Genomic DNA, 53,789 nt, shown 5'->3' with positions numbered 1-53,789 from the left:
AGGACGCCAAGGCCCGCTTCCCCCAGGGCTGGAAGACCCTCAAGCCCTATCTGCGCGTCGTCGATCTCAATAAATAGCCGGGCCGCTCGCGCGCCAGAAGCAAAGTGCTGGCGCGCAAGTGAACCCGCATCGAGCGGCCTTGCGCTGGCTGGTTCCGAGGCTAGCCCGCTCTAGAACTCCCGCAGCGTCTCGCGCAGCGTCTTGCCCGTATATTCGGTGCGCACGACGCCCCGGCGCTGGAGGATCGGGATGACGCCTTCGCAGATGTCGCTGACATAGCGGCGACTGACGCGGTGCGAGGGCGAGGTGATCAGATAGCCATCGCCGCCGACCTCGGCCATGGCATCGGCCATGCGCTCGGCGACGTTGGCGTAGGAATCGACCAGCTCGATCGAGGAGACCGCCCCACCCGCCTCGTCGACGCAGAGCTGGCGCAGCGTCTTGCCGCTGCCCCATTGCTGGAACTTGTCGAGCGAGCCGGATTCGCCGTTCGTCGTCAGCTTGCCGGGCAAAGGCTTGTCGAGATCGAACTGGGCGAAATCGATGTCGGTGATGAAGGAAATCAGCGCCAGCGACTGCTCGATATAGTCCGGGTGCTCAACGATACGGCGGAACTTCTCCTTGGCCTCGGCGGTCGTCGCGCCAACCGTGGGCGATATCAGGTAGAGCACCTTGACGTCGTCGGGATTGCGACCGTGCTTGGCCGCGCGGGCGCGAATGTCCTCACGATATGCCTTCATCTCCTGCACGCCGTTGGCAACGGCGATGATCGAATCGGCGTGCTTGGCGGCGAAGTCGCGCCCGCGCGGCGAGCCGCCCGCCTGGACATAGACCGGGCGATGCTGCGGCGAGGGCACCGTGTTGAGCGGCCCACGGCAGGAATAATACTTGCCCTTGAAGTGGATCGGACGGACCTTCTTGTAATCGACATAGGTCCTGCTCTCGCGATCCAGGACGACGGCATCCTTGTCCCATGAATCGAAGAGTTGATTGACGAGATCCACATACTCGTCCGCCATCTCGTAGCGCTGCTCGCGCGGCGGCAGCTTCTCCATACCGAAATTCTGCGCGGCGAAATCTTCGGCCGAGGTGACGATGTTCCAGCCGAAGCGCCCCTCGACCAGGCTGTCGATCGTCGAGCAGGCGCGCGCCAGGAGATAAGGCGGATAGCCCAGGGTCGAGATCGTGGCGACGACGCCCAGCTTTTGCGTCATCACTCCCACCGTCGTCGCCAGCGGCACGGGATCGTGCTTGGGCGCCATAAGCCCGTGCTTGAGATAGACCTCGGACGTGCCGCCATAAGCTTCGGAGACGATCAGCTTGTCCTCGATCATCATGTAGTCGAAGCAAGCCTTTTCCAGCATCTGCCCGACCTCGACATAGAACTTGCCGTTCCAGGGATTGCCGCCCAGCCCCGCATGCGGCTCGGTCCATTCGTCGACCGTGAAGTTCAAGAACCAGCCCATGTGGAATTTCTTTTGCGCCATCATCCTCATCCAAAACGGTCTCTATTCGTGAGGCCGCGCCGCAAGGAACAGGCCAGTCGCCGTGATGACGCGTGAAGCTCTTAAACGACCGCTTAAATCAGTTGCCGGGTCTGCGAACGCTTAAACGAGCGCTTAATTTTGAGGCTGATGACGTCAAATTGGGCGCTGTTAGCGAACTTTCCCGGGGCGCCGCAAATGCAATTCGCCTAGGCCCGCATCTTGCACCCCTTGCACCGAGGTGGCCCGGACAGGTGTCCGGCGCAGGCCCCGGGCGGATGTCCGGTGGCGCCAGAGATGGGAGATTGCATGAACAGACGCATCATCGGGGCAATCTGCCTCGTAGCCGTCCTCCTGGTGACGGGCTTGGCGCCGGCGCGGGCGGCCGAACGGCCGACCATCAAGATCGGCTGGTCGATCTATGTGGGCTTCATGCCGCTGGTCTACATGGAAAAGAGCGGCATCCTGAAGAAATGGGGCGACAAATATAATGTCGACCTCAAGGTCACCCTGGTCAACGACTATGTGGGCAGCATCAATCAGTTCATCGGCGGCGACCTCGACATCGTCACCGTGGCCGGCATGGACGGCCTGACGATGCCGGCAGCCGGCGGCGTCGACACGACGCTCTTCATGATCGGCGACTATTCCAACGGCAATGACGTCCTCCTGTCCAAGAAGGCCGGCTCGGTCAAGGAGTTGAAGGGCCAGACCGTCGACCTCGTGCAGTTCTCGGTCTCGCATTATCTCTTGCAGCGCGCGCTGGTGAAGAACGGGATGACCGGCCTTGGCGACGTCAAGACGGTCAACATCTCCGACGCCGACATCGCCTCGGCCTACCTGACCTCGCCCGACGTCACGAACGTGGCCAGTTGGAAGCCCATGACCGACGACATGATCAAGGGCGTGCCAGGCACCAAGGTGCTCTTCACCTCGCAGGAGATTCCAGGCGAGATCATGGATGTCTTCATCACCAAGACGGCAACGATGAAGGCGCACCCCGAAGCCATCAAGGCGCTGGCCGGGGCCTGGTACGAGGCCCTTGGCATCTTGAGCGGCAACGATGCCAAGGCCAAGGACATGCGCGAGGTCATGGCAGCCGGTATGGGCACCGATGTCGCCGGCTTCGAGAGCCAGGAGGCGACGACGCATTTCTTCAAGACAGCCAAGGAAGCGAGCGACTTTTTGACCGCCGCCTCGACCAAGGAAATCTGGGACAATATCCGCACCTTCTCCTTCGAGCAGGGACTCTTCGGCCAGGGAGCCACCTCGAAGGACGACGTTGGCATCAGCTTCCCGGACGGCTCGGTCCTGGGCAACACCGCCAACGTCAAGCTCAGGGTCAATGACGATATCACGGCCCTGGCGGCGGCCGGCAAGCTCTAGCCTTTGCCTGTCTTTCCTGGTCCGGGTCGCCATGAGGGCCCGGACCGCCTCCTGATCGGCGGTGCCTGATGAAACGCGTCATCAATTACAGCCCTGGCCGCGGGCCCGGCCTGTTCCTGGCCATTCTGCCCTTCCTCTTGATCGGCTTCGTCTATTTGACGGCATCCGAAGCGAGGCTGGCGGTCAATCCGGCCGACAAGCTCATGCCGTCGTTTTCGTCCTTCGGCGCCGCGCTCGCGCGCATGGCCCTGAAAGTCGATCCCCTGAGCGGCCAGTATCTGTTTTGGACCGACACTTATGTGAGCCTGCTGCGGCTGTTCTCAAGCCTTCTGATCTCGACCGTGATCGGGCTCGTCTTAGGGATCGTCATCGGCTTCATTCCCTATGTCAAAGCGGGCTTCAGCGCCCTGGTGGCGGTCATCTCGCTGATCCCGCCTTTGGCGATCCTGCCGATCCTCTTCATCCTCTTCGGCCTGGGCGAGCCCGCCAAGCTGATCTTGATGGTGATCGGCGTGGCGCCCTACATCGTTCGCGCGGTGGCGCTCACCGTCGGCGAACTGCCGAAGGAGCAGATGATCAAGGCGCAGACCCTGGGCGGCTCGAGCTGGCAGATGATCCTTCGCATCGTGCTGCCGCAGGTCATGCCACGCCTGATCGACATGCTGCGCCTCTCGCTCGGACCGGCCTGGCTCTATCTGATCGCCGCCGAGGCAATCTCCTCCGAGGGCGGCCTCGGCTATCGCATCTTCCTGGTCCGGCGATATCTGGCCATGGACGTTATCTTGCCCTACGTCGCGTGGATAACGCTCCTGGCCTTCCTCATGGATGTGGCCCTCGTGGCCACCCAACGTCGCTGCTACCCCTGGTACAATCCCAAGGAAGGGTAGATCCTTGACGACCATCGCGTTCAAGTCCGTCTCCAAGGAATATGGCGGCGTCAGGGTGCTCGAAGACATCTCGCTGGAGCTCGCCGACCACGAGTTTTTGGGCGTCGTCGGGCCAAGCGGTGCTGGCAAATCGACCTTTCTGCGCCTGCTGCTGAGCCAGGAGCAGCCCACGCATGGCAAGATCCTGATCGATGGGCAGCCGATCGCGCCGGAGCCCTCGCAGGACCGAGGCGTCGTCTTCCAGCGCTACTCGGTCTTTCCGCATCTCTCGGTCCTGCGCAACGTCACGCTGGGCCGGGAATGGGCGAAGGCGCCCCTTACTGGCCGACTGCGCGGCCAGGAGCGCGGAGAAGTCGAAGCCGAGGCGATGCGTCTTTTGGAGCGCGTCGGACTGGGGTCGTCGGCCGACAAGTTTCCCCACCAGCTCTCGGGCGGCATGCAGCAGCGTCTCGCCATCGCGCAGGCGCTCATCGTCCGGCCCAAGGTGCTGCTGCTGGACGAACCCTTCGGGGCGCTCGATCCGCACACGCGAAAATCAATGCACCATCTCGTCCGCGAGCTGTGGGAGGAAAACCAGATGACCATCGTCATGGTCACGCATGATCTCTCGGAGGCCTTCTCGCTGAGCACGCGGGTCATCGCGATCGACAAGATCCGCTACGACCCGCAGGACCCCACCGCCTATGGCTCGCGCATCGTCTCCGACATAGAGGCCAAGTCCAAGATCGTGCGCGAATCACGCAAGGCCGAGGCTGTCCGGATGCTGGAGGCCGTCGCCTGATGGGTGCGCTCGAACTGCCGGCATCGAGCGGCCGGGCATTGCCGCCGGATGGCAGGGCCGCCGCTATCTTGGATGCTGCCCTGGATCTCTTCTCGACGCGCGACTTCGCCTCGGTCTCGATGCGTGAGGTCGCCGATCGCTGCGGCGTTAACGTCGCTCTCATCTATTATTATTTTGCTGGCAAGAACGATCTTTGCCACGCAGCACTCGAATTGGCCGTCAATCGCACGCTGGAGCGCTACCGCGCGCGATCGACGGATGGCAACCCGGTGGGGGCACTGACGGACTGGTTCAACGTCAATATCGAAATGTTCGAATCGCTGCGGAAGATGGCGCGCATCATGATCGCCTATCGCGGCAGCCTGCAGGACGATCGACGGCTGAACGAGCTCATCGACTATCTCTACGAGCGCGAACGGCAGATCCTGCGCGCCTGCCTCGAGGACGGCATGGCGGCCGGCCTGTTTCGCCGTCTCGACGTCGATCGGACGATCCGCTTCATCTCGATCCAGATCGACGGCCTGCTCTTCGTCGCCATGACCCGACCCTCGACGGACATCAAGGCGCTGGCCGCTGACAGCTGGGCCGATCTGCAAGAGCATGTTCTGGCGGTGACGTCCTGAGTGATGAGCTGGAACAGATGAGTGAGACTTCGGCGATGGCTGGAAAGCTGTCGCTCCTGACAGCTCTCCAGCATGGCGACAGCCAGTTTCCCGGCGGCAGCTTTGCCTTCTCCTGGGGGCTGGAGACGCTGCAGGCGGACGGGCACTTGGATCGCGCCGGCTTCGCCGCGTTCCTTGGCGGCCAGATGACCGGGCGTTGGGCCAGCTTCGACCGGCTCTTCGTCGGCCATGCGCACGCCAAGGCCGGCGATGCCACCGCCCTTGGCATCGACGACGATCTGCTGGACGCAATGCTCGTCGGCGAGACGCAGCGACTGGGCTCCATTCGGGCCGGTGGCTCGCTCTTGCTGGTACACGCGCAACTGGGCACGCCGGGCGTCGCCTCCTATCGCCGTCTGGTCCTGGCCGGCGAGGTCCAGGGTCATCTGCCGATCGTTCAGGGCCTGGTCCTGGCGGGGGTCGGACTCGGGCTCATGGAGACGCTGCTCGTTGCTGCCTACCAGACGGCGGCGGCCTTCTGCTCGGCCGCAACCAGGCTCGGGCTGATCAGCCACCTGGATGGCCAGCGCGCCCTCCTTGCCTGCCGCGCCGAGATCGCGGCAGCGGCCGATCCGTCGCTGCCGCCCCTGAGCGCGGCCACGAGTTTCACCCCCCTTGCCGACATGGCGATGATGCGTCACGCGAGCCAATCCGGACGCCTTTTCGCGAGCTAGAGGAAGAAGTCGATGATGAACCTGGCACCGACCGAGATGGAGCGGCTGATCATCTTCAACGCGGCGCAGTTGGCGCGGACCTTGAAGACCAGGGGCTGCCGCCTGTCGCAGCCGGAAGCGGTTGCCCTCATCGCCGACGAAATGCTGCTTGGGGCCAGGATGGGCATGACCTACGAGGCGATCGTCGAGATGGCGGGTCAGTTGCTCACCACCGACGACGTCATGCCGGGCGTGGCCAGGATGATCGAGAAGATCTCCGTGGAGGCCAATTTCGAGGAAGGCACCAAGATGGTGATCGTCTTCGATCCGATCGCCACCGGCAAGGAGCCCATCGCCGATGCCCTGGTGCCTGGCGAGGTGATCGTCGACGAGGCAGCGCCCGAGATCGAACTCAATGCCGGCCGCCCTCGAATCAGCCTGGATGTTGTTAATCTAGGCGATCGGGACATCCAGGTCAGGAGCCACACGCATTTCTTCGAGGTCAACCGGATGCTGCAGTTCGATCGGGCCAAGGCGTTCGGCATGCGCCTCGACGCGGCCTCGGGGTCGGGCGTGCGCTTCGAGCCCGGGCTGCGGCGAACAGTGCAGCTGGTGCCCATGGCGGGTAACGGCGTCGTGCGCGGCCAGGGCGGACTGACCGAGGGTGCCATCGGCGACGAGACCGTTCGCCAAGCGGCCCGGGATCTGGCAAAGCAGCGCGGCTATCAGGGCGCTTGAGGAGGATACAGCCATGACGACCCTCACCCGCGAGCGCTACGCCTCGATGTACGGCCCGACCAAGGGCGACATGGTACGCCTGGGCGACACCAACCTCCTGGCCATGATCGAGCAGGACCTGACCAGCTACGGCGACGAACTGACGACCGGCGCCGGAAAATCTATGCGCGATGGCGAAGGCTTCAAGACGGACGGCACTTATGCATCCGGCGCGCTCGATACGGTCATCCAGAACGCCACGATCATCGACCCCGTCCTCGGCATCATCAAGGCCGATATCGGCATTCGCGACGGGCGGATCGCCGGCGTGGGCAAGGCCGGCAATCCCGACATCATGGCGGGCGTCGATCCGGCTCTCGTCTGCGGCCCCAACACGACCGTGATCCATGGCGAGGCCTTCATCGCGACCCCTGGGACGATCGAGGCGCACGCGCATTTTCTCTCGCCGCAGCAAAACGAGCACGCGCTGGCCGGTGGCACCACGACGATGATCGGCATGTCGCCGGGGCCGCATTTCGACGTCAGCACTTCTGGGCCCAACGTGACCGGCCAGATGATCCAGGCGGCCGAGTTCTCGCCGTTGAATTTCGGCTTCCTCGGACGCGGCTGTTCCGATCCCGCCGCCGTCGAGGAATCGGTGGCCGGCGGCGCGCTGGGTGTGAAGATCCACGAGGATTTCGGGGCGTCGGGTGCGGTGATCAATGGTTCGCTCATCGCCGCCGATCGCAACGATTTCCAGGTCAACCTGCATACCGACACGATCAACGAGTTCGGTTTTTGCGAGGACACGTTGGCCTCGATCGGCGATCGCACGATCCACATGTTCCATACCGAAGGGGCGGGCGGCGGCCACGCGCCCGACCTCTTGCGCGTCAACGGCCAGGCCAACGTGCTGCCCTCTTCGACCAACCCCACCAATCCCTTCACCGCCTATGCGCTGAACGAGGGGATTCCCATGACCATGCTGGCGCACATGATGGACTGGCGCCTGCCGGAGGACCTGGCGTTCGCCGAATCCCGCATCCGGCCGCAGACAATGGCGGCTGAGGACTTCCTCCACGACATGGGGGCGATCTCGATCTTCGCAACCGATACGCAGGGCATGGGAAGGCTGGCCGAGAACGCCGCAAAATGCTGGCAGCTGGCGCATGTCATGAAGGAGCGGATCGGCCGGCTGCCCGAGGAGACAACCGCCAGGGCCGACAATGAGCGCATCAAGCGCTATATCGCCAAGCTCTCGATCAACCCCGCCATCGCCTCGGGCATCGATGCACATGTGGGCTCGCTCGAGCCCGGCAAGATGGCCGACATCGTGCTCTGGCCCCGCGCCTCCTTCGGCATCAAGCCCGCGGCCGTCATCAAGAGCGGCTTCATCGTCTGGGCGGTCATGGGCGACGGCAATGCGAGCCAGATCGAATCCGAGCCCATGATCCAACGGCCGATGTGGGGCTCGTTCGGCCGCTCGCCGCAGGAACTGGGCGTCACCTTCGTCTCGAAGCTGGCGATCGAGGCCGACGTGCGCACCAAGCTCAAGGTCGGCAAGGCCTTCGTGCAAATCAAGTCGGTGCGCCGCCTGGGCAAGAAGGACATGGTCCGCAACGCGGCATTGCCGCGCATCGAGGTCGATTCGCAGACCTTCGTCGTTCGCGCCGATGGCGTGCCGTTGACCTGCGAGCCTGCCGCCCGCGTTCCGTTGAACCGCCGCTACATGATGCGCTGATCTTGGATGCCCCAATCCCGGTCGAGCCCGCGGCACTCGACCTCGTCTTTCGCCGCGCCCAAGCCGATACCCGGCTGGTCCGCCGGCGGGTCGCCTATCCCTATGCGATCCAGGCGCCATTGCGTCCTGCCCGCGCTGCGGCCGGCTGCCACGTCATCGTCCAGTCGGCTTCGGGCGGCCTGTTCTCGGGCGAGCAACTTCGCCAGTGCCTGGCGGTCGAGTCGGGCGCCGACGCGCGCCTGGAATTGCCGGCCGCGACCACCGTGCACGCCATGCGGGACGGGGGTCAGGCGGAGGTCGAGGTCGAGGTCGAGATCGCCCCCGGCGGATGCCTTGCCTATCTGGCCCGCCCGCTCATCCTCTTTCCGCAAAGCCAGGTGACGCAGCGTTTCCGCTTCAGGCTCGCAGCCGGTGCCACGCTGATCTTTCGCGACGGCTTCATGACGCATGATCCCTGGGCGGCCGGGGAGCATTTCAGACTGCTGGCGAACGAGATCGACCTTTGCTCGGCGGCGGGCCGGCGCATCCTTTTGGATCGCCAGTCGGTGACGGGCCTGGCGCTGGCGGCGGGCGGACCCGGCATCATCGGGCCCTATCGCGCCTTCGGCACGCTCCTCCTGGCCAGCCTGAGGCCCGCGCCCTGGACGGAATTGGCGCAGTCTCTCCAGGCCGTGGAGATGCCGGGCCTGCATGTGGCGGCGACGCCGCTCAGGCGCGAGGCGGGCCTGCTCGTCCGCTTGGCCGCCCTGGATGGTGGCGGCCTGGATGACGGCATGCTGCGCTTCACCGAACGTCTGGAGGCGATCCAAGCAGAACTCCCTGGCCCCTGACGAAACTCCGAGCGGCCAGCGGCGAGGACTGGATGGCGAGGCTAGCTCGTTCTCGCGGTGGTGCGACTGTCCCACGTCCACGATACCTAGAAGCAGGGTCTGATCTCGCCGCTCATCGGCGTCGCCAGGCGCCATCGCCCGGCATTGACGCAGCATGAAGCCGGTGCCCGATATCACGCGGTGGCCGAGGAAGGCGTCCCTGTGCGGGATATCGCGGCGGCGATCGGCGCTGGCATGGGCGTGCCGGTCAGGTCGCTGTTCCCGGAGGAAGCGGCGGGTCATTTCGGCTGGCTGGCGATGTTCATCCGCCTCGACATGCCGGCATCAAGTGCGTGGACACGCGAGCGGTTGGGTTGGCAGCCTGAGGGCCCCCGCCTGATCAGCGATCTCAAGGCCATGGATTACCGCCAGGGCGCGGCCACCTGATCCGGAGAGACGAGGCACCGGCGCGGAATGGCGGCCGGCCTGATGCCGGGATGCCGCTTCTACCCGGCGTCCAGCGGTGCCGCGGGCAGCGCTCCCGGGTCCTTGACGAGGAGAAGGCCGGTCAGCGCCAGAAGAATGAGGCCGGTGCAGGCAGGGCCAGCCGCCAGCCCCAGGGTATCCATGGCGAGACCGATCGCGGCCGAGCCGGCGCCGCTGCCCGATGCGTAGGCTATTGAGAAGGCGGCACTCCCGGCGACGAGGAGGCCACCGGAATAGCGTTCGCCCAGTAAGGTGAGTGCCGAGGTATAGAGCGCGAAGCTGCCCACGCCCAGGAGCGCAAAGTCCGCCAAGATGCCCGCTGCCGATTCCAAAAGCGGCACGCAAAGAAAACTCAAGGCCGTCAGGAGGCTGGCGCCGATGGCCACGCGCCGACGCGCGACGCGGTCCAAGAGGTAGCCGACGAAGGGCTGGGCGATCGCGGTTGGCAGCGCGATCACGCTGACACTCAAGGCCGCCAGCGTGTCGGACTGACCGCTGCGGATGAGATAGACGGGCATACCGGAAATGGCGGCGATGTCGGCAAAGCCGAAGGCGAAGACCATCAGCACGAGAATGGGGTCGTGGCGCAGGAAATGCCAGAGAGCGCCGGCCGGCGAGGGTGCCGGCACGGTCTGCGCGCGTCGACTGAGGACCACCGTGGCGAAGGCCACGAGGGCCACGTAGATCGCCAGGATGCCGAAGGCGAAGCTGCTGGAGGTGCCAAGGACGGGGATGGCCAGGGGGCCGGCGGCAAAGCCCAGGCAGAGGCCAAAGCCGTAGAGGCCGGAAACACGGCCGCGCAGAGTTTCGGGCGTGGCGGCGTTCAGCCAGGCCTCGCTCATGATGAAGACGAGGCTGGCGGCAACGCCCAGACCGAAGCGGATCGGCAGCCAGAACAGGACCGAGTGGGTCAGCCAAAGAAGAGCCAGCGCCAAGGAGCAGCCCAGCAGGCCGAGGACGATCAGCCAGTCGCCGCGCACACGCTTGGTGAGCCAGCCGATGAGGAAGGTGGTGGTAGCGAGGCCAGCTGCGAAGGCGGCGCCGTTCAAGCCGATCTGCCAGGCCGGAAGGCCCCTTGCCTCGAGATTGAGGGCGATCAGCGGGTAGGTCAGACCCTGGGCCACGGAAAAGGCGGTGACGCCAAGGACGATCGCGGCGATGGCGGCCTTGTCGGGCTCGATGGCGGCCACGTGGGCAATGGTCTTCAAGCGCTTGGCTCTTCTCTCCAAGGGGGTCCGGGCGCCGAGTGGCGTGCCGCCGATCCTAGTGTCATTCTTCTACGGCCGATATCCGCCCAGGGTCGCGCAGCGCGGTGGGACTTGCTGGCATGGAACTAGCGGGCGCTGGACGGGCATGGCGATTTGGGCGCCCTGACGTCGCGACTTCAGGGTCTGTGATCACGGTTTCATCTAGCCTTGCGCATCTGCCCAAAGGTTAAGCACGCGTTTAGTTCTGGAGTTGACGACGATGACAGCGGCTGCCCTGCCCTTCTGGTCCATTACCGAATTGTCCGAGGCCATCCGGCGGCGCGAGGTCTCGCCCGTGACGCTGACCGAGGCGATGCTGACCCGGATAAGCGAGCTCGATGCCGGCCTGAAGAGCTACCAGCTCGTCACGCCCGAGCATGCCCGCGCTCAGGCCGAGGCGGCCGAGGCCGAGCTGGATCGCGGCCAATGGCGGGGGCCCCTGCACGGTGTGCCCATCGCCCTTAAGGATCTCTGCTTCACCAAGGATATCCCGACAGGTGGCGGCATGCCGATCCATGCGGCGCAAAAGCCGGCCTTCGATGCGACGGTGACGGTGCGCCTGGCGCAGGCGGGTGCCGTGCTCCTGGGCAAGCTCAAGATGACCGAGGGTGCCTTCAGTGCGCATCATCCCTCGATCGAGGCGCCGCGCAACCCCTGGGCGGCTGAGCGCTGGACCGGATCTTCCTCAAGTGGCTCGGGCGCTGCCACCGCGGCGGGGCTCTGCTTCGCGTCACTGGGCTCGGACACCGGTGGTTCGATCCGCTTTCCCTCAGGCGCCTGCGGCCTAACCGGCATCAAGCCCACCTGGGGCCGTGTCAGCCGTTACGGCGTCATGCCGCTTTCCGATTCGCTTGATCATGTGGGGCCGATGGCAAGAAATGCCCTGGATGCCGGCATCGTCCTTGGCGCCATCGCCGGCAAGGATCAAAACGATCCGACCAGCCTGCCCGATCCGGTGCCGGACTATTTGACGCTGGGCAAGGCAGGCAGCGTCAAGGGCCTGCGGATCGCCTACGATCCGGCCTACATCATGGAGGGCAGCGACCCCGCCATCGTGGCGGCACTCGACGCAGCCTTGGCCGTCTTGAAGGACCTGGGCGCCGATGTGCGCGTCGTGCCGATGCCGGACTGGACGGACGTGCTGGAGGGCTGGACGACCTACTGCGCGGTCGAGACGGCCTATGCCCATCTTGCGACCTACCCCGCGCGCGCCAGCGAATATGGTCCCGAGCTTAAGGGGCTGATCGACTTGGGCTACGCCACGACGGGTGTCGAGATCGCCAGGCTGCAGATCGCGCGTGACGTCTTCAAAGCCCGCCTGAAGGCGTTTTTTGCCGAGGTCGACCTGATGCTGGCACCCGTCCTGACCGGTCCCGTGCCCACGCTCGAGCAATGGGCCAACGAACGGAGTGCCGACGTCCTGACCAACGTCCTCAAATTCACGGCCCCCTTCGACATGGCGGGCAATCCGACGATCACACTTCCTGGCGGCTTTGACGCCAACGGCGTACCGATCGGCCTGCAACTCGTCGGCACGCATCTCTCGGAAGCGCTGCTGGTCCAGGCGGGTGCGGCATTCCAGCGCGTCACCGACTGGCATCTACGCCACCCCAAGATCGGCTGATTCCGTAGTCGGACGGGCGTCGGCCAAGCGTTTGGCATCGTTGTTGCTGACAAAGTCCGCAATCTACCCAACGGCGGATAAAAGGACCTTGTGACGATGGTTGTAATGCGACTTGGCCGACGCACGCTTCTCAAGGGTGGCTCGGCATTGGCCGCGGGTGCCGTGGCCATGCCCTTCATCGCCCGCAACGGCCTTGCCGCCGACGCGCCGATCAAGGTCGGAAGCCTGCTCGACCTGTCCGGACCGATCGGCCTTTCCGGCCAGTCGATGATCAAGACGGTTCAACTGGCGGTGGACGACATCAATGCCGCGGGTGGCCTCCTGGGCCGCAAGGTCGAGCTGATCAATTACGACACCCAGTCGAACATGCAGCTCTACACCCAGTTCGCCCAGCAGCTGGCGCTGAAGGACAAGGTGGACGTCGTCCAGGCCGGCATCACCTCGGCCTCGCGCGAGGCTATCCGGCCTATCTTCGACCGCTTCAAGACGCTCTATTTCTACAACACCCAGTATGAAGGCGGCGTCTGCGATCGTAACACCTTCTGCACCGGAACGACGCCGGCTCAGACGGTCTCGAAGATCGTCCCCTATGCCATGAAGAACTGGGGCAAGAAGGCTTATATCGTGGCGGCCGATTATAATTACGGCCAGATCACCTCGAAATGGATGACGAAATACACGCAGGAAGCTGGCGGCAGCATCGCTGCTGTCGATTTCTTCCCGCTTGATGTCACCAATTTCTCCTCGGCGATCAGCAAGATCCAAAATGCCGGGCCGGACGTTGTCCTCTCAGCGCTCGTGGGCGCCAACCATGTGGGTTTCTATCGCCAGTGGGCGGCCGCCGACATGAAGGGCAAGATCCCCGTGGCCTCCAGCGTCTTTGGCCTGTCCAACGAGTTGCGCACGCTTGACCAGGCGACGACCGAGGGAATCGTGACCGCCTATGGTTATTACGAGAGCGTGAACACGCCGCAGAACAAGACGTTCATCGAGGCGATGAGCAAGAGGTTCGGCAACGACGCCGAGATCAGCGAGCTCGGCAGTGCGACCTATGAGGGCATCATGCTCTGGGCGGCCGCGGTCAAGAAGGCCGGCTCCGTCGAGCGCATGAAGGTCATCGAAGCACTCGAGAGCAAACTGTCGATCGAGGGGCCCTCCGGGACCGTGACGATGGATCCGGCCACCCACCACACGATCCGCAACGCCTATCTGGCCAAGGCGCACGACCGTAAATGGGACATCATCGACACCTTCCCTGATGCGCCGCCCGAAGACACGGCGGCGGTCTGCGACCTGATCAAGGCGCCCAATACGAACAAGCAGTTCGTCGTCGACGTTAAGATGTAGCACCCCCTAGCGAAGACGTCCGCTAGCGGACGTCTTCGTGATTTCCTGGCCTGCCCCCGCGAGAGGATCAAAGATGGATCTGATCGGCCTTGTGTCGTTCAATGTCCTGGTTGGTATTGGCACGCTCGTACTCATCACCGTCGGTCTCGGCGTGATCTACGGCATGATGAAAATCATCAACCTGGCGCATGGCGAGTTCATGATGCTGGGTGCTTACACCACCGTCATTTCCGTGACGAACGGCATCAATATCTGGCTGGCCATGCTGGTCATCGCGCCGTTGGTTGTGGGAATCGTCGGGCTGATCGTCGAGCGCTTGCTGATCCGTTTCCTCTATGGGCGCATGATTGACACCATGCTGGCCACCTGGGGGCTGAGCCTCGCCCTGATCGGCCTCATGACGACGATCTTCGGCAATGACGTGCGCGGCGTGCCGGCGCCGGTGGGCGGCTTCTCGATCGGCAATTTCGGCGCCAGCGGCTACGGCATCGTCATCCTGATCGTCGCCGCTTTGACGCTGGTCGGTCTCTTTTGCATGCTGCGCTACACGCGCTACGGCCTCATCGTGCGCGCCACCATGCAAAATGCCAACATGGCCTCGGCCCTGGGTGTGGCACCCTCGCGCATCTATATGTCGACCTTCGCGCTCGGCGCCGCTCTGGCAGGCCTGGCGGGCGGGGTCCTGGCGCCGATATCGGGTGTGTCGCCCGTCATGGGCGCCGCCTTCATCGCCAAGGCCTTCATCACCGTTCTGGGCGGCGGTGCCGCCATCATCACCGGTACGGGCCTAGCCTCGATGATCTTCGGCTTCATCAACGAGATCGTCTCGTTCAAATCGACCCCGGTCCTGGGCGAGGTGGCGTTGCTGGCCGCCGCGATCGTCATGATCCGCATCCTGCCGCAAGGCATCACCGGCCGCTTCTTCAAGCGCAGCATCTAAGGGAGCAGGTCGCATGAAATCGGCTCTAGCGAGCTTCATCACCGTGGTGGCCCTTGGCATCGTCTTGATGTTCGCGCTGCCCCACACGACCGACATGTTCGGCCTGATGCAGATGACGGTCTTCGTCGTCATGGCGATCTTCGCGCTCAGCCAGGGCTTCATCTGGGGCTATGGCGGCATCATGTCGTTCGGCCAGGCGGCGTTTTTCGGCCTGGGCGGCTATACCTACGCGGTGGCGGCCATCAATTTCGGCGACAGCACGGGTGCGGTGGCCCTGGCCATCATCGTCCCGGGCCTGTTTGCGGCGCTTCTTGGTTATTTCATGTTCTATGGCCGGATCAGCGATGCCTATATCGGCGTAATCACGCTGACCGTTACGGTCATCCTCTTCAACCTGATCAATGCCACGTCGGGCGATTGGTACACGATTGGCAATGCACCGCTTGGCGGCTTCAACGGCATGCCCTCGGTGCCGACCTTGAACATGCCGGGGGATCCTTCGACGATCCTCGACCCCGAGCAACTCTGGTATGTAACGATCGCCACGCTGATCCTGGTCTATGTGCTCTTGCGCGGGATTCTGGCCTCGCGGCTGGGCCGCGTCATCGTCGCCATCCGCGAGAACGAAACACGCGCCACCCTGATCGGTTACGACCCGCGCCTCTATAAGCTGATCACCTTCATCATCGGGGCGATGATCGCCGGCATCGGCGGCTGCCTCTATACCAACTGGGGCGCCTTCATCAGCCCGACCGTCTTCGCTCTCGCAATGTCGGCGCAGGTCATCATCTACGTGCTGGTGGGCGGCCTTGGCACTCTGCTCGGGCCCATCCTCGGTGCCGTGCTCATCCAGTGGCTGATCTCTTTCGCCGGCTCGCAAAGCGCCGTCGACAGCAATCTTGTCCTAGGCGTCGTCCTCGTCGCCTTCGTCCTTCTGGTCCCGCAGGGCCTGGTGCCGGTGGTGCGCGACACGATCACCGGCTTCTGGCAGCGGCGTGCTGGCACCGGGAGCGAAGAACAGAAGCAGACGACACGCGGCGCGGAGGTGCGCTCATGAGCACGTCTTCCGTGCCGCTTCTCGAGGCCAAGGGCCTGACGATGCGCTTTGGCGGCGTCACCGCCAATGAGGACGTCAATTTTCTCCTCCGCGAGGTGGAGCTGCGCTGCCTGATCGGTCCGAACGGCGCCGGCAAGAGCACCTTCTTCAAGATGCTGACCGGCCAGCTCACCCCCTCCGAGGGCAAGGTGTTCTTTCGCGGTCAGGACATCACGGGCGCGAAATCGCACGAGATCGCCAGGCACGGCATCGGCATCAAGACGCAGATCCCCAACGTCTTCAACGGGCTCTCCGTGCACGAGAACATCTTCGTCGCCGCCGCTCGCAACAAATCGATGCAGCAGACCAAGCGTATCGCGAGCGCGACGCTGGAACGCCTGGGGCTGACCGGCATCGCCCACCGGATCGTGGGCCAGTTGGCGCACGGCCAGCGCCAATGGGTCGAGATCGGCACCGTCCTGGCGCAGGAGCCCGAGCTCATCCTCCTGGACGAGCCGGCGGCGGGCATGACGCACGAGGAGATCGTGCGGACGGCCGAGCTCATCCGCGAGATCAACAAGACGCAGGCGATCATCGTCGTTGAGCACGACATGCAGTTCATCCGCATGATCGCCAAGACGGTGACGGTGTTCAACCAGGGCCGCATCCTGATCGAGGACGATGTCGACGTCGTCCTTGCCGATCAGCGCGTGCGCGACGTCTATCTGGGAAAGCAGGCGGCATGACGATGCTGGAAGTCTCCGGTCTCCGCTCCGGCTATGGCCGCATCCCGATCCTGGCTGGCGTCGATTTCAAGGTCGAGGCCGGTGGTTTCGTCGGCATTCTCGGCCATAACGGCATGGGCAAGACGACCCTCCTACGCACGCTGATGGGCTATCTGCCGGCAACCGGCGGCCATGTGAAGCTGAAGGGCAAGGACATCACCAAGGCCTCGCCCTATGTCCGCGCGCGCGCGGGCATCGGCTTCGTGCCGCAGGGCCGCGAGATCTTCCCGGCCCTCAGCGTCCTCGAGAATCTCCGCATGGGCTGCCTGCTGGCCAAGACCAACGAGAAGCAGACGATCGAGCAGGTGCTGGAGGAGTTCCCCCGCCTGAAGCGCCTCCTGGATCGCAATGGCGGGGCGCTCTCCGGCGGCGAGCAGCAGCTCCTGGCCCTGGCCCGCTGCCTTTGCGGCGATCCCAAGCTGATCCTTCTGGATGAGCCGACCGAGGGCATCCAGCCCTCGATCATCGAGGAGATGATCGAGACGCTCTTGAACCTGCGCCAAAGCCGCGACCTCACCATGGTGCTGGTCGAGCAGAAGCTCAATTTCATCGCCGCGCTCTCGCAGCGCATCCTCATCATTCAGAAAGGCCGGATCACCCGCGAGGTGCCGCCTGAGGCGATCGCCGACCCCTCGATGCTCGAGGAATTTGTCGGCATCGAGGCCTGAGCGTCGTCGCCCGATCCAGCCAGCATGTCCCATTTAGGGATCAAGGAAGACCATGCCCGTACAACGCCCCACCCGCGAGCAGCTGGCCGAGATCGTGGCCGATCTCGGCATGGAACTCACCGAGGAGCGCCTGGATGCGTTTCTCGGTCTGATGGAGGCCTCGATCGCCTCCTACGACGTCGTCGACGCGTTGCCCGACGACAAGCCCGTCGTCACCTATCCAAGGACGCCCGGCTACCAGCCGGGTGCCGATGAGAATCCCAACAATGCCTGGTATGTGAAGAGCACGATCCAGGGCGCCGCCAACGGGCCGCTCAAGGGCAAGACCGTGGCCGTCAAGGACAATGTCCAGGTGGCGGGCGTACCCATGATGAATGGCTCGGCCACGCTGGAGGGCTTCGTGCCCGATCAGGACGCCACCATCATCACCCGCATGCTGGATGCCGGGGCCACCATCCTTGGCAAGTCAACCTGCGAGTGCTTTTGCCTCTCGGGCGGCAGCCACACCTCGGCCACGGGGGCCGTCCATAACCCGCACAAGCGCGGCTACTCGGCCGGCGGCTCCTCCTCGGGCAGCGGCGCGCTCCTGGCGATGGGCGAGGTCGACCTCGCCATTGGCGGCGACCAGGGCGGCTCGATCCGCATGCCGGCCTCGTTCTGCGGCGTCTACGGCATGAAGCCCACCTGGGGCCTCGTTCCCTATACGGGCGTCATGCCGATCGAGCTTACCATCGACCATACCGGGCCGATGAGCCAAAACGTCGCCGACAATGCGCTGCTGCTCGAGGTCCTGGCCGGCCCGGACGGCCTCGACCCCCGTCAGGCCAACCCCAAGGTCGATGCCTATACCAAGGCGCTGGGCAAGGGCGTGAAGGGCCTGAAGATCGGCATCGTCAAGGAAGGCTTTGGCTGGGAGGTCTCCGAGGCCGCCGTCGACAAGAAGATCTTGGCGGCGGCCGACCGGCTGCGCCAGCTGGGTGCCGAGGTTTCGGATATCTCGATCCCCATGCACCGTATCGGCAAGGACATCTGGGCACCGATCGGCCTGGAGGGCCTGACGATGCAGATGATGCATGGCAACGGCATGGGCTTCAACTGGAAGGGCCAGTACTCGACAGCCCTCCTCGATGCGCACGCCGCCTGGCGCGACCGGGCGAACGACCTTTCCGACACGCTCAAGATCTCGATGTTCACGGGCGAATACTTCACGCGCCATTATCGCGGCCGCTATTACGCCAAGGCGCAAAACCAGATGCGTGTCCTGAAAGCCGCCTATGACAAGGCGCTGGGCGAATGCGACCTTCTCTTGATGCCGACCACGCCCATGAAGGCCACGCCCATCCCGGCCCCCGACGCGCCTCTGGCCGAGTATCTGCAGCGCGCCTTCGAGATGCTCGCCAATACCAGTCCCTTCGACATCACGGGCCATCCGGCCATGTCCCTGCCCTGCGGCATGATCGACGGCCTGCCTGCCGGCCTGATGCTGATCGGCAAGCATTTCGCCGAATCCACCATCTACCAGGCCGCCCACGCCTTCGAACAAGCCGGCGACTGGAAGGGATTCTGAGGGGGTAATCAGCCGATCGCGACGCCGGGGGGCAAACGGCCTTTCGGCGCGGGCGCGTGTTGTACTGCCAGCGCGCGTTTAGACTGCTATCCATTCACGATCGCAGCCGATTTTTTCCTCTGCAGCCGGATATGCCGCCCATGGCCACGCACCACATGCGGCACAGGAAATTCGCACGGTGCAAGGTCTAGACCGGTCATGCGGAAAGATCGCCCAGCGTAGTAGTGCCACGCGGCGTTCAAATAGGGCTCCGCGTAAAACATCTAGTACAAAACGATCGATAAAAAATAGGATTTATTTTACTGTTACTACCTTGGCGTTATCTAAACATGGTAAATGCCGAGGTCCCAATCGCGGCCGCAGCCGACGATTTGCCAATGGCGCTCCTGGTGCCAGGGCATCAGGCTGCGCTGCGCATGGGATTTATGAACTGAAGGCCGGCGAAGTCCTTTTCGTTGTCCGTCACCACCGTACAATCGTTTGCGCCGGCGAATGTGCCGGCCCTCTAAGACGAAATCCTTAGCGATGCCCCGATGGTGGCAGTCGCGGCGGTGGACCATGGGTGCCAGGACTGGTAGCCCCGGGCGAGCGCGGGATAAAACGCAGCCCGCCCAGTTGGAGCCCCTCATGCCGCTTGTCGATCCCGCCCGCTTTCTTGCCTGCTTCAACACCTTCTCGGCGATCGGTGGCCTGCCGAATGGCGGGCTGGATCGCCCGACCCTCTCCGATGCCGACAAGGCCGCGCGCGACCTGCTGGCGGAGATCTTCAAGGCAGAGGGCTTCCGGCTCATGGTCGATGCCATCGGCAATATGTTCGGCATCCTCGATCTCGCCGGCGAGGATGCACCCGCGATCATGACCGGCTCGCACCTGGACAGCCAGCCCACGGCCGGCCGCTTCGATGGCCAGCTGGGCGTCGTCGCCGGCCTCCAGGCCGCCATCGCCGTGCGCGACGCCTGCAAGCGGGGCGAGATCCTGCCCACCCACAATCTGGTGGTCGTCAACTGGACCAACGAGGAAGGGGCCCGCTTCCAGCCGAGCCTCCTGGGCTCGGGCGTCTATACCGGCCAGCGCACGCTGGAGGAGTCGCTGCGGCCCCGGGACCAGGACGGCCGGAGCGTCGCTGAGGAGCTGGCCCGCATCGCCTATGCCGGCAGCGATGCCGACTTGCCCTTCCCGGCCGCCTATCTGGAGCTCCATATCGAGCAATCGACGGTCATGGAGAAGAGCGGCCAGCGCCTTGGCGCCTTCATCGACCAATGGGGCGCCTTCAAGTTCCAGGTGGCCTTCCATGGCCGCCAGGCCCATACCGGCCCCACCGCCATGGAGGATCGCCGGGATGCCATGCTGGCGGCCGGCCACCTGATCACCGCCGTCCGGGGTCTCTACGAGGCGGCGGCCGGCACGCTCTATACCTCGGTGGCGCGGTTGGAGATCGACCCCAATTCGCCCAACACCGTCCCCTCCCTCGTGATCGCCCATGTCGAATTGCGCTCGCCCGATGCCGCCATCCTCGAGACCGCCGAAGCCGGCCTGATGCGCGCCATCGAGGTCGCGGCCGAGGCGGCCGGCGTGACCTTCGAGCTTCGCCGCGCCGAGCGCCGCGGCATCCGCCAGTTCAGCCAGGATCTCTTCGCCCTGGCCGAGCGCGAGGCCGCCGCCATGGGCGAACGCTTCGCCCGCCTGCACTGCGCCACGGCGCATGACGGCAGCATGATGACCCTGCTCGGCCCTGCACTCGTGCTCACCATCCCCTGTCGCGACGGCATCACCCACCACCCTGACGAATTCGCCAGCGACGCGGACATGGTCCTGGGCACCGAGCATCTGGCCCGCATGCTAAGCGTACTGGTGACCGACTGATCGCGCGTCGTCCAGCACGAGACGGCAGCCATCCGATCCGCGACCACGACACCTCGACAGAAGAACGGCCCGGTATCGACGCGGGCCGTCCCAGGCAAAGCCGTTCCCGGCCAAGGGAAGGCGTCTGACTTTTCAGCTTGACTTAGGCTTTTGCTCCTAATATCCTGTTCGCCATGGACTGGATAAACCGTCTCGCTCCCAAGCCGCCCCGGCGCCGCTATCCCTTCTGGGCCAGGCGTGATCGGCGGCGGTCGGCGCAGGCTTTGGCGAGTGGGCGCAGTACCGAGCAGGTGGCGCTGATCAATCGCCAGCCGGTCATGGAGGTCGAGAAGCTCTTGCGGGACGAGGAGTTCCAGGAACTCCTCCGGCATTACCGGTCGATCGCCGACCTCTCTTATGACGAGCGTGTGGCCAGAATGGCCCCCATCGCCCTTCAGATCCTGAAGATGGGACTGGAGACGGGCGACCTGCGGGTCGCCATGTTCGTCCTTTACGAACAGAACCGGGGGCGCGATCCGGCGCGGCGACTGGCCGCGCATGCCGTGCGCCGCATCGAGGCGCAGGCGGAGGATACCCGGCCAGTGCGCGATCTTGAGGCAAGACGGAAGCCCGTCCCGGACCCGGCAAACGAGGCCTTCTCGACGTCGACGCAACCGCGCGGCGGCACCTGGAATCATTGCGCCGCCGTGCACGAGACGGAAGAGCAGGCCCAGACCCTGGCAATTGGCGATCTGCGTCGCGTCCGGCAGGCCAGCCTGGCCGTCAGATTGACCGCCGAGGCCGAGCGCGTGGGCACCGGCCTTGGCGATTTTCGCCACCTGGCCACGCCCGAGGCAGCGCGGGCGCTGACGCTGGAAGCCGCCGCGCGCGGCGTGGCCCGATATTATCATGAGCGCCCGGCGCAAAGCATGGCGGCGGCGGAGCGTCTCGAAGCCGCCCGCCGCCTGGGTTTTCCCCGCCCCGCCATACCCGAAACCCCGCCACCCCGAGGCACCCGCCCCCCGCGCTGACGCCGCCGGCCCACGCCAACTCCCGAAACGATCAGGTCCAGGATGTCCGGTGCATCCTGGCCGCTGGAAGCGCTTTCCCCATGCCGGCTAGGGGGGCCCGGGCATTGATGATAGCAGTCGGGGGTTGGACCGGGAGCGGGTCGACACGTCTAAGAAGATCGGCAATTGTTGCCCAAATTATAGGCATATAATTGGGCGAGCCGCGGCGCCGCGCCGGCCTCGGTCGGGATGGCGCGCTCCTTGCGTGGCCCAAGAAGTGGCGAACGACGACGAAGAAGAGCATCGCTGGCATTCGTTCAAGGCCTTGATCGGCTGACGGAACTAGCGCCAGGGTTGAGAATTCGCATTGCCGCCGCCGACCGGATGGCCCCAGGCCGACGGTTGGCAAGGAAGGGTTGCAGGAGAAATCAATTGGCCACGCTTGACGTCGTGCATGTGCTTGGAAGCAGGCTCGATCCGGACCTCGCCGAAAAGTTGCACGGTTTGAGCCATCACGGCACGATCCGGTATCTGGAGCTGGAGACGGCTGATACCGCAAGGCGCCGCCTCCGGGCGACGACGGCGGATGGTCTCGATGTAGGCATCATGCTGCCGCGCGAGGAGCGGCTTTTCGACGGCGCCGTCTTGCACATGGACGAAGAGAGCGCCCTCGTGGTGCGCGTCAGAGGGGAGCGCTGGCTGGTGCTGATGCCATCCTCTGTGCCCGAGGCGCTGGAGCTCGGCTATCACGCGGGCAACCTTCATTGGCGCGTGCGTTTCGACGAGGGTCGCCTCCTGGTGGCGCTGGAAGCGCCGGCCGCTGACTATCTCGCAAGGCTCGGGCACTTGGCGGCGCATGTGCCGCATCATGTCGAGGGGCCGGACGAGCGGCGTGAGGTGTCCTGATGCAGGCGCTCTTGCACATGCTCTGGCAGAGCGACAGCGCCTTCCCTTCCGGCGCCTTCGCCTTCTCCCATGGGCTCGAAGGAGCGCTTGGGGTCAAGGAGGACTGGAGCATCCACCGTATAGCCGCCCTCTTCGCGACGATCCTCAGGCATCGCTGGTCGACGGCGGACCGGGTCATTCTCGTTCAGGCGCACCGACACGCCGATGATCGGCGGCGGCTGGCGGCGATCGACCGTCAGTTCGAGGCAGCTTCGCTGACCGAGCCGCTCCGGGTGGGCAGTCGGCGCCAGGGCCGGGCCTTTCTCACATCGCACGCCAGGCTGCGCTCGCCCGGCGCGCCGGCACTCAAGGAAGCGCTCGACCGCAAGGAGATCCTGGGCCACCTGCCGGTCCTCCAGGGCGCCATCTGGCGGCAACTCGGCATGGATGAGCGCCAGGCCTCGCTGGCGGCGGGCTATGCCGCCTTGAGCAGCCTTGCGAGCGTGGCCACACGGCTTGGTCGGCTGGGTGCGATCCAGGCGCACGCCATCGTCCGTGACTTGCTGCCGGTTTTGGACCAGACCGTGGCCCAGCCCGTCGGCGATGACGCCATGCCCTCGAGCTTCGTGCCCTGGCTCGAGATCATGGCGTTGGAACACGCGCAGGCCGACCTTCGCCTCTTCGTCAATTGACCCTCGCCCCCCTGGGAGCCTTGCCTTGCTGCTGACACCGACCGAGCTCGAACGGCTCACGATCTTCACGGCCGCCGAGCTGGCGCGCAAACGGCGAGCCAAGGGGCTGAAGCTGAACCATCCCGAGGCCGTGGCCCTCATCACGGACGAGATCCTCGAAGGTGCGAGGGAAGGCAGGAGCGTGGCCGAGCTCATGGGGCTGGGCTCGCGTATCCTCGGCGCCGACGATGTCATGCAGGGTGTGCCGGCGATGATCCCCATCCTTCAGGTGGAATGCGTCTTTCCGGATGGAACCAAACTCGTCACCGTGCACGAGCCCATCCGGCCGGCCGAAGGAAGCGTGGCCGATCCGATCGAGCCCGGCCGGATCGAGGCCGCCCTGGGCGAGGTCGAGCTCAGCGCCGGGCGGCGAAGAGTAAGCCTTTGCGTGGTCAATACCGGCGACCGACCGGTGCAGATCGGCTCGCATTTCCATTTCTTCGAGGTCAACAAGGCCCTCGATTTCGACCGCGCCCAGGCGTTCGGCATGCGCCTCGACGTCGCCGCCGGGACCGCCATGCGCTTCGAGCCCGGCCAGACCAAGGAAGTAACGCTCGTGACCTTCGGCGGCCGGCAGGAAGTAGGTGGGCTCAACAATCTGACGAACGGTGGCGTTGGCGATCCCGAGCGGAAGAAGGCAGCACTGGCCCGCGCCGTGGCGGGCGGCTTCAAGGGCGCCGTGCGCGAAGGGGACGCCTGATGGTCGTGATCTCGCGCGCCGCCTACGCCTCGCTCTATGGACCGACGACCGGCGATTCCGTCCGCTTGGGCGACACCTCGCTGAGGGCGGTGGTCGAGCATGACCATGCCGTCTATGGCGATGAATGCCTGCATGGCGGCGGCAAGACGCTGCGCGACGGCCTGGGCCTCGCGGCCGGCCTGACATCGAAGGATGGCGTCCTCGACCTCCTCCTTTGCAACGTGCTCGTGATCGATCCGATCCTTGGCATCGTCAAGGGCGATCTCGGCTGCAAGGATGGCCGCATCGTGGGCTTCGGCAAGGCCGGCAATCCCGCCATCATGGACGGCGTCGATCCGAGGCTGATCGTCGGCGCGGCCACGACGGTACGCGACTGCGAGGGCCTGATCGCCACGCCGGGTGCCATCGACGTGCATGTGCATTTCGATTCCGCCGCTCTGCCCGACCATGCGATCGCCAGCGGCGTGACCACGATGATCGGCGGCTCGCTCGGGCCGATCACCGTCGGCATCGATTCGGGCGGCCCCTTCAACACCGCGCGCATGCTTCAGGCGGCCGAGGCCTGGCCGGTCAATTTCGGCTTTCTCGGCCGGGGCAACAGCCATCTGCCGGATTCGCTGCCCGAGCAGCTGGAAACGGGCTGCCTGGGGCTCAAGATCCACGAGGACTGGGGCGCCATGCCGGCTGCGATCGACACCTGCCTCAAGGTGGCGGACGAGCTGGACTTCCAGGTGCAGCTCCACACCGACACGCTGAACGAATCGGGGTTTCTTGAGGATACGCTGGCGGCCATCGGCGGCCGCACCATCCACATGTACCACACCGAGGGTGCGGGCGGCGGCCATGCGCCCGACATCATCAAGGTGGCCGGCATCGCCAATTGCCTGCCCTCGTCGACCAACCCGACCAATCCCTACACGGTCAACACGTTCGACGAGCATCTCGACATGACGATGGTCTGTCATCATCTCAATCCCGCTATTCCCGAGGACGTGGCCTTCGCCGAGAGCCGCATCAGGGCGCAGACCATCGCTGCCGAGGACATTCTCCACGATATCGGCGCCATCTCGATGCTGGGCTCCGACAGTCAGGGCATGGGGCGCATCCACGAGGTCGTCTGCCGGACCTGGCAGCTGGCCTCCAAGATGAAGGATCAGCGCGGCACCCTGCCGGAAGACGTGCCGGGCATGGGCGACAATGCCAGGATCAAGCGCTACATCGCCAAATACACGATCAACGCGGCGCGCACTTTCGGCATCGCCGACCATGTGGGCTCGCTTGAGGACGGCAAGCTCGCCGACATCGTCATCTGGCGGCCGGCGTTCTTCGGCATCAAGCCTGAGCTCGTCGTCAAAGGCGGCTTTATCGCGTATGGCGCCATGGGCGATTCGGCGGCCTCGCTCATGACCTGCGAGCCCATCCTCCTGCGGCCGCAATGGGGCGCCTTCGGCTTGGCCAAGCAGGCACTCTCCTCCTGCTTCGTGCATCCAAGGGCGATCGCGCGCGGCCTGAGGGAGGAACTGGGCTTACGAAAATCGTTCCTGCCGGCCAGCGGCACGCGCGGCCTTGGCAAGAACGACATGCATCTGAACGATGCCTGCCCCGATATTCGCGTCGATGCCCAGACATTCGACGTTTTCATCGACGGGGCCCTTGCGACCTGCGCGCCGGCCGATACCCTGCCCTTGGCCCAGCGCTATATGTTGAGATGACCATGCAGTCGATCGAGCTCTCGAACGAAGCCCCCACGGCGGCACCGGCTGCTGCCCGGATCGGGATCGGCGGCCCGGTCGGCTGCGGCAAGACCGCGCTGATTGAGCGCCTCATCCCCGTCCTGCAGCGGCGCGGCATCAATTTCGCCGTCGTCACCAACGATCTGGTCACCAAGGAGGACGCGCTGCGCCTGCAGCGCTCCGGGCTCATCGATCCCACGAGGGTCAGTGCCGTCGAGGCCGGCGCCTGCCCGCATACGGTCATTCGCGAGGATCCGACCCTCAATATCGCGGCCGGCGACGAGATGGAGCGCCTTCATCCGGGGCTGGAGCTCGTCATCTTCGAATCGGGCGGCGACAATCTGGCCTCGACCTATTCGCTGGACCTCGTCGACTGGTGGATGTTCGTGATCGACGTGGCGGGCGGCGACGACATTCCAAGGAAGCGCGGTCCGGGCGTGCTGCGCTCCGATCTCCTGGTCGTCAACAAGGTCGACCTGGCGCCGCATGTGGGCGTCGATCTCGACCAGATGCTGGCCGATGCGAGGTCGGTGCGCAATGGCCGCCCGGTCTTGGCAACCAACGCGCGCACGGGCCAGGCCATCGAGGAGCTGGCCGACATCATCCTGCACGCCGTCCTCCTGGAGCGATGAATGGCCCGGTGGCGCTGAGCCGCAGGGCGACCCTTGCGGAGGCGCGCCTCGTCTTCGCAGAGGCGGGCGGCCGCACTCGGCTGACCCTCCAGCATATCCCCTACCCGTTCCACATAACCCGGCCCTTCCATCTGGGCGACGGGCCGGCAGGGATGGCGACGCTCTATCTGCAATCCTCCTCGGGCGGCATCTATCGCGACGACAGGCTCAGCTTCGACCTCGAGGTGAAGCCGGGTGCCGCTGCCCATGTGACGACCCAGGCCTCGACCATCGTCCACGACACCAAGGGCGGCTGGGCCGGCCTGGATATCCGCCTGCGCGTCGGCAAGGGCGCCTTCCTCATCCTGGCGCAGGACCCGCTCGTTCTTTTTCCAGAGGCGGCGATGCGCAGCCACCTGGACCTCGTCATCGACCCCGAGGCCAGCGTCATCCTGGCCGATGGCGCCGGCACACACGATCCCATGGGCAAGGCCGGCCGATTTGCCCGCCTGGACTGGAAGACCTGCGTACGCTCGCCGGCGGAGGATCTGCTGATGCTGGACTGCTGGCGAGTCGACGGCCAGGACTTTGCCGACCAGGACGGCCCGCTGCACGGCCAGGGCGGCGTCGGTACGGTCACCATCCTCACCCGCAAGCCCCTGGACGCACGCGGCCTGGAAGCCGGCCTGCGCGGCATGGGCTGTCAGGCCGCCGCCTCTGCCCTGCCCCACGCCGCCGGTCTGGTCCTGCGCCTCTTGGGGCCGGATGGCGGGTTCATCGCGAGCGCCCTGGACACCGCGGTCCGCGCGGCCGCGGCGCTGCTGGGCAGCCCCCTGGCGCCGAGGCGCAAGTGAAACGATCGCCTTAGAAGGCCAAAAGGTTGTCGCGGAACTGGTCGTGGCTATAGGCCTTGCGGACCACGCCCAGGCGCTGCAAGGCCGGAACTAGCCCGTCGGCCACCTCGGCCACGCTGCGGCGATTGGTATTGGGCGGCGAGAAAAGGAAACCGTCACCGCCCGACTGCTCCATGACCTCGCTCATCTGCAAGGCGATCTGCTCGGGCGTGCCGACCAGATCGATCGCCTCGCCCGCCGCGTTGAAGTCCGAGAGGGCCTGACGCAGCGTGCGTCTGCCCGCAAAGGCGATGAACTCCTCCAAGAGCTGCTGGTGGCCGTTGGTCGTGAGCGGCGGGACCGGCTGGTCGAGATCAAGCGTCGAAAAGTCGATATTGGTGATCTTGCTGAGGAAGGCCAAGCGCTGCTGGATGCTGTCGGCATCCTGCTCGGAGCGGCGCTTCTTCTCGATCAGCGCCTCCTCCTCGGTGCCGCCAATGATGGGGGCGATCAGGAAGAGGAGCTTGATCGTGCTCGGATCCCGACCGGCCTCGATGGCCCGGTGGACGAGATCGGCCTTGTAGTCGCGCATGGCATCGACGCCGCGCACGCTGGCGACGATCGTATCGGCGTGCCTGGCGGCGAAGGCGCGACCGCGCGGCGAACCGCCGGCCTGGGCGATCACCGGCTGGCCCTGCGGCGAGGGCCCCGAATTGAGCGGCCCGCGGGAGGCGTAATACTTGCCCTTGAAGTCGATCTGCCTGACCTTGGTATGATCGATCAGCGTGCGGCTCTCCGCATCGGCGACGATGGCGCCGGGCTCCCAGGAGGCCCAGAGCTGCTTGACGCAGTCGATATACTCATCGGCCATGTCGTAGCGCAGATCGTGCTGCGGTAGGGCATCCAGGCCGTAATTCTTGGCGGCGAAGTCGGAACTGCCGGTCACCATGTTCCAGCCCATGCGGCCGGCCGAGATCTGGTCCAGGCTGGAGATGAGCCTCGCCACCAGATAGGGATGGTGGGTGAAGGTGGCCAGCGTCGGCACGATGCCGATGCGAGAGGTCGCCTGGGCCAGCAAGGTGGCGGTGATCGCCGGATCCTGACGCGGCACCGAAATGCCGTTCTTCAAATAGATCTCGCGCGAATTGTTCCAGGCCTCGCCCACATAGGAACTGTCCTCGATCAGGACATAGTCGAACTTCGCCCGCTCAAGCGACTTTGCGAGCTCCATGAAGAAGCTGGGAAACATCCAGTCGTCAGCGATATTGCCCGTCCAGGGCTGATTCCAGGACTGGATGCTCGATCCCTGCAGGAACCAGCCGAGGTGAAAGCACTTCGCCATCGATCATCTCCAAACCGACGGGCGTGACCCGGCCCGTCGCCCTCGCTTATACGCTCGTTTAGCGTTTCGTCGTGCCAGAGCAAAATCCATACCGGCGGCCGGTCTGGCCTGACGTTTGCTCTAAGTGCACCAACAGCGGCCGCATCATGGCGGCCAAGACGATGGATCGATTGGATCTTCGCCAGTGTATGATTTCTTCTTCGTCCTGATACCGCGCCATATGCCCTATCTCCTCGAAGGGGCGCTGGTGACGCTCGAACTCTCGATCACCAGCATGGCGTTCGCCCTCGTCCTGGGTATCCTGGTGGCGCTTGGCAGGTTGAGCGACAGAGCCCTGCTGGCGCGACCGCTCGATGCCTATGTCGAGATCTGGCGCGACGTGCCGCTCGTCGTCCAGCTTCTCGTCATCTACTTCACGCTGCCGCAGATCGGCATCAGGCTGCCCGGTTTTTGGGCGGGCGTCCTCGGCCTCAGCCTCAATCTCGGGGCCTATCTCTCCGAGGTCTTCAGGGCTGCCATCACCTCGATCGACGACGGGCAGCGCGAGGCCGGCCTCTCGATCGGCATGTCCCGGACGATGATCTATTCGCGCGTCATCCTGCCCCAGGCCTTAAGGATCGCCCTGCCGACCGTGGGCGGCTATTTCATCTCGCTCTTGAAGGATTCCTCGCTCGTCTCCTTCATCGCCGTCAACGAATTGCTCCGCCATGGCACGATCGTCATCTCCAGCACCTTCAGGAGCATGGAGATCTATCTGATGGTGGCGATGATCTATTTCGTTATGAGCTTCACGGCCTCGCGTCTCGTGGCCAGGCTCGAATTCATCCTCACGCCCAAGCATCTGCGCCGCAATGTCCCGACGGTGGCCCCCACCCCGCTCGACGCCCTGCCGGCCGCGCACACCAGCACGAGCACGCCATGAGCCAGCCCCATTCTGCCCAAGAGGATCTCATCACCGTCCGCCAACTGCGCAAGGCCTACGGCGCGACCTATGTGCTCAAGGGTGTGGATCTCAAGGTCAAGCGCGGCGAGGTGAGCTTCATCATCGGCCCCTCGGGCGGCGGCAAGTCGACGCTCCTTCGCTGCCTCAACTTTCTCGTCAAGCCGTCTGGCGGCGAGATCATCTTTGGCGACCGGCGCCTTTGCCACGAAGATGGCAACACCTTCCACGTCGTCCCCGAACGCGAGTTGCGTGACGCGCGAAGCCGGATGCCGATGGTCTTCCAGCACTTCAATCTGTTCAACCACCGCACCGTGCTCGAGAACGTCATCGAGGGCCCGACGCGGGTGCAAAAGCGCAACAAGGAAGAAGCCATCGCCGAGGCGCGCGTCATTCTCGACAAAGTGGGCCTGCTCGAGCGTCAGGATTTCTATCCCGACCAGCTCTCTGGCGGCCAAAAGCAGCGCGTCGCCATCGCCCGGGCCATGGCCATGCGACCGCAACTCATCCTCTTCGACGAGCCGACCTCGGCCCTCGATCCGGAGCTGGTCTCGGGCATCCTGGACACTATCCGTCAGCTGGCCGTGGAAGGCATGACCATGGTGGTGGTCAGCCACGAGATGAAGTTCGCGCGTCGCCTGGCGGATCGCGTCCATTTCGTGGCCGAGGGCATCGTCGTCGAATCGGGCACGCCCGAGCGTGTCTTCGATGCGCCGGAGAGCGACCGCCTGAAGGGCTTCATCAGCTCGATCCTGCATTGATCGCTGTCGCACCGAGCGAGGGTCGGCGCGACCGGGGCCGGATCGAGCGACGAGGGGACGCGGACGGCGCAGGCGTCTCCTCGAGCACCCGCGACGTCGAAGCGGACCCGAAGCGGGATGCGGTCAATGTGGGGCAGCGCTGAAAGGGAATGCCCCAAGCCCAGGCGCGCCACGTGCTGGGCCGCCCGCAGGCAGGCGGTGAACGTGATCTGGCCTCGTCGGCTCGTCCATCTGGCGCCAGCGCCCGGCCTGGAGCGAGCCGATAGGCCGATGCACGCGACGGCATGGCGCCGCCGCGTGCAGGCGCTTGATCCCGAGCATCATGGCCGGGGGACGACCCGCGCGCTGGCGCTAGCCCTCGCAGCCGTCCTTGCGACGTTCGGCCAACCCTTCGGGCGTCAATTCGGTCCGGCCGGCGCCGAACCGGCTAGCGGCGAAGTTGGCGACCGCCGCGAGTTCCGTATCTGAGTAGCCCTTGGCGAAGGACGGCATGAACATGGGACCGTCCGGACTCTGCAGATGCGAGCCACAAAGCAGCACGCCCGCGATATTGGCGCCGGTCGGATCGCTCAGCGCCCGGTCGCCGATCAGGGCGGCATAGGGCGTTTGCAGACCCTGCCCGCTCCAGGCGTGGCAGCCGGCGCAGGCCTGCGCGAAGACCCGCTGGCCGGTCGCCTCGTCATTGGCCGGCGCCGCTGCGGCATAGATCGAGGGCGGTGCCGCGCGCGGAATGGCGGGCGTGCCGCTATCGACCGGCGGCACGCTCTTGAGATAGATGGCAATGGCCTTGAGGTCGGCGTCGGTCAGATAGCGCAGGCTGTAGCTGACGACCTCGGCCATCGAGCCCGCCGCCGCACCATGACCCTCGGCAAAGCCGTTCTTGAGGTAGGCCGCAAGATCCTCTTCCGTCCAGCCGCCGATACCGGTCTTGACGTCCGAGGTGATATTATAGGCCTGCCACCCCTGGATCTCGGCGCCGCCCAGCTCCATCGAACTCTTTCTGGCCTGAGCGATATTGCGCGGTGTGTGGCACTCGCCACAATGGCCCGGGCCCTGCACGAGATAGGCGCCGCGATTCCATTCGGCCGACTTGGCCGGATCGGGCGCGAAGCGGCTGTCGGAGTTGAAGACCAGATTCCAGCCCCACATCAGCCAGCGCTGATTGAAAGGAAAGCTGACCTCGTTCTCCGGCGGCCGCGTGCTCACGGGCTCGAGGGTCGCCAGATAGGCCCGGATTGCCAAGACGTCCTCGCGCGGCATTAGCGTGTAGGACGTGTAGGGGAAGGCCGGATAGAGGTGCGAGCCGTCCTTGGCGATGCCCTCATGCAGGGCACGCACGAACTCCTCGTCCGTCCAGTCGCCGATACCAGCTGTCTTGTCGGGCGTGATGTTGGGCGAATAGATCGTGCCGATCGGCAGGCTGAAGGCACGCCCGCCCGCGAAGGGTTTGCCGCCGGGTGCGGTGTGGCAGACGACGCAGTCGGCGGCCTTGGTCAGGTAGTCGCCCTTGGCGACCAGGTCATCGTCGGCCCGCGCCGAGGCGGCCTGTGCCGCCAGGCAAAGGAGGCTGAGGGCCAAGACGGCCCCCCGGGTAAAGATGCTCATCGCATGATCCTCAGGCTGGCGCTCAGGCGGCGCCGAGATCGACGGGGCTGAGCGGCAGCTTGCGCAGGCGCTTGCCCGTGGCGGCGAAGACGGCGTTGGCCAGGGCCGGGAAGGCGGCCGTGGTCCCGGTCTCGCCGATGCCGCCCGGCTCCGCCTCGCTGGCAACGACATGGATGTCGATGACGGGCGCCTCGTCGATGCGCATCATGCGGTAATCATTGAAATTATTCTGCTGGACCCGTCCCCCCTCGATTGTGATCTGGCCATACATCGCGGCCGTCAGGCCGAAGATCAGCCCGCCTTCCATCTGCGCCCTGACCGTGTCCGGATTGACCACGAAGCCGCAATCGATCGCCATGGTGGCCTTGTGCACGCGGATGAGGCCACCCTCCCCGACCGATGCCTCGATGACGAGCCCCACATAGGAGCCGAAGGCCAGTTGCAGCGACAGGCCGCGGCCGACACCGGCCGGTGCCGCCGAGGACCAGCCGGATTTGTCGGCCAGGAGCTGGAGAACCGCCTTGGCGCGCGGGTCCTTCTCCAGGAGCGGCAGGCGGAAGGCCACCGGGTCCTGCTTGGCCGCATGCGCCAGCTCGTCCATGAAGCTCTCGACGACAAAGACATTGTGCGCCGGGCCGACACCGCGCCACCAGGAGATCGGCATTGGCGCCGGATCCCAGCGCACATAGTCCACGCGCTGGGCCGGGAAGGCATAGGGCGTCTCGACGGCACCCTCGACCGCGTCCGGATCGACCTTGTCGGCCGGCCAGCCGCCCATATAGGAATTATAGACCGAGGCGCCCGTCACCTTATGCTGCCAGGAAACGATCCTGCCCTGGCCGTCCAGTCCGGCGCGCAGCTGGTCGTAGTAGTAAGGCCGATAGGTGTCGTGCTGGATATCCTGCTCGCGCGACCAGACGAGCTTGATGGGGAAGTCGACCTGGCGGGCAAAGGCGGCCGTCTGGCCCACATACTCGGCCTCGAGGCGCCGGCCGAAGCCACCGCCGATCAGATAATTGTGGATCGTCACCTTGTCCTCGGCCAGGCCCGCGCCCTTGGCTGCCAGCATGCGCGCACGGGTCGGCACCTGCGTGCCGACCCAGACGTCGCAGACCCCGTCCTTCACCTGGACGGTGCAGTTGATGGGCTCCATCGGCGCGTGGCTGAGGAAAGGCAGCTGGTAGGTGGCCTCGAGCTTTGTCGCCGCCTTGCCATAAGCGCCGGGCGCATCATTCTGGTCGTGTGCCACGAGGCCGTCGGACTGGGCGGCCTTGGCCATGGAGCCGACCAAGACCTCCATGCTCATGTCCTTGAAGGCGCCGCCGTCCCAGACCGGGGCTGCCGCCTGCATGCCCTGGATGGCGGCCCACATATGGTCGCCGACGACGGCCACGGCATCGTCGAGCTTCAGAACATGGCTGACACCCGGCACGGCCAGGGCCGCCGCCTCGTCGACCGATTTCAGCTTGCCGCCGAAGACGGGGCAGCTCGCGACCGTGCCGATCTTCATCCCCGGCAGGCGCACATCGATGCCGTAGACGGTCTTGCCCCTCACCTTGTCGGGGGTGTCCAGCCGCTTCAGGGACTTGCCGATCAGGCGGAATTGATCGGTGGCCTTGAGGGTAATCGCGCTTGGCACGGGCAGTGCCATGGCCGCCGCTGCCAGTTCGCCATAGCCGGCCATCCGCCCGCTGGCGGCATGCGAGACCGAACCGTTCGAGGTGATGCACTCGCCGGGTGGAACGCCCCAGGAGCCGGCAGCGGCCTCGATCAGCATCTGCCTCGCGGCCGCGCCGGTTCGCCGAAGAGGCAGGAACCAGGCGCGGATCGAGGTCGAGCCGCCCGTCATCTGCATGCCGATCAAGGCATTGGCGTAGAGTTTCTCGTCAGGGGGTGCCGCCACCAGCGAGACACGCTCGAGGCCGACGTCGAGTTCCTCGGCCAAGAGGGCGGCCTCGGCCGTGTAGATGCCTTGGCCCATCTCGGTCGAGGGGATGATCATCGTCACGAGGCCATCCTCGTCGATGCGCAGGAAAGCCGACGGCGGTTCGATCGGCGGCGGCGTGCCCGCCGCCTGCGCCCATGTCTTGGTCACCCTGGGCATCAAGGCGCCGAGGACAAGGCCGCCGCCCAGGAGGGCGCTCCCTTTGAAGATGGCGCGACGCGAAAGGGCATGACGCCCCACGGGTGGCGCGGCTTCGAGGCGCGGGCTCAAAGCGTGGCCGCCTTCTTGATGGCGGCCCGGATGCGGGGATAGGTGCCGCAGCGACAGATATTGCCCGCCATGCCGGCATCGATGTCGGCGTCGCTGGGGTTCGGATTAGCGGCAAGAAGGGCTACCGCCGACATGATCTGACCGGACTGACAATAGCCACACTGGACGACCTCCAGGTCGAGCCATGCGGCCTGCACCCGCTGGCCCACCGGCGTATCGCCGATCTTCTCGATCGTGGTGATCTCGCCCTCGGCGGCCATCGCCAGCGGGGTGACGCAGGAGCGGATCGCCTGACCGTCCAGGTGCACCGTACAGGCACCGCATTGGGCGATGCCGCAGCCGAATTTGCTGCCGGTCATGCCAAGCACGTCCCTCAGGACCCAGAGCAGTGGCATGTCGTCGGGTGCGTCGACCTGCTGCACCTCGCCGTTGATCTTCAGCGCTGTCATCACATTCAGCCTCGTTGATATCCACGACCGTCCAGCCGAGAAGCCAGTGGCCTGGGACTATTTCCTACAATCAGTCTTGAAGAGATATAGCTTTTGCGTCGCTCCAGGCGAACGCCGGCCGCAACTCGCATCCGCGGCTTTTCTACCAAAGCGCGATGTCGCGCCTTTCATGCAGCGTGGTGAAACACTATGGATATCACGCGATAATCGACGATAGGCGACACACTTGCTGCACTGCTTATCAGCGTCCTGAATGATCCTTAGGGTTGATATCGAGGTTGGCGTGCAGCGCCTTTAAATATCAACCAAAAGACTTTCCCTTGGACAGGATATCTCGAATTCGAGATCGTCGAGGGCTCGCTCTTTGCCGTCTCCTCGACCGGTGCTTCCGAGACGATCAATAGCGCATCGAACTATTTCAAGGTCTATGGCACCAGAGGATACATGCCCCACAATTCCCTCACCGCCGATGTGTCGCTGGCATCCGTCGTCCTCACCTATTCGCCCTGACCCGCCAGACATACTCCGCCAACCTCGCCGCCTAGGCGCCCCACGAGGGCGATGCCTGCTGGTTTCGTTCGATCTGAGCATCACGCCCGGCCGCCGCCACGCTTGCTTTGGTCGCACCGACTTTGACGGCTCTGGGCTATCTGGGGCTGCGACGACGAGACGACTCTAGAAATCCGACACTCGCCGCTTCCTGCTTTCATCGTGCAAAAGGGCCGGCTGTTCCAGGTGGCCCTTTTGCTGTTCATCACACCATAGCGGCCGGCAAATGTCGTTTCATCTCCATGAAATTTCCTGCGGTCCGATCGGAGCCCGTTGAAATCCTTGCGAAGCAAGACGGCTTATGTTCATCCTCGTGAAATAAAATCGGATGGACGGGGACTATGGCTGCACCGAGCGCATCGAACGCCAGCGGTTTAGAATGGACGCTTCCGGCGTCGATGTATCGCGATCCCGAGCTCTACGCGCGCGAGCAGCAGCAGATCTTCGCGCGGAACTGGATGCTCTTCTCCTGGTCGGAGCGGCTGCCGAAGCAAGGCGACTATGTGACCGGCACGCTCGCAGGCTATCCGATCTTCGTCATCCGCGACGATGCCGGCAAGGTGCGCGCCTTCCACAATGTCTGCCGACATCGGGGCGCCCGGCTCCTGACCGAAGAGAGTGGCCACTGTGCCAAACGCGTGACCTGCCCCTATCACAGTTGGACCTATGGCCGTGACGGAAGGCTGGCCAAGGCCACGGATTTTGGTGGCGAGGTCCAATTCGATGCCGAGGCCTGGAGCCTCTACGAGCTTGATGCCGAGGAATGGCGCGGGCTCGTCTTCCTCCGATTGACGCGCGGCGGCCCCTCGCTGATCGACTGGCTGGGGCCGATCCACACCATGGCCGCCGACTATCCGCTCGACCAGCAGCATTACTTCATGTCGAAGGATCGCGACTGCGATGTCGACTGGAAGACCTATGGCGAGAACTATCTCGAATGCTATCATTGCCGGACGATGCATCCCGGCCTCTGCCTTGCCATGGATATCGAGCAATACCGGGTCGACGTCCACCAGGAGCAGAAATTCTTTCATCTGCATGCGCCAAGGCGCGAAGGCGGCCTGACGCGAGGTCTCTACTTCTACCGCTTCCCGTTCTTGATGCTGAACCTTTACGACTGGGGCAGCTCGATCGCCACGATCGAGCCGCTGGGCCCCGGTCGCATCCGCCACATCAACTGGTATTTCTTCAACGACGTCTCGCCCGCGAAAGCCCAGGAGAACCGGCGCTCAGCCGAATGGTCGGCGCAGATCATCACCGAGGATCTGGACATCATCACTGGCGTGCAGGCCAACCTCAATGCCGGCATCTATGAGCGGGGCCCGCTCTCTCCGCGCTACGAGGCCTCGGTGAAGGCCTTCCAGGCCATGGTGATGGACGAGCTCGAACCCAAGCCCGCCTGGCCGATCGCCGCTGAATAAGCGCGCCGAAGCACGCGCCTTCGGGGCTGGCGTTTTTCACTCAAGCGACGGGATCTTGAAGAAACATGAGCACGGCCGCATCGGCTGGGGCAACCCAGAGCCGCTACGATGCCATCGTCATCGGGGCGGGGCATAACGGCCTCGTCTGTGCCAACTATCTGGCGAGGGCGGGCAAGAAGATCTTGATCCTCGAGGGCCGCGACGTCATCGGCGGGGCGGCGGTGACGGAGGAAATCGCTCCCGGCTTTCGCGCCTCGATCTTCTCCTACCTGATGAGTCTCCTCCACCCCCGGATCATCCGCGACTTCGAGCTGGCGCGGCACGGGCTCGAGGTCCTTCCCTGCTCCGACATGGTCTCGCCGCTAGGCGGGGAGGATTACATCCTCTTCTCCGACAATCACGCCCGGACGCAGGCGAGCTTCAAGCGTTTCTCGCCGCATGATGCCGAAATCTATCCCGAGTTCGACCGCTATCTGCAGGAGGCGGCGACGATCGTCCGCAAGCTCCTTTGGGAAACACCCGTCGATCCGGCCAGGCGCGACTGGAAGACCTTCAAGGACGGTGCCTCCCTGCTGTGGCGCTACCGCAAGGTCGGCCGGAAGATGTACCGCATCGCCGACATGCTGACGATGAGTGCCTACGACTTCCTCAAGGAGTGGTTCGAGGACGACCGCATCATGGCGGTCCTTGCCTATTACGCCTCGATCGGCACGTTCGCCGGGCCAAAGACGCCGGGCTCGGCCTACGTCATCATGCACCACATCATGGGCGAGCACGAAGGGGCCGGCGGCTGGGGCTTCATCAAGGGCGGCATGGGCTCGATCACAACGGCCCTGGCCGCCTCGGCCCGCGAGAAGGGCGTGGAGATCAAGACCGGTGCCAGGATCGCCGAGGTGCGCGTCAGCAACGGGCGGGCGACCGGCGTCCTCACCACCAAGGGCGACGACTACCAAGCACCGATCATCATCTCCAACGCCAACGCCAAGTCCCTCTACCTGGACATGGTGGGCGAGGCGCACCTGCCAGCCGAGGTCTTGCGCGAGATCAGGAATTATCGCTGCTTCTCGACCGCCTTCAAGATGAACATCGCCTGCGAGCGGCCGCCGCAATACCGGATGCTGGACCGTGTGCGGCGCGAGGGGGCACTGGGCAGTTTCAGCTATCCCACCTACATGCACATCGCCCCCGACATCGACTATCTCGAGCGGGCCTATGACGATGCCAAGCATGGCTGGTACTCCTCCAGGCCCTTCATCACCCCGGTCGTGCCGACCATGGTGGACACGACGCTGGCACCTCCAGGCAAGCACGTCGTCAACCTTTTTGGCGGCCACGCACCCTATGAATTGAAAGGCGGCGACTGGGCCACCGAGAAAGACACATTCAAGAAGATCGTCTTCGATTCGATCGAAGAATACGCGCCGGGATTTTCCAGCGACGTCATCAATGCGCAGTTTTTGCTGCCCCCCGACATCGAGAACATCGTCAGCCTGCCGCAGGGCCACATCTTCCACGGCGAACTCGCGAGCGACCAGCTCTTCTTTCAGCGCCCGATCTCGGGCTATGCGGATTACCGCACGCCCATCAAAGGGCTCTATGTCTGCGGTTCGTCGATGCACCCGGGTGGCGGCGTCTCGGGTATTCCCGGCCACAATGCCGCGCGCGAGATCCTGCGTGACGTCAAGGCCAGGCGCGCATGAACGACGATGGCAGCCCCGACTGGGAGGGTGATGGCCAGGCTCTGGACCCGGCCTCTGATCCCGTAGCCCTTCTGGGTCCGCAGATTCGCGATCTGCGTCAGCAGCGGCTCATGACGCTCTCAAAGCTATCATCCCTCTGCGAAATGTCGCTCGGTCATCTAAGCCAGGTCGAACGCGGCATCTCCACGCCCTCGATCCGCCAGCTCCAGGCGATCGCCTCTGCCCTTGGCGTCACGATCGGCTGGTTCTTCCGCCATGAGGCCAGCCTGCCACCGGCGGAGGACGAGCCCTTCATCGTCAGGGCCGGACGGCGGCGCGTCCTCAAGATGGAGGGGCTGGGCCTGAAGGACGAGCTTCTGGTCCCCGACCTCGATCGCACGCTCGAGCTCCTGCTCTGCACCATCCAGCCGGGTGCCGGCAGCAAAGAGAGCTACGACCACGAGGGCGAGGAAGCCGGGCTTATCCTCGAGGGCTTGCTGGAGCTTTGGATCGAGGACCGGCTGCACATCCTGGAGGCCGGCGACAGCTTCGCCTTCGAGAGCACCCGGCCGCATCGCTATCGCAACCCGGGCACGGTGCCGACCCGGGTGGTCTGGGCGATCACCCCGCCCAGCTTTTGACCTTTGGGCCCGGTCCTGCCAGCCATGTCGGGGCCGCCCTCGTGTAACTCTCCGACTGAATTCTGCCATGACCGTCCGTACCGATTTTCCCCGCGCTGTCCGCACCATCGAGAACATGTGGATCCCGCTCAGCGACGGCTGCCGGCTGGCGGCCCGCCTCTGGCTGCCCGAGGATGCCCTCGAAGATCCCGTACCAGCGGTGCTCGAATACCTGCCCTATCGCAAGCGCGACGGGACCGTCTGGCGCGATGCGCTGCAGCATCCCTACATGGCCGGCTTCGGCTATGGCTGCGTGCGGGTCGACATGCGCGGCAACGGCGATTCCGACGGCATCATGCTGGATGAATATCTCAAGCAGGAGCAGGACGACGCCCTGGAGGTGATCGCGTGGCTGGCGGCCCAGCCCTGGTGCACCGGCGCGGTCGGCATGATGGGCATTTCCTGGGGTGGCTTCAACGGCCTGCAGGTGGCAGCCAGGCGGCCGCCCGCCCTCAAGGCCATCATCACGCTCTGCTCGACCGTCGATCGCTTCGCCGAAGACATCCACTATAAAGGCGGCTGCCTCCTGAACGAAAATCTGGGTTGGGCCGCCACCATGCTGGCCTATTCCTCGCGGCCACCCGATCCGGCCTTGGTGGGCGATCGCTGGCGGGCGATGTGGCTGGACCGCCTCGAGAATGAGAGCATCCTCCTCGACACGTGGATGCGTCACCAGACGCGCGACGCCTATTGGCGCCATGGCTCGGTCTGCGAGGATTATGCTGCCATCGAGGCCGCGACGCTGGCGGTCGGCGGCTGGAACGATTCCTACAAGAACGCCGTGCCGGCCCTGGTCCAGAACCTGAAGGCGCCGGCCAAGGGCATCATCGGCCCCTGGATCCATAAATATCCGGAATTCGCGGCACCCGAGCCTCGCATCGGCTTCCTGCAGGAGGCTGTGCGCTGGTGGGATCGCTGGCTGAAGGGCGTGGCGAACGGTGCCGAGGACGACCCGGCCTATCGGGTCTTCATGATGGACAGCGAGCCGCCCAAGGGCTTCTACGCCAAGCGGGCCGGTGAATGGGTGGCGGAGCCGGCCTTGCCCTCGCCGGGCGTGGCCCCCCTGGCCATGACGCTGGGCCGGGGCACACTGGCGACGACGGCGCCAGCCGACCAGCCGGACCTCTCGATCCGCTCGCCGCAGGATTGCGGTATGGCCAGCGGCGAGTACTGCGCCATCTGGCTGGGGCCCGAGCTTCCCCTCGACCAGCGGGAAGACGATGCCGGCTCGCTCTGCTTCGATACCAAACCGCTGCCCGAACCCCTGGCGATCATGGGCCGGGCCCGGGTCAGGCTCGCCATCGCCAGCGACAAGGCCGCGGCCTTCGTGGCCGTCCGGCTCTGCGATGTGGCACCGGACGGCGCCTCGGCCAGGATCACCTACGGCATCCTCAATCTCTGCCACGCCAGGAGCCACGCCGCTCCCGAACCCCTGGAGCCAGGGCGGGTCTACGACGTCGAGCTGCTCCTGGACGAGGTGGCCTACAAGCTGGCGGCCGGGCACCGGCTGCGCCTGGCGGTCTCCAGTGCCTACTGGCCGATGATCTGGCCCTCTCCCGAGCGTGCCACCTTGACCGTCACGACGGCGCGCTCGGGCCTGGACCTGCCCCTGCGCGTGGCGACCAGCCTGCCGGCTCCCACCTTCGCGCCACCCGAGACCGCCACCCCCTGGGCCGCGACGACTCTGCGCCAGGCGAGCCATGTGCGGCGCTTCGAGCGGGACGTCGTGGCAGGCCGCAGCCGGCTCGTGATCGAGGATGATTTCGGTGCGGTGCGGGATGATGCGCACGGCCTGGTAACCGACGAGGTGGCGCGCGAGACCTGGGAGATCGGCGCCGACGATCCGCTCACCGCCGAGGGTCGCGCGCATTGGAGCGAGCGGCTGGCGCGCGACGGTTGGGAGATCAGGACCGAGACCTACAGTAGCCTAAGAGCGGATCGCGATGCCTTCCACGTCCGGGCACGGATCGAGGCCTATGAGGGCGACCGCCTCGTGTATGAGCGGGACCATGAGGCCAGAATACCGAGGGAATTGATCTGACCGCGCCCGGGGCCGGGCAGGTCGGTCGGAATGCCGCAGGGAGGCTGGCCGGCCGGATCAGAAGATTAAAACCGCTCTAGCATCTAGGCACGACGATTGCTAAGCCGGTCTGAAGCATAATGGACGTCCAATTAAAGGAAGCGCCGATGTCGAGAGGAAACGGGACGATGCGACTTGACCGCCGGGGTTTTCTTTCCTCGACCGCCCTCGTGGGCGGCGCCGGCGGGCTGGCCGCAGGATTGGCCCCTTCCTTCCTCCTCAGCGACAGCGCGCGGGCGGCCGAGCCCAAGAAGGGCGGCACGCTCAAGCTCGGCATCGCGGGGGGCAGCTCGACCGACAGCCTCGACCCGCGCACCCTTACCGATTCCGTGCCGACGACGATTGTCTCGGCCATCACCAACGCCCTTGTCGAGATCGACGCCAAGGGACAGGCCACGCCCGAGCTGGCGACGAGCTGGGCGACGGCCGACGGCGCCAAGACCTGGGTCCTGAAGCTGAAGGAAGGCGTCGCCTTCCACAATGGCAAGGCGTTCGAGGCCGAGGATGCGGTCTACTCGATCAACCTGCATCGCGGCGAGAACACCAAGTCGCCGGCCAAGTCGATCCTTTCCGGTATCGCCGATATCAAGGCCAGTGGACCGCACGAGTTGACGGTGACGCTCACCGAGCCCAATGCCGACCTGCCCTACATCTTTTCCGACTACCATCTTGTGATCGTGCCCAAGGACTTCACCGACTGGGCCAAGCTCATCGGCACGGGCGCCTTCAAGCTCGAGAGCTTCCAACCGGGCGTGCGGGCCTCCGGCGTGCGCAACCCCGATTACTGGAAGGCCGGGCGCGGCAATGTCGATCGCTTTGAGCTCACCGTCATCAATGACGGCACGGCCAGGCTGAACGCGCTGATCTCGGGCCAGATCGATGTCATGAACCGCATCGACCGCAAGACGGTGCAGCTTTTGCAGCGCGCGCCGACCGTGGCCATCGTCCGCTCGACGAGCGGCCAGCATTATCCCTTTTTGATGCTCTGCGACAGAAAGCCGTTCGACGACAATAATCTGCGGCTGGCCGTCAAATACGGCATCGATCGTCAGCAGATGGTCAAGACCATCTTGAACGGCTTTGGCACCGAGGGGAACGACCACCCGATCTCGCCGGCCAATCCCTATTACAACAGCGAGCTGCCAATCCGCCCCTACGATCCCGACAAATCGAAATATTACCTGAAGCAGGCCGGCATGGCAGACTTCAAGGTGACGCTGCACACCTCCGATGCCGCCTATGCCGGCGCGCCGGACGCGGCCGTGCTCTACCGCGCGCAGGCGAAGAAGGGCAACGTCCTGGTCGACGTCCAGCGCGATCCGGCCGATGGTTACTGGGACAATATCTGGATGAAGCAGCCCTTTTGCATGTCCTACTGGATGGGGCGGCCGGTGCCGGACATGATGTTCTCGACGGCTTATGCGTCGGACGCGTCCTGGAACGACAGCTATTGGAAGCGGCCGGCGTTCGACAAGATGCTGGTCGAGGCGCGCGGCATTACCGATTTCGACAAGCGCAAGGCCATCTACTGGGATCTGCAAAAGATGGTCCATGAGGATGGCGGCAACATGATCGCTACCTTTGCAGACTTCGTCGACGGGCGCGGCGCCAAGGTCGAGGGCTTCGAGCCGCATCCCTCCTACGAGCTCTCGAATTTCCGCATCATCGAGAAAGCCTGGCTCAAGGCTTGAGGGAGGCGGCAGCCCATGATCTTCAAGCTGGCGCTGCGCCGCCTGGCACTTGGTGTGATCACCATCTTCGTCGTCTCGGTCCTCATCTTCTCGGTGACCGAGCTGCTGCCGGGCGACGTCGCCACGGCGATCCTGGGCCAGGGTGCCACGCCCGAGGCCGTGGCCGAGATCCATCGCGAACTTGATCTCGACCACCCGGCCTATGTCCGCTACGGGCGCTGGCTCGAAGGCTTCCTCAAGGGTGATTTCGGCAACTCCCTGACGACGAACGAGCCCGTCTCGGTGCAATTGGTGCCGCGTTTGATGGATACGCTTGCCCTGGCCGGCCTGGCGGCACTCGTGGCCGTGCCGCTCGCCATTGCGCTGGGCCTGCTGGCCGCGATCTTCGAGGATCGCGCCCTCGACAAGATCATCTCGACCTTCTCCCTGGCCACCATCTCCGTGCCCGAGTTCTTCATGGGCTATCTGCTCATCATCATCCTGGCGACCAATCTCCAGCTCTTCCCGAGCCTGGCCCTGGTGGAGCCGGGCATGGGCATCTTCGAGCGCGTCTACGCCATGGCGTTGCCGGCGCTCACCTTAACCTTCGTCGTGATGGCCCATATGATGCGCATGACGCGCGCAGCGGTGATCGACGTGCTGCAGCGGCCCTATATCGAGATGGCACGGCTCAAGGGCATCAAGCCCTGGCGCATCGTCATCCAGCATGCGCTGCCCAACGCCCTGGGTCCGATCGTCACCGTCGTCGCCTTGAACCTTGCCTATCTGGTCGTGGGCGTCGTCGTCGTCGAGGTCGTCTTTGTCTATCCGGGCATGGGGCAATATCTCGTCGACGCGGTCTCCAAGCGCGACATGCCGGTCGTCCAGGCCTGCGTTTTGATCTTCGCCCTCGTCTATGTGCTCTTGAATCTCCTGGCCGACATCGTGGGCATCCTCGCCAACCCGCGTCTGAGGCACCCCCGATGATGAAAGCGTTCTTCCGTGCCTTGAGGGAGGCCAGCTTGAGCGCCTGGATCGGGCTCGTCATCGTCGTCGGCAACGCGCTTTGCGCCATTCTCGCCGGCTGGATCGCGCCCTACGATCCGGCCGATCCCGTGGGCGGCCTCTGGGAAGGCTTTACCGCCGAGCACTGGCTTGGGACCGACCAATTGGGTCGCGACATGCTGAGCCGCATGCTGGAGGGCGGCCAACTGACGATCGGCATCGCGCTCGCCGTCACGGCACTGGCCTTCGTGATCGGCGTGCTGGGTGGCTTCATCGCCGCGCTCGGCCGGGGCGCGGTCGATCAGGTCCTGAGCCGGATCGTCGATGCGCTGATGGCGATCCCGACCCTGCTCTTCGCGCTCCTCGTCCTCTCGGTCATGGGCACCTCGGTGCCGGTCCTGATCGTTGTCATCGCGATCTTGGAATCGACCCGCGTCTTTCGCCTCGCGCGGGCCCTGGCCCTCGATCTTGCCGCCATGGATTTCGTCGAGGTGGCAAGGCTCAGGGGCGAGAGCATGCTCTGGATCATGCGCCGCGAGATCCTGCCCAACACCACCTTGCCGCTCATGTCGGAATTCGGCCTGCGCTTTTGCTTTGTCGTCCTCTTCATCAGCACGCTGAGCTTCCTGGGCCTGGGCATCCAGCCGCCCGCCGCCGACTGGGGCGGTCTCGTGCGCGAGAACGCCCAGGCGATCAATTTCGGCATCGCGGCACCGCTCATCCCGGCAGCCGCCATCGCCATTCTCACGGTCGGCGTCAATCTCGTCGTTGACTGGATGCTGGCCCGCCAGGGCAAGGCGATGCTGGAGCGCCCCGCATGAGTGACCCCCTCCTTAGCGTCTCGAACCTGCAGATCACCGTGCCTGGCGCGGATGGACCCCGCGCCATCGTCGAAAACGTCTCCTTCGAATTGCAGCGCGGCGAGGTTTTGGGGCTGATCGGCGAATCCGGCGCGGGCAAGTCGACCATCGGCCTGGCGGCGCTAGGCTTTGGGCGTGGCGCCGTGCGGCTCTCCGGGGGAGAGGTCCTGCTGGACGGAGAGGATCTCCGCCAGATGAGCGAGGCTCAGCTGCGCGCCTTGCGTGGTCGTAAGGTGGCCTATGTGGCGCAGAGTGCTGCTGCTGCCTTCAATCCGGCGAGGACGATCGGCGAGCAGGTGATCGAGGTGCAGCTCCGCCATGGCCTGGCCAGCCGCGAGGCCGCCCTTGATCAGGCCCGCACCCTGTTCGCCGAGCTGGCCTTGCCCGATCCCGAGCATTTCGGCGACCGCTACCCGCACCAGGCCTCGGGCGGCCAGTTGCAGCGCGCCATGATCGCCATGGCGATGGCGGGCCGGCCCGACCTCGTCGTCTTCGACGAGCCGACCACGGCTTTGGACGTCACGACCCAGGTCGAGGTGCTGGCCGCCATGCGGCGCGTCATCGACCAGCACGGCACGGCCGCCCTCTATATCAGCCATGACCTGGCCGTCGTGGCGCAGATGGCCGATCGCATCCTGGTCCTGCGCCATGGCCGCATGGTCGAGCTGGATACGACGGAGGCCATCCTGCACCATCCGCGCGAGGCCTATACGCAAGAGCTGGTCGCCGCCAGGGCCGATCGGATGAAGGAGCTGGCGCACGCCGCCACCACGCCGCTTTTGGACATACGCGCCGTCTCGGCCGCCTATGGCGGGGGTGCGCACAAGGTGCTCTTTGACATCGACGTCAGCGTGCATCCAGGCGAGACCGTGGCGATCGTCGGCGAATCCGGCAGCGGCAAGAGTACGCTTGCCCGCGTCATTACCGGCCTCCTGCCACCGGCCGAGGGACGGATCGAGTTCCAGGGCAAGCCCTTGAGCCCTGCTTTGGCGCAGCGCTCCGACGACGACCTCCGGCGCATCCAGCTGATCCACCAATTGCCGGACGTGGCCCTCAACCCGCGCCATCGCGTGGGCGACGTGATCAGCAGGCCGCTTTCCATGTTCCGCGGCCTGCGCGGCCGCGAGCTGGAGACGGAAATAGCCCGGCTACTGGCGCTGGTCGACCTGGATCCCGCCCTGGCCAGACGCTATCCTGTCCAACTCTCGGGCGGTCAAAAACAGCGCGTCTGCATCGCGCGGGCCCTCGCGGCCGAGCCCGACCTCATGATCTGCGACGAGGTCACCTCGGCCCTCGATCCCCTGGTGGCCGAGGGCGTGCAGGACCTGCTCCTCGACCTGCAGCGCCGCATGCGGCTCGCGATGCTCTTCATCACTCATGATCTGGGTGTCGTGCGCCGGATGGCGGACCGCGTCGTCGTCATGCAGCATGGCCGCATCGTCGAGCAAGGCACGACCAGCGAGATCTTCACCCCGCCCTGCGCGGCCTACACGCAGCGGCTTTTGGATAGCGTGCCGGAAATGCGAATCGGCTGGCTTGCCGAACGCCTGGACGTTCTCCAGACTCAACCTGTTTGAGATCTGGCGGTCGGTCCGGACGCCACGCGCCATATCGTCGATGCCAGGATGACCACTAACTGCGGTCCCCTCGTCCTATTCGGTTTGAAATTCTGTCAGGTCGATGACATAAATCCAGGTATCAATCAGAAATATATCAGTTGCATTTACGTGATGACGTGCCGACGCGGTTTCCTCAACCATACGAATATTGAGTCTTACTTGCGGGTTTTCCGAATATTTTTTGTCTAGTGAATGGGATTCCACCGTTCTCCTTCGCGATGCTCAGAGGTGATTGACGTCGCCGTGAATAACGATAGCATTAGCCGCGGGCCGGTAGACCAGCAATCGCAGAATGAGGGATTTCGCCTCCGTGCCAAGGACATGAAGACGGCGCGGATGGAGTCGACAGGCCCGCGAAGGCTGATCGCTTGTCATGAATGCGGATCGGTGCACGCGATCGCCGGCTTGCCCGTTGATCGCGTGGCGCATTGCCGGACCTGCGACTCGCCGCTGACCAGCGGCAAGCGCAGTGAGCCCGAGAGTCTGCTGGCCATCTATCTGGCGGCGGCCGTCCTGGTCGTCGTTGCCCATAGCTTCCCCATCATGGGGCTCGACATTCAAGGCAAGACCCAGACGGCAACGCTGGTCACCGGTCCCGCCATGCTGATCCAGCAGGGCATGTGGCCGCTGGGCCTGCTCGTCGTCATCGTCGTCTCGGTCATTCCCTCCCTTCGCATCCTCAGCAACATATTGATCCTCGGACCGATCACGATCGGACGGCGCCCCTGGGCCGGCGCCTGGCTGATGCGGCTTGGCGGCTCCTTGAAGCCCTGGTCGATGATGGAGATCATGCTGCTGGGATTGATCGTCGCCTATGTTAAGCTGATCGATCTTGCCTCGGTACAGCTCGGTCTCAGCCTCTATGCCTTCGTCGGCGTCATTCTCCTCTTGCTGCTGGCCGACCTGATCACCGAGCCCGCGGTCATCTGGGATAAGATCCGCGCCCGCCCGCCGCTCTCCTTGGCGGCCGGGCAGCCGCTGCTGGCCTGCCATGCCTGCGGCCAGGTGGACGTTGCCCCGGCCGGCGCGCAGCATGGGGTAGCCTGCTCGAGATGTGGCGCCAGCCTGCATCGACGCAAGCCCAATTCCCTGGCCAGGACCTGGGCGCTCTTATTGGCGGCGACGATCTTCTATATTCCGGCCAACCTGCTGCCGGTCATGACCGTTACATATCTAGGCAACAGCGAGCCCGACACGATCCTGAGCGGCGTCAAGTCGCTGCTGGCGGCAGGCATGTTCCCTGTGGCCCTCCTGGTGTTCTTTGCCAGCATCCTCGTGCCGGTTCTCAAGCTCTGCGGCCTGGTCTGGCTGCTCTTGAGCGTGCAGTTCAAGTCGCGCCAGCGGCTGCGCCAGCGGACGAAGATCTATCGGATCATCGAGGGCGTCGGACGCTGGTCGATGGTCGATATCTTCATGATTTCAATTCTTGTGGCGCTCGTGGAACTGGGGGCGCTGGCGCGCATTGATCCCGGTCCCGGCGCCCTGGCTTTCGCCGCGGTCGTCATCTTGACCATGCTCGGCTCGGCGAGTTTTGACCCCAAGCTGATGTGGGACGTCGAGGAGGATGGGCGTGAGCGAACACGGAACTGGCGCGTCTGAGGCAAGTGACCAGCACGCGGCGGTCCTGAAAAAGCGGCGGACGATCTCGCCGATCTGGATCGTGCCGGTCGTGGCCATCCTCATTGCCGGCTGGATCGCCTGGACGACCTATAGCAGTCGCGGTCCCCTCATCGAGATCACCTTCGAGTCGGTGAGCGGCATCGAACCAGGTAAGACGAAGATCCGCTACAAGGACATCGACCTCGGCACAGTCGAGCATATCGCTCTGCAGCCCGACCTTCGCCACGTCACGGTCGAGGCTCGCATGGATGCGACAGCCGATCCCTTCCTGACGGACAAGGCCAGGTTTTGGATCGTCCGGGCGCGCATCGGCGCGGGCGGCGTCAGCGGCCTCGATACTCTGCTCTCGGGCTCCTACATCCAGGTCGACACGCCAGGCGGGGGCACCGCCAAGAGGTCGTTCGTCGGCCTCGAAGAACCGCCCCTGATCGAATCGACCACGCCCGGGCGGCAATTCGTCCTCGTTAGCAAGACGCTAGGCAGCATCTCGCAAGGTGCGCCAATCTATCATCTGGGAATCCCGGTAGGGCAGGTTCTGGGCTACCAGTTCGACGAGGCCTCCTCGCAGGTCCTGATCCGGATCTTTGTCAGCCAGCCCTATGACAAGCTGGTCAAGACCAATAGCCGGTTCTGGAACGCCGGCAGCCTGTCGCTCTCCACGAGCGGCGGCACCCCCTCGTTGCAGGTTCCGCCACTCCAGGCCATGCTGGTGGGCGGTATCGAGTTCGACAGCCCGCCCGCGTCCGGCCCCCCAACTGAGGATACCGGGGAGGCCAAGGAGGAGACGAGCTTTCCGCTCTTCGCCAACGCCGATGCCGTGCAGAACGATGCCGGTAGCGGCGGCCAGCAATACGTGGCCTATTTCGACGGCTCGCTTCGCGGTCTCCGGGCCGGGAGCCCGGTGGAATTTCGCGGCATGCGGGTCGGTACCGTGCGCAGCGTCGTCCTGGATTTCGATACGGATACGGGCGCGGCGACGATCCCTGTAACCTTCGAGATCGAGCCCAGCCGCTTCAAGGTGCGCGGCAAGCTAGGGACGGCCGACGGCGCCGGCTTTGCCGCCATGTCGCGCCTCGTCGAGCACGGCTTGCGCGCCCAGTTGCGATCGGGAAGCCTGATCACTGGCGAACTCGTCGTCGCACTGGACGTGTTTCCCGATGCCGCGCCCGCCAAGCTGGAGCAGCAAGACGGCCTCTATGCCGTTCCCACCCTGCCCTCACAGCTGGACCAGTTGACGACCTCGGTCAGCAGCACCCTGCAACGCCTGGCTGGCCTGCCGCTCGAGCAGATGGTCGGGAGGGCCAACAACGCGCTGGGCTCCCTCGAGTCCCTGACGGCGACGGCGAACCGAGCCGTTGGCGGGGCCCGCCTCGACAAATCGTTCGACGCCTTGAATGCGACGCTCGTGCAATTGCAGCAGGTGGCCGGCTCCCTCCAGGCAAACATGCCGGCCCTCCTGGGTGCCCTGCGCGGCACGGCCACGGATGCCGGTCAGACCATGCGCGAGGTGCGGCAGAATTTCGGCACCTCCTCGCAGTTCAACTATCAACTCCGCTCGGCGCTGGACGAGTTCACTCAGACCGCCCGCTCGATCCGGTCCTTCACCGACTATCTGGATCGCAATCCCAGCGCGCTGTTGCGCGGACGGCAGGGAGATCGATAATGTCCAGGATGACCAAAGCCCGCCTGTCGGCGGCGGCGGCGATTTGCCTGCTGGCGGGCTGCCAGTCTCTGCCGCCTGATTACTATCTCTTGAAAGGCGCGCCATCGTCCAGCCCACAGCAATTGCCAAGCCCGCTCCAATCGATCGGCATTCGGCCCGTCGCTGTCGCCGACTATCTCGATCGCTCGGAGATCGTGACGACGAGCGAGGCCGCGCGCATCAACATCAATGACCAGGAACGCTGGGGCGAGAAGCTGAGCTTGATGATCGCGCGCACGCTGGCTGCGGATCTGCGCGCTCATCTGGGCTCGGCCAGCGTGACGCTGCTGCCGACTGATTTCGACATCCAGCCCTCACGGGAATTGATCCTCTCGATCGAGCGCTTTGATGCCGACGAAAGCGGCAACGCCACCATTGCCGGCCGCTGGCAGCTCGTCAGCCCGAAGAACAACGAGGCCACCTCGGGCGCCCCCTTCTCCATCGTCGCGCCCGTGGCCACGCCCGGCTCCTACGATGCCATCGTCCAGGCGCTGAGCGAGGCGCTCGACCAGTTGGCGGCCAGCATCGCCCGGGACGGACGCTAGCGCCGGCGACGCGCAGGCCGGGCACGCGCACCTGAGCGCGTCGGCCGGCACGGTGGACAAGGAAAGACCGGACCACTAACCCCGAAGCCTTCGGGCCCGCCGCCCATGATCCCCTCGATCCCGGCAACCATGCAAACCTACCTGGCCGACCTTCACGTCCACTCGAAATATTCCCGCGCCACCAGCCGTGACCTCGACCTCGAGCATCTGGCGTGGTGGGCGGCGCGCAAGGGCATCGAGGTTGTCGCCACGGGCGATTGCGTCCATCCGGCCTGGCTTGCCGAACTCAAGGACAAGCTCCTGCCCGCGGGCGAGGGCCTTTTTCGCCTCAAGCCCGAGATCGAAGCGGCGGTGCTGGCAACCCTGCCCGCCGCCTGTCGCCGGCCCGTCCGCTTCATGCTGTCGACGGAAATCTCGACGATCTACAAGAAGGGCGAGAAGACCCGGAAGGTCCATCACCTCATCTACGCGCCGGACTTCGCCACCGTCGACGCGCTCGCGGCGAGGCTGGGGCGCATCGGCAACATCGCCTCGGACGGGCGGCCGATCCTGGGCCTCGATTCGCGTGACCTTCTGGAGGTCACCCTGGCCTCCGGGCCGGAAGCCTATCTGGTCCCGGCACATATCTGGACGCCCTGGTTCGCCGCGATGGGCTCGCAATCGGGCTTCGATTCGATCGATGCCTGCTATGGCGACCTGGCCTCGCATATCTTCGCCGTCGAGACCGGCCTGTCCTCCGATCCGGCGATGAACTGGCGCCTTTCATCGCTGGACCGCTTCCGCCTGACCTCGAATTCCGATGCCCACTCTCCAGGCAAGCTCGGGCGCGAGGCGACCCGCTTTTCGGGCGAGCCCAGCTACCTTGGCATCCGGGCGGCCCTTGAGACCGGCGAGGGCTATGGCGGCACCGTGGAGTTCTTCCCCGAGGAAGGGAAGTATCACATGGATGGCCATCGCGCCTGTGAGGTCCGCCTCGATCCCAAGGAGACCCTTGCCCTGGAGGGGCGCTGTCCCGTCTGCGGCCACAGGGTGACGGTGGGCGTGGCGCACCGGGTCGAGCTCCTGGCCGACCGCAGCGAGGCCGAGGCATCCCCGCCGCCGACGGCCGGCGCCGTCACCAGCCTCGTCCCCTTGCCCGAGATCCTCTCAGAGATCATGCAAAGCGGCGTGGCGACGAAACGCGTCGCCCACGCCTATGACCGCGCGACCGCCGCGCTCGGTCCGGAGCTGGCGCTCCTGGAAATGCTGCCGCTCGAGGACATCAGGAAGGCCGACGCCCTGGTAGCCGAGGCCGTGGCCAGGCTGCGTGCCGGCCAGGTCATCCGCGAGCCCGGCTATGATGGCGAATACGGCGTCATCCGGCTCTTCGAGGCGCGCGAGCTCACCAGGCTGACCAAGGGTGCCATGCTCTTCGAGGCATCCATGGCATCGCGGCCGGTACCGGCAAGGCGCAAGGCTGCGCCGGAGCCCGCCGCCACGACGCTGCCGATGCCGGGTCCGGCAGAGACACCAGTACCGGTCTCGACGCGGACGGGTATTCTTGCGGCCCTGGACGCCGACCAGGCGGAAGCGGCTGCCCTGAGCGAGTGCACCTTGATCGTCCAGGCCGGCCCTGGCTCCGGCAAGACGCGCATGATCACGCATCGCCTGGCCCATCTCGTGGCCGAGCAAGGCGTAGCTCCCGGGGCCTGCCTGGCCGTCACCTTTACCCGCCGGGCCACAGAGGAGATGCAGACGCGCCTCCGGCTGCTCCTTGGTCCGCGCGCGGACCAAGTCGAAGTCTTGAGCTTCCATGCGCTGGGCCTGCTCATCCTTCGCGCCGATGGGCATCGCCTTGGCCTGCCGGCCGGTTTCCGCCTGGCCGACGAGGCCGAGCGGCGCGCGCATCTCAGTGCCGCCATGGGATGCTCCGACCGTGATGCCGGACGGCTGCTCAAGGAAGTCTCGCGCCTGAAGCGGACCGGCCAGGAGGGTGAGGGCGACGCCGCGCGGGCCAAGGCACATCTTTGGGCGCAGGGACTGGCCGAGGGTTGGGTCGATTTCGACGACCTCGTGGGATTGACAGTCCGACTGCTGGAACAGCATGCCGAGCTACGGGACCGGTGGAGCCAGCGTTTTGCCCATATCGTCGCCGACGAGTTCCAGGACATCGACGAGCAGCAATACCGGCTGCTGCTCCTGCTGGCCGGCAAGAAAGCGCATCTATGCGTGATCGGCGATCCGCATCAGGCGATCTATGGTTTTCGCGGCGCCGATTCGAGCTGCTTTGCCCGCCTGCGCGCCGATTACCCCGACGCGCAAGAGCTGAGACTCGGCCGCAATTACCGCTCCAGTGCGACCATCGTCGCCGCCGCCTCGGCTCTCATCGGCGATAAGGCCGCCATTCCGCAGCGGCCGAAGGGCCAGCCGATCATACTGCATGCCGCCGCCGACGAGACGGCCGAGGCCGCCTTCGTCGCCGCGACGATCGAGACCCTGATCGGCGGTCACGACATGCTGGCTGCCCAGCGCGACAGCGGCAGGGCCGGGAACGACGCCCGGGCCTTGGGCTTTGCCGATATCGCCATTCTCTATCGTACCGACGCCCAGGCCCGCGCACTCCGCCAGGCGTTGGACGAAGCAGGCATCCCCCATAAGAAGAGTTCGCCGGACAGGCTGGCGACGCATCCGGGCGTCATGCTGATTCTGGCCAGCCTGCCCGCCGGCGAGGCATCACTGACCGAACGCCTGGACCAGGCCATCGCCGCCGCCGAGCAGCAGAACAAGACCCACCTCGCGGCCCTGGCCGAGGCCAAGGCCTGGCTCCGGAGCCTGGCCGCCACGGCCGGCGACGAGCGGGCGCTGCGCGAACAGGTGGCGCTGGCGACCGAGTTGGACTTCCACGATGCGCGCGCGGCCAGGGTCGCGCTCTTGACGATGCACGCGGCCAAGGGCCTGGAATTTCCCGTCGTCTTCGTCGTCGGCCTGGAAACCGGGATCACGCCGTTCGCTTTTGGCGACGGCATCCCCGAGGATGAGGCCGAGGAGCGCCGTCTTTTCTACGTGGCGATGACGCGCGCCATGGATCGCCTCTATCTCACCCGCGCCGCCCGCCGCTTCTGGCAAGGCTCCCAGCGCATGTTGCCCCCCTCGCCCTATCTGGAGGCCTTCGACGCGACGCTGACTACCGCGAACTCTCAGCCCGCCAATCCGCGCCGACGGGCGCGGCAATTGAGCATGTTCGAATTGCCGGCTGGACCAAAGCCGCGTCAACACGCTGGTCGCAAGGCCGGATAAGCGATCAGAAGGATGCCACTAATCCTGTGTTTCCAGACACAGGCAGACCTTCACTTCAAGCCAGGCGACCCTCAATCGAGAGGCCGGAAGATCCCGGTCCCGCCCAGGGCATGGCGGCGTACTCAAGCATCCGGCTGAGCCCGGAGCGAGAGGTCAACGCTCGAGCACCCCGTCACCTCACGCGAGCGCGGAGGAGGCCTTCGGCGACCCTCGGCGATCTGATGATCGACGTCTCGCTGCGCGAGCACGGATCGACAGCTCTGCTGTCGATGGGCCGAAAGGCCCCTGGACCCCATGGGGTTGGGGTGGTCGGATAGCGGGCAGCGCATGAGATCTGTTGTATAAGGACTATATTCCTTGTACAGTGGGCCCCATGGACTGGACCGATAGCCTCGCCCCCAAGCCGCCACGGCGCCGCTACCCCTTCTGGGCCAGGCGCGACCGCAGGCGCACGGCCCAGGCCATGGCGGCCGGACGTACCGCCCAGGAGATGGCGCTCGTCAACCGCGTTCCCGTCATGGAAGTCGAGAAGCTGCTGCGGGATGAGGAGTTCCAGGAGCTGCTTCGGCATTACAGCGCGGTGGCATCGCTCCCTTATGAGGAGCG

General features: G+C 65.1%; 44 protein-coding genes and 2 pseudogenes. 39 read left to right on the top strand and 7 right to left on the bottom strand.

Going from position 1 to position 53,789, the window contains the following annotated elements:
* Positions 1–170: 170 nt before the first annotated feature.
* A complete protein-coding gene (locus tag CFB17_RS18470; RefSeq protein ID WP_088563062.1) occupies positions 171–1,487 on the bottom strand; it encodes an NtaA/DmoA family FMN-dependent monooxygenase in 1,317 nt (438 codons plus the stop codon).
* 306 nt (positions 1,488–1,793) lie between these two features.
* Between CFB17_RS18470 and CFB17_RS18465 the strand changes: the two genes are divergently transcribed.
* The 9 genes and pseudogenes from CFB17_RS18465 to CFB17_RS18425 form a co-directional block, all read left to right on the top strand.
* Complete coding sequence (locus CFB17_RS18465; protein ID WP_088563053.1) at positions 1,794–2,870, top strand: putative urea ABC transporter substrate-binding protein; 1,077 nt, start codon at positions 1,794–1,796, stop codon at positions 2,868–2,870.
* Between the two features lie 68 nt (positions 2,871–2,938).
* The gene (locus tag CFB17_RS18460; protein ID WP_088563052.1) at positions 2,939–3,757 is read left to right on the top strand and encodes an ABC transporter permease; all 819 of its coding nucleotides are present in this window, start codon (positions 2,939–2,941) and stop codon (positions 3,755–3,757) included.
* Between the two features lie 4 nt (positions 3,758–3,761).
* On the top strand, positions 3,762–4,538 hold the full coding sequence (locus CFB17_RS18455) for an ABC transporter ATP-binding protein (protein WP_088563051.1): 777 nt from the start codon (positions 3,762–3,764) through the stop codon (positions 4,536–4,538).
* Positions 4,538–5,161, top strand: coding sequence for a TetR/AcrR family transcriptional regulator (locus CFB17_RS18450; protein ID WP_088563050.1), 624 nt, complete (start codon positions 4,538–4,540; stop codon positions 5,159–5,161). The genes CFB17_RS18455 and CFB17_RS18450 overlap by 1 nt, the downstream gene beginning before the upstream one ends.
* Before the next feature lie 17 nt (positions 5,162–5,178).
* A complete protein-coding gene (locus tag CFB17_RS18445) occupies positions 5,179–5,874 on the top strand; it encodes an urease accessory protein UreF (protein WP_088563049.1) in 696 nt (231 codons plus the stop codon).
* 15 nt (positions 5,875–5,889) lie between these two features.
* Positions 5,890–6,591: an urease subunit beta gene (ureB, locus tag CFB17_RS18440; protein ID WP_088563061.1), complete on the top strand. Its 702-nt coding sequence runs from the start codon at positions 5,890–5,892 to the stop codon at positions 6,589–6,591.
* 13 nt (positions 6,592–6,604) lie between these two features.
* Positions 6,605–8,311, top strand: coding sequence for an urease subunit alpha (gene ureC / locus CFB17_RS18435; RefSeq protein WP_088563048.1), 1,707 nt, complete (start codon positions 6,605–6,607; stop codon positions 8,309–8,311).
* 2 nt (positions 8,312–8,313) lie between these two features.
* Complete coding sequence (locus CFB17_RS18430; protein WP_106408577.1) at positions 8,314–9,141, top strand: urease accessory protein UreD; 828 nt, start codon at positions 8,314–8,316, stop codon at positions 9,139–9,141.
* Between the two features lie 51 nt (positions 9,142–9,192).
* Positions 9,193–9,567: pseudogene (locus tag CFB17_RS18425) on the top strand (NAD-dependent dehydratase); the annotation flags it as partial.
* A gap of 59 nt (positions 9,568–9,626) precedes the next feature.
* Here the strand turns inward: CFB17_RS18425 and CFB17_RS18420 are convergent.
* The gene (locus tag CFB17_RS18420) at positions 9,627–10,814 is read right to left on the bottom strand and encodes an MFS transporter (RefSeq protein WP_088563045.1); all 1,188 of its coding nucleotides are present in this window, start codon (positions 10,812–10,814) and stop codon (positions 9,627–9,629) included.
* 259 nt (positions 10,815–11,073) lie between these two features.
* On the opposite strand from CFB17_RS18420, the gene CFB17_RS18415 reads away from it, so the two are divergent.
* From CFB17_RS18415 to CFB17_RS18385, 7 genes are all read left to right on the top strand, one after another.
* Entirely contained in the window at positions 11,074–12,477 is a 1,404-nt protein-coding gene (locus CFB17_RS18415; protein ID WP_088563044.1) for an amidase, read from the top strand.
* Positions 12,478–12,582: 105 nt separating this feature from the next.
* Positions 12,583–13,824, top strand: a complete 1,242-nt coding sequence (locus CFB17_RS18410; protein WP_088563043.1) for an urea ABC transporter substrate-binding protein — start codon at positions 12,583–12,585, stop codon at positions 13,822–13,824.
* Between the two features lie 73 nt (positions 13,825–13,897).
* Positions 13,898–14,764 (top strand): branched-chain amino acid ABC transporter permease, encoded by an 867-nt coding sequence (locus CFB17_RS18405; RefSeq protein WP_088563042.1) that lies wholly within the window; start codon positions 13,898–13,900, stop codon positions 14,762–14,764.
* A gap of 13 nt (positions 14,765–14,777) precedes the next feature.
* Positions 14,778–15,821, top strand: coding sequence for an ABC transporter permease subunit (locus CFB17_RS18400; protein ID WP_088563041.1), 1,044 nt, complete (start codon positions 14,778–14,780; stop codon positions 15,819–15,821).
* A complete protein-coding gene (locus CFB17_RS18395) occupies positions 15,818–16,546 on the top strand; it encodes an ATP-binding cassette domain-containing protein (RefSeq protein ID WP_088563040.1) in 729 nt (242 codons plus the stop codon). Before CFB17_RS18400 ends, CFB17_RS18395 begins: the two co-directional genes overlap by 4 nt.
* Positions 16,543–17,253, top strand: coding sequence for an ABC transporter ATP-binding protein (locus tag CFB17_RS18390; protein ID WP_088563039.1), 711 nt, complete (start codon positions 16,543–16,545; stop codon positions 17,251–17,253). The genes CFB17_RS18395 and CFB17_RS18390 overlap by 4 nt, the downstream gene beginning before the upstream one ends.
* A gap of 52 nt (positions 17,254–17,305) precedes the next feature.
* On the top strand, positions 17,306–18,820 hold the full coding sequence (locus tag CFB17_RS18385; protein ID WP_088563038.1) for an amidase: 1,515 nt from the start codon (positions 17,306–17,308) through the stop codon (positions 18,818–18,820).
* A 400-nt stretch (positions 18,821–19,220) separates the two neighbouring features.
* Here the strand turns inward: CFB17_RS18385 and CFB17_RS20010 are convergent.
* Positions 19,221–19,310 (bottom strand): annotated as a pseudogene (locus CFB17_RS20010) (VapC toxin family PIN domain ribonuclease); the annotation flags it as partial.
* 137 nt (positions 19,311–19,447) lie between these two features.
* Here CFB17_RS20010 and CFB17_RS18375 point away from each other — a divergent pair.
* The 8 genes from CFB17_RS18375 to CFB17_RS18340 all read left to right on the top strand — a co-directional run bounded on the left by CFB17_RS18375 (position 19,448) and on the right by CFB17_RS18340 (position 27,186).
* The gene (locus CFB17_RS18375) at positions 19,448–20,683 is read left to right on the top strand and encodes a Zn-dependent hydrolase (RefSeq protein ID WP_088563060.1); all 1,236 of its coding nucleotides are present in this window, start codon (positions 19,448–19,450) and stop codon (positions 20,681–20,683) included.
* Between the two features lie 173 nt (positions 20,684–20,856).
* A complete protein-coding gene (locus CFB17_RS18370; protein ID WP_088563037.1) occupies positions 20,857–21,693 on the top strand; it encodes a hypothetical protein in 837 nt (278 codons plus the stop codon).
* A 411-nt stretch (positions 21,694–22,104) separates the two neighbouring features.
* A complete protein-coding gene (gene ureE, locus CFB17_RS18365) occupies positions 22,105–22,578 on the top strand; it encodes an urease accessory protein UreE (RefSeq protein ID WP_207762181.1) in 474 nt (157 codons plus the stop codon).
* Positions 22,578–23,249, top strand: a complete 672-nt coding sequence (locus tag CFB17_RS18360) for an urease accessory protein UreF (RefSeq protein WP_207762180.1) — start codon at positions 22,578–22,580, stop codon at positions 23,247–23,249. Before ureE ends, CFB17_RS18360 begins: the two co-directional genes overlap by 1 nt.
* Before the next feature lie 25 nt (positions 23,250–23,274).
* Entirely contained in the window at positions 23,275–23,988 is a 714-nt protein-coding gene (locus CFB17_RS19735) for an urease subunit gamma (RefSeq protein WP_088563035.1), read from the top strand.
* Positions 23,988–25,700: an urease subunit alpha gene (gene ureC, locus CFB17_RS18350; RefSeq protein ID WP_088563034.1), complete on the top strand. Its 1,713-nt coding sequence runs from the start codon at positions 23,988–23,990 to the stop codon at positions 25,698–25,700. The genes CFB17_RS19735 and ureC (CFB17_RS18350) overlap by 1 nt, the downstream gene beginning before the upstream one ends.
* A 2-nt stretch (positions 25,701–25,702) precedes the next feature.
* Positions 25,703–26,353, top strand: coding sequence for an urease accessory protein UreG (gene ureG / locus CFB17_RS18345; RefSeq protein ID WP_088563033.1), 651 nt, complete (start codon positions 25,703–25,705; stop codon positions 26,351–26,353).
* Between the two features lie 8 nt (positions 26,354–26,361).
* Positions 26,362–27,186, top strand: a complete 825-nt coding sequence (locus CFB17_RS18340) for an urease accessory protein UreD (protein ID WP_165769708.1) — start codon at positions 26,362–26,364, stop codon at positions 27,184–27,186.
* Between the two features lie 10 nt (positions 27,187–27,196).
* On the opposite strand, the gene CFB17_RS18335 is transcribed toward CFB17_RS18340, so the two are convergent.
* On the bottom strand, positions 27,197–28,507 hold the full coding sequence (locus CFB17_RS18335; RefSeq protein WP_088563031.1) for an NtaA/DmoA family FMN-dependent monooxygenase: 1,311 nt from the start codon (positions 28,505–28,507) through the stop codon (positions 27,197–27,199).
* 184 nt (positions 28,508–28,691) lie between these two features.
* On the opposite strand from CFB17_RS18335, the gene CFB17_RS18330 reads away from it, so the two are divergent.
* Both CFB17_RS18330 and CFB17_RS18325 read left to right on the top strand, forming a co-directional pair.
* On the top strand, positions 28,692–29,429 hold the full coding sequence (locus CFB17_RS18330; protein ID WP_088563030.1) for an amino acid ABC transporter permease: 738 nt from the start codon (positions 28,692–28,694) through the stop codon (positions 29,427–29,429).
* Positions 29,426–30,208 (top strand): amino acid ABC transporter ATP-binding protein, encoded by a 783-nt coding sequence (locus CFB17_RS18325; protein ID WP_088563029.1) that lies wholly within the window; start codon positions 29,426–29,428, stop codon positions 30,206–30,208. The genes CFB17_RS18330 and CFB17_RS18325 overlap by 4 nt, the downstream gene beginning before the upstream one ends.
* A gap of 351 nt (positions 30,209–30,559) precedes the next feature.
* Here the strand turns inward: CFB17_RS18325 and CFB17_RS18320 are convergent, their stop codons facing one another.
* Genes CFB17_RS18320 through CFB17_RS18310 form a run of 3 tightly spaced genes read right to left on the bottom strand, consistent with a single transcriptional unit; the run spans position 30,560 to position 34,477 of the window.
* Positions 30,560–31,813, bottom strand: a complete 1,254-nt coding sequence (locus CFB17_RS18320) for a c-type cytochrome (protein WP_088563028.1) — start codon at positions 31,811–31,813, stop codon at positions 30,560–30,562.
* A gap of 22 nt (positions 31,814–31,835) precedes the next feature.
* Entirely contained in the window at positions 31,836–34,028 is a 2,193-nt protein-coding gene (locus CFB17_RS18315; RefSeq protein WP_243389952.1) for a xanthine dehydrogenase family protein molybdopterin-binding subunit, read from the bottom strand.
* A complete protein-coding gene (locus CFB17_RS18310; protein WP_088563027.1) occupies positions 34,025–34,477 on the bottom strand; it encodes a (2Fe-2S)-binding protein in 453 nt (150 codons plus the stop codon). Before CFB17_RS18310 ends, CFB17_RS18315 begins: the two co-directional genes overlap by 4 nt.
* 890 nt (positions 34,478–35,367) lie before the next feature.
* On the opposite strand from CFB17_RS18310, the gene CFB17_RS18305 reads away from it, so the two are divergent.
* The 13 genes from CFB17_RS18305 to CFB17_RS18245 form a co-directional block, all read left to right on the top strand.
* Entirely contained in the window at positions 35,368–36,447 is a 1,080-nt protein-coding gene (locus CFB17_RS18305; RefSeq protein ID WP_088563026.1) for an aromatic ring-hydroxylating oxygenase subunit alpha, read from the top strand.
* A gap of 65 nt (positions 36,448–36,512) precedes the next feature.
* Positions 36,513–38,147: a phytoene desaturase family protein gene (locus CFB17_RS18300; RefSeq protein ID WP_088563025.1), complete on the top strand. Its 1,635-nt coding sequence runs from the start codon at positions 36,513–36,515 to the stop codon at positions 38,145–38,147.
* A complete protein-coding gene (locus tag CFB17_RS18295; protein WP_088563024.1) occupies positions 38,144–38,767 on the top strand; it encodes a cupin domain-containing protein in 624 nt (207 codons plus the stop codon). Before CFB17_RS18300 ends, CFB17_RS18295 begins: the two co-directional genes overlap by 4 nt.
* 67 nt (positions 38,768–38,834) lie before the next feature.
* Positions 38,835–40,847: a CocE/NonD family hydrolase gene (locus CFB17_RS18290; RefSeq protein ID WP_088563023.1), complete on the top strand. Its 2,013-nt coding sequence runs from the start codon at positions 38,835–38,837 to the stop codon at positions 40,845–40,847.
* A 167-nt stretch (positions 40,848–41,014) separates the two neighbouring features.
* Entirely contained in the window at positions 41,015–42,577 is a 1,563-nt protein-coding gene (locus tag CFB17_RS18285) for an ABC transporter substrate-binding protein (RefSeq protein WP_207762179.1), read from the top strand.
* A 15-nt stretch (positions 42,578–42,592) separates the two neighbouring features.
* The gene (locus tag CFB17_RS18280) at positions 42,593–43,543 is read left to right on the top strand and encodes an ABC transporter permease (protein ID WP_207762178.1); all 951 of its coding nucleotides are present in this window, start codon (positions 42,593–42,595) and stop codon (positions 43,541–43,543) included.
* Positions 43,543–44,382 carry an ABC transporter permease gene (locus CFB17_RS18275; RefSeq protein WP_088563055.1) on the top strand — a complete coding sequence of 280 codons (840 nt, stop codon included), beginning with the start codon at positions 43,543–43,545 and terminating at the stop codon, positions 44,380–44,382. The genes CFB17_RS18280 and CFB17_RS18275 overlap by 1 nt, the downstream gene beginning before the upstream one ends.
* On the top strand, positions 44,379–45,998 hold the full coding sequence (locus CFB17_RS18270) for an ABC transporter ATP-binding protein (RefSeq protein ID WP_088563022.1): 1,620 nt from the start codon (positions 44,379–44,381) through the stop codon (positions 45,996–45,998). The genes CFB17_RS18275 and CFB17_RS18270 overlap by 4 nt, the downstream gene beginning before the upstream one ends.
* Positions 45,999–46,232: 234 nt before the next feature.
* Positions 46,233–47,639, top strand: a complete 1,407-nt coding sequence (locus tag CFB17_RS18265) for a paraquat-inducible protein A (protein ID WP_088563021.1) — start codon at positions 46,233–46,235, stop codon at positions 47,637–47,639.
* The gene (locus CFB17_RS18260; protein WP_165769706.1) at positions 47,611–49,323 is read left to right on the top strand and encodes a PqiB family protein; all 1,713 of its coding nucleotides are present in this window, start codon (positions 47,611–47,613) and stop codon (positions 49,321–49,323) included. Before CFB17_RS18265 ends, CFB17_RS18260 begins: the two co-directional genes overlap by 29 nt.
* Positions 49,323–49,907, top strand: coding sequence for a PqiC family protein (locus CFB17_RS18255; protein ID WP_088563019.1), 585 nt, complete (start codon positions 49,323–49,325; stop codon positions 49,905–49,907). Before CFB17_RS18260 ends, CFB17_RS18255 begins: the two co-directional genes overlap by 1 nt.
* A 129-nt stretch (positions 49,908–50,036) precedes the next feature.
* The gene (locus tag CFB17_RS18250; RefSeq protein ID WP_088563054.1) at positions 50,037–53,183 is read left to right on the top strand and encodes a UvrD-helicase domain-containing protein; all 3,147 of its coding nucleotides are present in this window, start codon (positions 50,037–50,039) and stop codon (positions 53,181–53,183) included.
* Between the two features lie 373 nt (positions 53,184–53,556).
* Positions 53,557–53,789: hypothetical protein (locus CFB17_RS18245; RefSeq protein WP_133063958.1), on the top strand; the 233-nt coding region annotated here is incomplete at its 3' end.

This window comes from Arboricoccus pini (assembly GCF_900187945.1).
GTDB lineage: Bacteria > Pseudomonadota > Alphaproteobacteria > Geminicoccales > Geminicoccaceae > Arboricoccus > Arboricoccus pini.
Note: the sequence above shows the minus strand (reverse complement) of the source record. Positions and strands in the feature narration are given on the sequence as shown.

Excerpts from the sequence above, each read along its gene's own strand:
- CFB17_RS18385 (WP_088563038.1), top strand. The coding sequence starts at position 17,306 with ATGCCCGTACAACGCCCCACCCGCGAGCAGCTGGCCGAGATCGTGGCC.
- CFB17_RS18370 (WP_088563037.1), top strand. The coding sequence starts at position 20,857 with ATGGACTGGATAAACCGTCTCGCTCCCAAGCCGCCCCGGCGCCGCTAT.
- CFB17_RS18465 (WP_088563053.1), top strand. The coding sequence starts at position 1,794 with ATGAACAGACGCATCATCGGGGCAATCTGCCTCGTAGCCGTCCTCCTG.
- CFB17_RS18275 (WP_088563055.1), top strand. The coding sequence starts at position 43,543 with ATGAAAGCGTTCTTCCGTGCCTTGAGGGAGGCCAGCTTGAGCGCCTGG.
- CFB17_RS18255 (WP_088563019.1), top strand. The coding sequence starts at position 49,323 with ATGTCCAGGATGACCAAAGCCCGCCTGTCGGCGGCGGCGGCGATTTGC.
- CFB17_RS18290 (WP_088563023.1), top strand. The coding sequence starts at position 38,835 with ATGACCGTCCGTACCGATTTTCCCCGCGCTGTCCGCACCATCGAGAAC.
- CFB17_RS18375 (WP_088563060.1), top strand. The coding sequence starts at position 19,448 with ATGCCGCTTGTCGATCCCGCCCGCTTTCTTGCCTGCTTCAACACCTTC.
- CFB17_RS18305 (WP_088563026.1), top strand. The coding sequence starts at position 35,368 with ATGGCTGCACCGAGCGCATCGAACGCCAGCGGTTTAGAATGGACGCTT.
- CFB17_RS18360 (WP_207762180.1), top strand. The coding sequence starts at position 22,578 with ATGCAGGCGCTCTTGCACATGCTCTGGCAGAGCGACAGCGCCTTCCCT.
- ureC (WP_088563048.1), top strand. The coding sequence starts at position 6,605 with ATGACGACCCTCACCCGCGAGCGCTACGCCTCGATGTACGGCCCGACC.
- CFB17_RS18395 (WP_088563040.1), top strand. The coding sequence starts at position 15,818 with ATGAGCACGTCTTCCGTGCCGCTTCTCGAGGCCAAGGGCCTGACGATG.
- CFB17_RS18250 (WP_088563054.1), top strand. The coding sequence starts at position 50,037 with ATGCAAACCTACCTGGCCGACCTTCACGTCCACTCGAAATATTCCCGC.
- ureB (WP_088563061.1), top strand. The coding sequence starts at position 5,890 with ATGAACCTGGCACCGACCGAGATGGAGCGGCTGATCATCTTCAACGCG.
- CFB17_RS18300 (WP_088563025.1), top strand. The coding sequence starts at position 36,513 with ATGAGCACGGCCGCATCGGCTGGGGCAACCCAGAGCCGCTACGATGCC.
- CFB17_RS18415 (WP_088563044.1), top strand. The coding sequence starts at position 11,074 with ATGACAGCGGCTGCCCTGCCCTTCTGGTCCATTACCGAATTGTCCGAG.
- CFB17_RS18285 (WP_207762179.1), top strand. The coding sequence starts at position 41,015 with ATGCGACTTGACCGCCGGGGTTTTCTTTCCTCGACCGCCCTCGTGGGC.
- CFB17_RS18410 (WP_088563043.1), top strand. The coding sequence starts at position 12,583 with ATGCGACTTGGCCGACGCACGCTTCTCAAGGGTGGCTCGGCATTGGCC.
- CFB17_RS18280 (WP_207762178.1), top strand. The coding sequence starts at position 42,593 with ATGATCTTCAAGCTGGCGCTGCGCCGCCTGGCACTTGGTGTGATCACC.
- CFB17_RS18270 (WP_088563022.1), top strand. The coding sequence starts at position 44,379 with ATGAGTGACCCCCTCCTTAGCGTCTCGAACCTGCAGATCACCGTGCCT.
- CFB17_RS18450 (WP_088563050.1), top strand. The coding sequence starts at position 4,538 with ATGGGTGCGCTCGAACTGCCGGCATCGAGCGGCCGGGCATTGCCGCCG.
- ureC (WP_088563034.1), top strand. The coding sequence starts at position 23,988 with ATGGTCGTGATCTCGCGCGCCGCCTACGCCTCGCTCTATGGACCGACG.
- CFB17_RS18470 (WP_088563062.1), bottom strand. The coding sequence starts at position 1,487 with ATGGCGCAAAAGAAATTCCACATGGGCTGGTTCTTGAACTTCACGGTC.
- CFB17_RS18325 (WP_088563029.1), top strand. The coding sequence starts at position 29,426 with ATGAGCCAGCCCCATTCTGCCCAAGAGGATCTCATCACCGTCCGCCAA.
- CFB17_RS18310 (WP_088563027.1), bottom strand. The coding sequence starts at position 34,477 with ATGACAGCGCTGAAGATCAACGGCGAGGTGCAGCAGGTCGACGCACCC.
- CFB17_RS18390 (WP_088563039.1), top strand. The coding sequence starts at position 16,543 with ATGACGATGCTGGAAGTCTCCGGTCTCCGCTCCGGCTATGGCCGCATC.
- ureG (WP_088563033.1), top strand. The coding sequence starts at position 25,703 with ATGCAGTCGATCGAGCTCTCGAACGAAGCCCCCACGGCGGCACCGGCT.
- CFB17_RS18400 (WP_088563041.1), top strand. The coding sequence starts at position 14,778 with ATGAAATCGGCTCTAGCGAGCTTCATCACCGTGGTGGCCCTTGGCATC.
- CFB17_RS18335 (WP_088563031.1), bottom strand. The coding sequence starts at position 28,507 with ATGGCGAAGTGCTTTCACCTCGGCTGGTTCCTGCAGGGATCGAGCATC.
- CFB17_RS18405 (WP_088563042.1), top strand. The coding sequence starts at position 13,898 with ATGGATCTGATCGGCCTTGTGTCGTTCAATGTCCTGGTTGGTATTGGC.
- CFB17_RS18295 (WP_088563024.1), top strand. The coding sequence starts at position 38,144 with ATGAACGACGATGGCAGCCCCGACTGGGAGGGTGATGGCCAGGCTCTG.
- CFB17_RS18460 (WP_088563052.1), top strand. The coding sequence starts at position 2,939 with ATGAAACGCGTCATCAATTACAGCCCTGGCCGCGGGCCCGGCCTGTTC.
- CFB17_RS18445 (WP_088563049.1), top strand. The coding sequence starts at position 5,179 with ATGAGTGAGACTTCGGCGATGGCTGGAAAGCTGTCGCTCCTGACAGCT.
- CFB17_RS18265 (WP_088563021.1), top strand. The coding sequence starts at position 46,233 with ATGGGATTCCACCGTTCTCCTTCGCGATGCTCAGAGGTGATTGACGTC.
- CFB17_RS18320 (WP_088563028.1), bottom strand. The coding sequence starts at position 31,813 with ATGAGCATCTTTACCCGGGGGGCCGTCTTGGCCCTCAGCCTCCTTTGC.